Below are 46,112 nucleotides of genomic sequence, written 5' to 3' on the forward strand. Positions count from 1 at the left end.
AGTCAAATTTGATTTAAATTTTCAATTTTTAGCTTCCAAAAATCAATTAAAAGATCTACTCTCTATTGATGTCAAAGTTGTGCTTTTGTAAAAAAATCCAATGTTACAAATGGTTCAAATATTGGCACTTATGTTTCTTTTTTCCTCCAGAAAAGGTATCCAATTGTTTAATCCACTGGTTTAAATATTTTTTGGGCAATCCTTTGCTTTCGGTTTTTTTCGTGGTTTTCAGCCGGTTGATAAATCTGTCTTCAAACATGTGGATGGAACTTATTATTTCTTTTATGGATGTTGGGGCCATTGCAATTTGGGGAAACTCAATGCGGATCTTACCGGATCCGATACCCTAAAATTTAAATTCAGGCCAATCTGCATATTAAAATTCCCCGAGATTTAATCCTACAATTTGACCTTTTCATTTTAAGAAGGTGCAGACTTTCAAATTGATTACTGAGAATTTTCCCGTTTGACACAGCATTATTTTAATTTTACCGATTTCCCCCTATATTTAACCCTGTACTTCACCCTTATTTTAGGATTAATATTCATCCCAATGACCAAAACCTTTGTACTTGCCCTTTGCTGTTTAAGTTTTTTCCTTTTATTTTCCTGTAAGGGGCCAGCCGCCGAAAAGAAGCCCTACAATGTCCTTTTTATTGCCATTGACGATCTGCGACCCGAGCTGGGGGTATATGGCAATGATATCATTCAGACGCCTAACCTGGATGCCATTGGATCGCAAGGAACCCTATTTGAAAACCATTACGTGCAAGTACCCACCTGCGGAGCCTCACGCTGCAGCATTTTGACTGGCTTATGGCCCCGGTCCAGGCAGCACCTGCAGAATTCTGCTGTTGAGCAGTTCATGTCCAACGAACCAGAAGGAGATACTCCGGAAAGTTTTGTCCATCATTTCAAAAGAAACGGCTATTATACGGTAGGTATCGGGAAAATCAGCCATTCGGTGGATGGCTTGTGGTATGGCTACGAAGAAAGCCCCGAAGGAGCTAAAATGGAAATGCCCCATAGCTGGGACGAGTTGCTTTTTGATCCCGGCAAATGGGAAACCGGGTGGAATGCCTTTTTTGGCTATGCAGATGGCTCCAACCGGCAGGGAAAAAATAAGCAGGTCAAGCCCTATGAAGCCGGAGAGGTGGACGACCTGGGCTATCCGGACGGCCTTTCTACCCAACTGGCCGTAAAAAAGCTGAAGGAACTTTCGGATAAAGACCAGCCCTTTTTTATGGGCTTGGGTTTGTTTAAGCCCCATCTGCCCTTTACAGCACCCAAAAAATACTGGGATCTCTATGAGCGGGAAGATATACCGCTTTCCCCTTTCCCTGAATTACCTGAAAACGTTCACCCCAACAGTTTACAAGAAAGCGGAGAATTCAATTCCTATCAGTTGGGAGACGAGAAAGCCGGGCTGGACCAGCAGCTTTCAGATGCATACGCCAGAAAGCTCCGGCATGCTTACTATGCATCCGTCAGCTATAGCGATGCCCTGGTGGGCAAAGTGCTGGAAGCCCTGGAAGAAGAAGGCCTGGCGGACAATACCATCATCGTCGTTTGGGGTGACCATGGCTGGCATTTGGGAGACCACCGGGTCTGGGGCAAGCACACCAACTTTGAAATGGCGCTCCGTAGCCCGCTTCTGGTCAAAGTTCCCGGAATGATCCCCAGAAGGATCGGAACAGACATGCCGGTCAGTAGCATTGACCTGTATCCCACCCTGATGGAACTTACCGGTATTCCTGTTGATTTCCCGCTGGATGGGCAAAGTTTGGTTCCCCTGATAACGGCAGGGGAGGACAGTGACAGAGCGGCTCAGGCTTTTAGCTATTTTAAAAACGGTATCTCCATGCGTACAGAGCGGTACCGGCTCGTTAAGTATTTCAGGGAGGCAGAACCTACCATAGAACTTTATGACCACCAAAACGATCCCATGGAGACAGTAAACGTGGCAGATAACCATCCGGATATTATTGCCGAATTGATGCCGCTCCTGGAAAAGGGAAATACCGGCTTGTATGCCCATTCCTCCAACTAAACTATACAACCCAAAATGAAAAACCGATACCAACAAGTCACCGCTAAAGCTTTGGTCTTTGCCATGCTATCAGTAGGGGTTGCGGCTTGCAGTACCACTCCGGACGAAGGGGAGGAACAAGCAAAAAAACCCAATATTATCTATATCCTGGCAGATGACCTGGGCTATGGAGACCTGAGTTTTTTGGGACAGCAAAAATTCCAGACCCCACACATTGACGCGCTTGCCGCCAGGGGAATGGTCTTCACCCAGCATTATGCCGGCACGACGGTTTGCGCCCCTTCCCGCTCTGCCCTGATGACCGGATTGCATACCGGACATACCCAGGTCAGGGGCAATCGGGGACTGAACGGCGGACAGTTTCCCCTGGCCACCGGAACCCAAACCATACCGACCGTCCTGAAAAAGGCAGGCTATGTCACCGGTGCTTTTGGCAAATGGGGATTGGGCTATCCTGGTTCTACCGGCGATCCACTAAAGCAAGGTTTTGATGTTTTTTTCGGATACAACAGCCAGACCATCGCCCATAACTACTATCCCAGGGAGCTGTATGACAATGAGAACATACTGACTCTTGAAGGTAACCAGGGAACAGATGAAGGCGAGTATGCACCACTTTTGATTCAGCAGCGGAGAATTGAATTTATAAAAAACAACCGGGATACGACCTTTTTCCTGTATATGCCATCCATCATTCCACATGCAGAACTGGCAGCACCTCAGGAATATATGGAGCGATTTCTGGAAAGGAAAACACCCGAACCTCCCTACGAGTATGAAAGCTTGCTTGGTCCCGAAAAGCCTTATCAGGGCGTAGATGATCCGGAACATCCCCGGTACAAGGTGGGTGGCTATGGCTCCCAAACCTATCCCCATGCGGCTTTTGCGGCCATGGTCACTTTATTGGACAATCAGGTTGGGGAAATCGTAGCCAGTCTTGAATCCCTTGGTATCTTGGAAAATACGCTGATCGTATTTACGTCCGACAACGGGCCCCATTTGGAAGGCGGTGCTGATCCTGATTATTTTGATAGCAATGGATCCTTCCAGGGATACAAACGGGATTTACACGAAGGAGGCATCCATGTACCCATGATTGCCAGTTGGCCGGCAAAGGTGGAAGCAGGCAGCCAAACGGATCACATCAGCGCTTTTTGGGATATACTGCCCACTTTTGCAGACTTGGCAGAGGTGGACCTGGAGGAAGATGTGGATGGTATTTCATTTTTGCCTACGCTTTTGGGTGAAGGGCAGCAGGAGTCACATGACCATTTGTACTGGGAATTTCACGAGCAGGGTGGCAAGCAGGCCATCCGAAAAGGGAAATGGAAGGGGATCAAATTGAATGTTTTTGAAGGCAATGAAGACATCCTTTTATTTGACCTGGAAAACGACCCGGGAGAAGAAAATGACCTGAGTGAAGCGCATCCGGAACTGGTAGCCGAAATGAAGGCCCTGATGCAGGAGTCAAGGGTAGAAGACCCGGAATGGCCCTTTGAAGAAAAAATTCAAGCGGAAAATCAGCCATGAGGTTAATTGACGCCTTTACCCGGACGCTTTGGCAGGGAAAAGGAGGGAAGCCATCCCTAGCCCGAAAATCCGCTTTGCACCTTGCTCAACTGTATAGACATTTAATGATTTGGATGGGATTAACTGAGAAAAATCTTATGAAAACATGGACATTAAAGTGTTGTCTGTTTTTGGTTATAATCACCCTGGGATGTGCGGCCGATAAACAGGAAGATACCTATCAAACCTGGGAACACTACCGGGCTACCAAAACTGCCGCCCAATATTCCGGTCTGAAGACCATCAACAAGGACAATGTACACCTGCTCCAACCCGCCTGGACCTTCCATACCAGAGATAAAAGGGAACGCACCCCCATGGAATGCAATCCCATTATCCTTGGCAAAACCATGTATGTGACTTCTCCCCAATTGGATTTAATCGCCCTTGATGCGGCCAGTGGAAAAGAACTTTGGCGTTTTGACCCGGAAGTTTTTGGGGTGTCGGGAGGAGTAAACCGGGGTGTAACGGCTTTTACCGAAGGGGGCAAAACACGGATTTTTATGCCTGTTGGCCATTGGTTGTTTGCCTTGCATGCCGAAACCGGGGAATTGGTGGAGGAATTTGGGGAAGGTGGAAAGTTGGATTTGAGACAGGATTTGGGCAAGGACCCTGAATCCCTTTCCATTGGGTTGAATACTCCCGGAATCATTTACAAGGATCTGCTGATCATCGGATCGGCCACCGGGGAGGGATATGATGCGTCTCCAGGTCATATCAGGGCCTATTCCGCAAAAACAGGAGCATTTCAGTGGATATTCCATACCATACCCCAGGAAGGAGAATATGGCCACGATACCTGGCGATGGGTGGAGGATGAAAACTACGGGGGCACCAATAACTGGGGCGGCATGAGCCTGGATGAGGACAGGGGATGGGTGTATGTATCCACCGGATCTCCTACCTACGATTTTTACGGAGGAAACCGGCTGGGAGAAAACCTGTTTGCCAATTCCATCCTTGCGCTGGATGCCGGCACCGGTGAGCGCCAATGGCATTACCAGGCAGTAACCCATGATGTATGGGACTACGATTTGCCCTGTGCGCCTACCCTTGTAGATTTCCCCTTGGATGGTGAGACGGTTCAGGCCCTGGTACAACCCAGCAAAATGGGCGAGTTGATCCTGCTGGATCGCATTACAGGTGAGCCATTGATGGAAATGAAGGAAAAGGCCGTTCCTCCTTCCTATGTTCCTGGCGAAGTGGCCCATCCGACCCAAAAGTTTGATCAGGGCATTACCATCGTGCCTCAGGGCCTGGACAGTACCTATTTGACCAATATTTCTGAAGCTGCAGCGGAATATGCGAAGGCTGAATTTAAAAAATACCGCAATGAGGGTTTTTACACCCCACCCAGCCTGGAGGGTACCCTTACCTTTCCCGCTACCAGAGGGGGCATGTTATGGGGAGGATTATCCTATGACCCCGTCAATCAGATGGTATACGTCAATGCCAATGAAATACCCATGATTTTACAATTGAGGAGTCTTTCAGAAAATCAGGGCGAGGGCTCCTTTAGTGGTTTAAGTGCAGGTCAGCGCATTTACCTGTCCAATTGCGCCAATTGTCATGGAGCAGACCGGCAGGGCCTGGGGGAAGCTTACCCGGCACTAACCGGGCTCCCTGACAGACATGACCGGGAATCGGCCAGGACCATCATCACCGGAGGAAATGGGGTGATGCCCGCCTTTCGGGGATTTGCCGCACAGGAGCTGGAAGCCCTGCTGGACTATTTGCTGGATCAGGAACCTAGCGGATCCAGGCAGGAAGAACTGACTGAAGCCCCATTGGATCGCTATGTTTTGCAGGGCTTTCGGATTTTTACAGATGAGGAAGGCTTTCCGGCCAGCAGGCCTCCCTGGGGAACGCTGAATGCCATCGATTTAAAAACCCAATCGATCAAGTGGAAGGTGCCGCTGGGAGAATATCCTGAGCTGAAGGAAAGGGGAGTAGCTCCCACCGGTACCCAGAATTTTGGCGGTTGTGTGGCTACAGCCGGAGGGCTGGTATTTATTGGAGGTTCTGCCGATGAAATGTTCCGTGCCTTTGATGCCGAGACAGGTGAAGTGCTGTGGGAATACCAGCTACCAGCCGGAGGCTATGCGGTTCCTTCTGTTTATGAAGTGGAAGGCAGGCAATATGTGGTCATCGCCGCCGGCGGAGCCAATCGCCTGGGCACCCCAGCCGGAGATGCTTATGTGGCCTTTGCTTTACCGGAGGAATAAAACCTACAATTTCCTCCTGAATTAGTATATTTTCAGTGACCAGACGCAAAACTATAAACGGAATCTCCCAATTTTGAAAAGGCAAAATCCCCCTTCTAAGGGGGTAGGGGGATTTTTTTCGAAAATATTAAAAAATAGAACATGCCAGGATGTAAACAAAATGTTTCACCACAGATGAGCACAGATTTTTTAGTTCCTAATAAAAATCCAGCTGGTAAAAAATTGTTGTTTTCGTCAAAATGCCCCTTTCCCCTTTAAATTTGGATTTCTTTCGCAAGTACTCCTAACTTTTCCAAAGTTTGGAACTTTGGAAAAGTTAAACAATTTCTACAAAACCAACTGTCAGGTAATTACGCAACCCTTATTCACTGATATTTCCATTTTCATCAATGCTGAGTTCTTTCCTTTCCCCGTCTTTTTCCAGGCGAACATTGAAATGCAATATATCACCTTCTTTTCTTGCAGATACCCGGGTGACTTCATGCCCGGGATATTTGGAAAGCAGGATGGATTCCAGATTTTCCGGGAGGGGATCTTCGTAGGAAATGGTATTGGAAAACCTTTTTTCTTCCACGGCTTCTGACTTCCTTTCAATGAATTTATTGGTGCCATCTGCTTGTTTTTCCAAATCAAAGGCATCATAAAGCTCACCAATGGCGGTGTAAGATTCAAAGCTCAGCTTATCCCCTTCAATATTAATGACCTGAAAGAGCTGGGTGTTTTCCGCAGCGCGGTCCCTTTCTGCCTCATAGTCATTCCAGGCATTCTTTTTCAACCCGTACATTTTGCCTCCACTTACAGAGACCACATAAACGGTTCCGGTTTTATCCCTGGCATTGACCCCATCCAAAACATTGTCTTCAGGAGAAACCCGACCCCGGGCATAGCTGTGGTCGTGTCCCTGTAGGGCCAGGTCCACCTGGTATTTGTCAAAAAGTGGTTTCCAGGCCTCCCGGAGCCGCGTATTTTCCCGGCCCTCAGAAGCTGAAAATAAGGGGTGGTGATAGGTGACGATGGTCCACTTTTGTGGATTTTCCGACAGGACCTTTTCCAACCAGGGGATTTGCTCCGCCTGCAATACATTGCTGTTCAGTACAATAATTCTGGTGTTTTGGTAATCCATGTAATAGACCGTTTCGTCCAATGCCGTTATATTTTCCGGGCCGTTTTCAGGCAGGGTAAATTGAGGTTTCCATTGGACAGACAGGCGGCGATCTGCATCCTCTCCGTCCAGCTCAGGGATACTGCGGTATTCATGGTTCCCGGGAGTAACGACCGAGGGTACCATGCTGTGGATAAAGCCTCCAGCCGTAAACCATTCGTGCCATTCGGTTTCCCTGTGTGCTACATTCACCAGGTCACCTGCATGGATGATAAACTTGGCATCCGGTGCCTTCCGGTAGCCTTCCCGAATCAGTCTGGACCATAATTCCAAGATATAGTTCTGTGTATCTCCCACATAGAGAAAGGCAAAAGGACTTTCCTTGTCCTCGGAAGCCGTACTGAATTGTATCCATTCCGTCCAGGATTCTCCATCACCCACCCGATAAGCGTAAATGGTGCCAGGTTTTAAGTCCTTAAAACTGACCGAATGGTAATGCGCCTTTACATTGGCCACTTCTACGGCTGTAGCGTCCAGCAATTCGGTTTTCGCTTCCATGGTCCGGGCATTTCTCCAGAATTTCGGAGCCCCGTCCGCTATGGCAATTTCTGCAAAGGCTTTTTCGATGCTGGTATCTGTTCGCCAGGTGACGTTGGCCTGACTGGAAGGATCCTCTCCAAAATTGAGGATGACGCGATCAGGATAATCCGACGGTTTGCTCCATTCTTCCCGGAAGGTGGGTGCCTTGTACACCCGGTACTCTTGTGCCAATGCGACTTGAAAGACTACTATCAGGGTCAGGGAAAAAAGCAGGTTTTTCATTTACTTTGGTTTTTGTTTGGAAAATAGGTGTTGTAAGATACGAAATTCAGCCATAGGTTTCAAACCGGGTATGGTCGAGGTTTCCGGAAGAAAGCACCTGAGCTAATGAGCTACTGTTAATAAGCTACTGTCATTTAATAAATGGGGCTACCTATTGGATGATATTTTAGGTGAAAGTAGTAAGTTTCTCCGCCTTGGCGGTTAATTTTTTGATAAGTTTTGGTTAAGAAGGAAAAATGTTTCACCACAGATGGACACAGATTAGCACAGATTTTTTTCCGGGTAGAATGGGTACCCATCCGCCAAAGCAACTACCAAACGCAAAATAGGAAACAACCTTCCAAATTTGAAAATCCAAACTCCCTCCGCCGCGGCGGAGGGATCAAGCCTGTCCTGTTTTTTTCAGGAGGGGATTTTTACCTAAACATAAAAAAATTGAACAGGTGAAGGATTTAAACAACATGTTTCACCACAGATGGACACAGATTAGCACAGATTTTTTTCCGGGTAGAATGGGTACCCATCCGCTATAGGAACTTCAAAACAAGAATGTAAACAAAAAGTCCTCTTCAGAAGCCGTGCTATTCGTCATTTGCAATGTCGAATCCAGATAAACCGGGTTTGCAACCCTGATAAGGTGATTGAACGGTGGATCCCGGCTGCTTCACCATATGGTGTCAGGTTGAAGCATTCCGGTATTTTCCTCCTAAACTCAGGATTTAATCATTTCCGTGGCAAAGGATATGGACCATGCCTATGGCACTCTGAGTTAGGTTTTTGGCCATTAACCATGGGCTGAACACCATGGTTACCACATCGGCCGCTCCTATCGGAGCTTTTTTGAAGGGGGCATCGAATATAGACAAATTGATTCATCTAAAGATTTACACATAAATAGTACAGATTTCTTCGAATGGGATCTATCTATTTTCAGGGTGTTTTGTGCCTGACAGGCTTGGTTAAATAAAAAAGTTGTGGCCAAACTAACAGGAAATCAATCAGTGCTTAGAAAGCTTATTTGGGTAAACCTCAAGCGAAATTAGTCTGTACCCAAGCACTGAAAGTGCGCAATATCAAAACCCAGGGTGAAGCCCTGGGATAGCATCTACTATCGTAGCCCAAGCCCTGTATTCTAAGGGCGAAATATGTTTGACGATTTGGGTATCCGACCCCGGAGAAAATATCCCGCCTTTGCATTCTTATTTCCTCCTTTTGACACCACTAACGGCCTGGGCCTCCCAGGGATTGTCGGGCCAGTGGTGTTTGGGGTAGCGCCGTTTCAGCTCTTTCTTTACTTCATGATACGTTTGGTTCCAGAAATTTTCCAGGTCACGGGTGACCTGGACCGGTTTAAATCCGGGAGACAACAGGTGCACCAGCAGGGGAGTTTTGTGGTTATTAATCGTCGGGGTTTGACTCCAACCAAAAAGCTCCTGTAATCTGGCTGCCAGGACCGGAGGCTCACCCTCGGAAAAATACGAAATCCTGGCAGTGGAACCGCTGGGCAAGCGTATTTTTTCCGGAGCCAATTCATTCAGTGCCTGCTGCTGTGTATAGCTGAGACTGTTTTGCAATATTTCTCTCAAAGGCAACCTGAAAAGCTCCTGTCCGGATTTTACATCACTTAGGTAAGGGGCCAACCAGCTATTCACCGTTTCCAGCAGCATTGCTGTGCTCACATCTGGCCAGAAATCCGGCCCATTCCATACCCGCAGGCTCATGATCCTGTTTTGCCATTGCTTCACTTGCTCGTCAAAGTTCAGCCATTTTTCACCGGAATTTTTCAACATGCCCAAAATGGCCTGTGTTACCTGCGCCTTATCCGGGGATTTCAGGTTTTTCTTTTGAAGCAGGATCTGCCCGATTTTCCATTCTTCCACTGCCAGGACCATTTCCTCCTGTTCATCCCAGTAGATGCGGGGCTTTATTTTGATCATGGGTTTCAAATCCTGGGGAGAAAGTACCGAGGCCAGAAAAATTTTCCCCACTCCTGTTCCTTCGTGTAGCTGAGCAATGGCAATCCAGGGCTCCCGTGCCAAATCATCCTTTCGGTCCATGGCAGCTATTTTGCCATTGGCCAGGTGAAAGTGGGCCTGGTTGCCAGGCCTGGCGGAAGCAATCCTTTCCGGAAACGCCTGGGCCAGCAGAATACCGGTCATATAGGGGTCCACCGGTTCATTGGAGGCCTCCATTTTCAGGATTTTCCGGTAAGCCTTTGCTACCTGTTCAATTTTGCCAAAATCCCGGTGCTTATGGGCAGACCTCCTGTGCCTTCTCAACCCTTCAATTCTCAAGTTGATGTCTATGCCCTGAGAAGAGGGCAGGGGATCTTTTTCTTCCAGGAGGGCAGCCAGATCAGTGGCCAGCGGCTGTTGACCGATTTCCTGGCTATAAACCAAGAGGTGGGCAATTCTGGGATGGGAAGGAATGGCATGCAGTTCCAGACCATGGGGAGTGATCTTTCCTTCTGCAATGGCTCCCAGGTGTTCCAGTGAGGATACTGCCTGCTGCCAATGCCCCTGGGGTGGGGGACTGATCCATTGCAGCTGCCGGTAATCGTTTATGCCCCATTTATGAAGTTCCAAGGCAAGGGAAGCCAGGTCGGTTTCCATGATTTCAGGTTGCCGGAAGGGCAGTAATTTTTCCTGGCTTGCTTTGGACCAAAGTCGGTAGCAAGCGCCAGGTCCCAGCCTGCCTGCCCTGCCTGCCCGCTGGGTGGCCGTATCCTGGGTAAGGGGCAGTGTCACCAGTCGGTTCAATCCGGAATTGGGATTGAAGGTGACCGTACGCATAAAGCCGCCATCCACCACCACATGAATTCCCTCTATGGTGAGGCTGGTTTCTGCGATAGCCGTGGCAAGCACGATTTTTCTTCGCCCTTCCGGGTCGGGTAGCAGGGCAGCTTGCTGTCTGCCAAATGCCATTTGTCCATACAAGGTATAGACTGCCGCTTCGGGAAATCGGGCTTTCAGGATAGCCGCAGTTTTTTTGATCTCTCCTTGTCCGGGAAGAAAGGCAAGCACATCTCCCTGGTGTGCAGACTGGGCTTCTCCAATCACTGCTGACATCCTGTCTGGCAAATTAAAGAGGTCCGTGCCCGGGCGGTAATGGATGGAAACAGGGAATGCTTTTCCCGTACTGGCCACCAAAGGACAGTTCAGCTGTTCTGCCAGAACCCGGCTGTCCAGGGTAGCAGACATGACCAGTAATTTCAGGTCCGGCCGCAGGAATTGCTGGACTTCCCGGGTCAATGCCAGGCCAAGGTCGGCATGTATGCTTCTTTCGTGAAATTCATCAAAAATAACCAGGCCTACGCCTTCAAGGGCATTGTCCTGCTGCATCATTCGGGTTAATATGCCTTCTGTGATGACTTCGATTTGGGTGTTTTCCCCGACACAACTGTCAAACCTCACCCGGTAGCCAGTGCGTTGGCCCACGGATTCTCCCAGCAACTGGGCCATCCGCTGGGCAATACTTTTAGCCGCCAGTTTCCGGGGTTCCAGCATCAAAATTTTATTTCCCCCTAACCAGTCCTCTTCCAATAAGGTCAGGGGCAGGAGGGTGCTTTTACCTGCTCCTGGCGGGGCATGGAGCAGCAGGGTTGGATGTTGTCTGAGTAGTTTTTTTAATTCCGGAATGACTTCCAGAATGGGCAGGTTAGGAAATTCCTTCAATGGTGGAAAATGATTTTTGGAAAAGGTAAAGGTAAAAAAATAAACAGACAGCCGGTATGGCCGGCTGTCTGTATTGGTATTATTCTATGGCTACCTTGGCCTGGCCATATTCCCATTTGACCAGCATGCCGTCATCATGGATTTCATAGGTCAGGTTTTCTGTAAGGGAACTGGTTTGCTGAGAAGGCACATTTACCCGGAGCACATCCTGGCTTTCATCGTACTGCGTTCCCCATTGACCGGTTTGCTTGTTGAAAATAAAGGTGCTGGTACCTTCATTCGGGATAATGAAAAAGCTATACTTTCCGGCCGGCAGGGATTCACCGGCTACCTTGATGTCCTTGCTTGTTTCAAACAAGGTGGCCTCATTGGCACCCGCTCTCCAGACTTTTCCCAGGGGAACCAATCCACCGAAAATCTCCCTGCCCTTTACCCCAGGGCTGCTGTAATTGACAGTAATGTCAGCTCCGTTTATGCTTCCATCTGCCGTTTTTGGAGGGCTGGCAGGGGTCTGACTTTTAGAAAGGAATATCACGGACATCATCAGTAGTCCCGTGAGTCCAAGCATTTTAATGGTTGATGTTTTCATTTTGGTTTTTTATTTGATTAAATATGGATTAAATAACGGCTGAAGCCATCATTGGGTTATTACCCTACCATTATATTTTCACCCATGCCTGTTTCTTGTGGCTCTCAATGATGCGCTCACAAATCAGCAATTCCCTGTAACCATCCTCAAAAGTAGGGTAGGAGGGCTTTTCGGGTTGTTTTCCTTCACTGATGGCCGCATATACTTCCTTAAACATTTGTTTGGAAGTATCCGGAAATCCTTCATTGTGCCCGCCTGGAAAACCGATCAATTTGGCGGCTTCCGGTGTGAAGAGGGCAGGATCCTTCATCAGGTGCTGGTTGGCAGTTTCGCGCTTTCCTATCCAAAGTTCATTGGGCTTTTCGCTGCACCATTCAAAATTGGCTTTAGAGCCTGCTATTTCTATGTTCAGCCGGTTTTTTCTTCCAGCATTCACCTGGCTTACGGTAACAGAGCCCTTGTTGCCATTGTCAAAACGCAACATCACCGTGGCATGGTCTTCTGTATTGATGGGAACTTCTTCATAATCCGATTCCTGCAGCATTTTGCCACTGTAAGTCTCTATGGCTTTCAGGGGTTTGAGCCGGGTTTTATGCACGGTAGTAAAATCCGCCATTACCTCTGTGATTTTTAAACCGGTCACGTACTCGGTCAGGTCCAATAAGTGGGACCCAATATCTGCAATGGCCCTGGAATCACCGGATTTGTCCGGCTCTAACCTCCAGTTGTAATCGGTTTGCAGAAACAACCAATCCTGCAAATAGGAACCCATAATGCTGTAAATATCTCCCAGTTCACCGCTCTCCCGCATGGTTTTCATCTGCCGTACCATGGGGTAATAGCGCAGGTTAAAATGAACTGCATTCACCAACCCTGTTTTTTTGGCCAGCTGTAACAATTCCTCCGCTTCTCCTATTTTGGTGGCCAGGGGTTTTTCGCAAACCACATGCTTTCCGGCTTCCAATACGGCTTTGGATTGGGTATAATGCAGGAAATTGGGGGTGCAGATATGAACAGCCTTTATGGAGGCATCCTTCAGCATGTCCTCAAAGAGCATGGCTTTTTCTATACCCAACTGAGCGGCTTTGGCTTTGGCCAATTCCTCGTTCACCTCGCAAAGGGCAGCTACTTCAATGTTTGGGTTTCTTCTCAGGGCTTCAATATGGGCAGGGCCAATGAATCCGGTGCCAACTACCGCTACTTTAATTTTTTCCATGATGTTAGGTTTATTTTAAAAGATTAGCCTTAAAGATAGAAGGTACTTTTGTATTTTTCAATGGTAATTTCCTTAAATGCCAGCGCTGCCTGCCGGCAGGAAGGATAACCTGTTCGATTCGGTATTCTTTTTCAGGACCTTGGGTGGCTCACTCAGGGAGAATACTTATTTTTGGGACATGGAAAAAGAGCAAAGAACAGCCCTGGTGACCGGCGCTGCCAGGGGAATCGGACAGGGAATAGCCCGCTCATTGGCAGCGGAAGGTTTCTCCCTTTTCCTGGCGGATAAGCTGGCTGAAGCCAGGGATACCGTAGCGCAATGCCGGGACCTGGGAGCAAGTGTGGAATTTATTTCCTGTGACATTACCGCTCCCGACCAGCGGGCCGCCCTGCTGCAGGCCATCAAAGACCATTCAGGCAGACTGGATGTACTGATCAATAATGCCGGAATTAATGTAAAGGAAAGAAAGGACCTGCTGGAAGTCGCAGAGGAAGATTACGATCTGGTAATGGATACCAATTTGAAATCCCCCTTTTTTCTTACCCAAAAAATCGCTTCCTGGATGATGAAACAAAAGGAGGCTTTTCCGGATCGCCATCCCCTCATCATCAACATCGCTTCCCTGACCTCATATGCCGCATCCATTCATATGGCACCCTATTGTTTTTCCAAAACCGGGGTAAGCATGATGACCCAGCTTTTTGCCCAAAGACTGGCGCCCCATGGCATCGGGGTGTACGAGATTCGCCCTGGCATCATTCAAACCGATATGACAGCAGCTGCTCAAGACAAGTACGACCGCTTCATTGCTGCCGGAGGCCTTCCCATAGCCCGCTGGGGCTTGCCTGACGATGTGGGAAAGGCGGTTCAGGCCATTGTTAAAGGATATTTGCCCTATTCCACCGGTGAAGTCATCAATGTGGATGGTGGATTTCACATGCGGCAATTATAGAGATGGGTTTATACCCTGAAGGAGCAGCGGAATAAGAAAAGTGAGTAGGCGCAGGTACAGGTTCATGTTTTTAAGGGTTAATGGTGGCTATGCTTCCATCGGGAAGGTGCTTCAAGGGGGCCATTTTGATGTTACGCAAATGGGTTTCACCCGAAATCTCCGTATCGTGGTAGAAGAGGTACCAGTTTCCATCATACGATACGATCGAATGGTGGGTAGTCCAACCTGCTACAGGTGCCAGGATATTTCCCTGATAGGTGAATGGGCCATAGGGCGTATCTCCTGTCGCATAGGCTATGTGGTGGGTATCTCCGGTGGAATAGGAGAAGTAATAGGTGTCCTGGTGTTTGTGCACCCAGGCAGCTTCAAAAAAACGCTTGTCATGATCACCGGCTTGGATGGGATCTCCATTTTCGTCCAGGAGCAGCACATCTTTGGCTTTCTCCGCCAGGTTTTTCATATCGGGAGCCAGCCGGGCGACCTTGGGTGCCAATGCCGGCTGATCAGGTGCCGGTTCCCCGTCAGTAGGTTGATCTCCGGGATAGTGGTATTCTCCATCTTTCCACCGTTGCAGCTGGCCTCCCCAGATTCCTCCAAAATAAAGGTAGTATTGATCCCCATCCTGAAAAACGGCAGGGTCAATGCTATAGGTGCCTGGAATGGGGTCAGGCTCGGGTACAAAAGGACCTTCAGGCTGTTCGCTGATGGCAACCCCAATTTTAAATACGTCGGCAGTATCCTTGGCAGGGAAATAGAGGTAATACTTACCCGCTTTTTCGGCGGCATCCGGAGCCCAAAGCTGTCGGGCGGCCCAGGGTATATCGTCCACATGCAAGGCAGTGCCATGATCGGTTACAGGGCCATCCGGGGCTTCCATGGAATATACCCGGTAATCTTCCATGGCAAAATGAGCGCCCCAGTCGTCTGATGGGATTCCGGCCGGAATGTCATGGGAAGGGTAGATGTAAATTTTTCCATCAAATACATGGGCCGAAGGATCTGCCGTAAAGGGTTCGGCTACCAGAGGAGGGTGGGCAAATTTTTTCTCCTCTTCCATCTCCGACTTCCTTGTCTCTTCCGATTCTTTTTTCTTTTCCTGACAGGCAGTATGGAGCAGGACAAGGAAAATGAGCATTAATCTGGTTAAGGGCATAGGTGAAACGATTGGTTTTGATAATGTCAAAAATACACAATTCCTGCGATTCAAAATATTAAAGACGAGGTCAGTTGGATCTAACTACGGGTAATGGTTTCGTTTTAGGGTTTGCAATCCTGCTGCCGGGATCGTCCATGATTGAGAACTCCTCAAGGCAATTGGGGGAACGTTAGGGGGATTGCAAATCCCCTTTATCTGTCCCACGGAATTGCAAATTCCGAGGAGCGGCTGTTTGACATTTGCAATTCCGAATCCAGATAATGCAACAATTAAACGATGAACCAAATAACCGATTATGCAATTTCACCCTTAACCACCACGTTTGAATTCAAAGTAAAGGCTGATTGCCAGACAGCCACTATGAAGACCTAAGCCGGTTCCGAGCCTTTTAACCCTTAACCAACCCGGCTGATCCGAAAACCAGGCACAGGTTCCAGAAGGCCAGCCCCAAAGCCCAGCCTGCATAGAACCAATAATTTCAGACTTCCCGCTATAAAAATTGGATTAAAAAAATGGATAAAATTTGGTAATACAGATCCTTCGAGTAAATTTGTTACTCTTACCATGTGGATTACGTGGCGAAGCTGTGAAAGGCTTCCAGTGCGTGTTTTTTGGACCCTGGTTTTTATGTTTTTTACTTCTAAAATAATGCATTTTAAATTTTTTATGATGCCCTTATTCTCCTTTGTGAAAGTCTCTTGCTGGATTCATTGATTACTTCCAAAACCAGGATTAAATTACTGGTCAAGTTCTTTTCCAATGCCGGAAACAGAGGCTACCTCCGGGGGCTGGCAGAAGAGTTCAATGAGTCTACCAATTCCGTTCGGGTGGAACTTAACCGGCTTTCCGAAGCCGGCTTATTGCAATGGCAGACCAAGGGAAAGACCAAAAGCTACCAGGCCAATGTAGCGCATCCGCTGTATAAGGAAATCAGCAGCATTGTCAGTAAATACCTGGGTTTTGACCATCTCCTGGAACAGGTGGTCTCCAACCTTGGAAATGTTCAAAAGGCCATTATTCAGGGCGACTATGCAGCCGGCAAAGACAGCGGAACCATAGAGCTGACCCTGATTGGTGAAAACATCAACATGGAATACCTGCAGTTCCTGATAGCGAAAACAGAGGAGAAAATAAACAGGAAACTCCGGGTGCTGGTATTGGAAAATGAAGCCCAGCCCATTACCGGAGGTCTGGTGGTATTCGAACGCAGTCTGGCATGAGGAATGGTCCGGAAACCTACCTCTCCGTAGTGGTACCGGTATACCAGTCGGGCAGGTCCCTGGAGGCCTTGATTTACCGTTTGGAAGCGGTAATGGCAGGCATCAGTCAGCAGGTGGAATTGATTTTGGTGGACGATGGCAGCAGCGACAACAGCTGGGAGTTGATTTGTGCCGCTGCCAGGAATTCCAAGTACGTAAAAGGAATTCGCCTGAGCAGGAATTTTGGCCAGCACCATGCCATAGCCGCCGGTCTGGATGTATCCAGGGGAAGGTGGACGGTGGTCATGGATGCCGACCTGCAGGATTTGCCGGAAGAAATTCCCCATTTACTGAGTAAAGCCATGCACGGCTATGATGCGGTCCTGGCCAGAAGGATCAACAGAAAAGACAGCCGCTGGAAAATTGCCCTGTCGGCAGGGTTTTACCGGTTTTTCAGGTACATGACCGGGACCCCGCTGGATCCCGCAGTAGGAAATTTCGGTGTTTATCACCGAAAAGTCATTCAGGCCATTTTGCAGATGAGGGAGAGTATCCGCTATTTTCCGGCTCAGGTTCAATGGGTAGGCTTCAGGCAGGGATATTTCAATGTGAGCCATGGAAAATCCGCCGTTTCCTCCTCCAATTATGGTTTCCGGTCTAAATTTCACCTGGGCTTAAATGCCTTGATGGCATTTTCTGATAAACCCCTCCGCTTGACCATAAAATTAGGTTTTTTAATTGCCTCTATTGGGTTTATATTTGCATTGACCACCTTGATTCGGTATTTTACGGGAAGCATTGTGGTGCCAGGGTATGCCAGCCTGATCGTCTCAGTCTGGGTATTGGCAGGGCTTATTCTGATGACCCTGGGAATGGTGGGATTGTATGTGGGGAAAACCTTTGAAGGTGTCAAAAACCGGCCTTTATACGTAGTGGACAAAAAAACCTGAATGATACAATATATACCTTTTGACTCTTCCCTGTTTGGCTACCGGGTAGGCAAGCTCCTGCTGGAAAAATCACTTCCCGATATGACCCGCCTGCGATCCCAGGCCCATGATTTTAAACTGATTTATGTGATGGGCAAGCCCGGTCTGGTCAAAATGGGAGGCTGGCCCCCCATCAGTACCCGGGTGGACCTGGTGAAGGCCATCATGAAAACAGACCTGCAGCCATTACCCGATGAGGTAGACGGCATTCATTTCGGGGAGCAGGACGTTTCCGGATCCCTCTCTGCCGCCGATCAGCGGCAATTGCGGCAACTGGTCCTTAGCAGCGGCCAATGGTCCCGGTTCCGGCAGGATCCGCTTTTGGCCAATCAGGAATACGAAAAGCTTTACAGTACCTGGTGGGAAACCATCACCAGCCAAAACCACCGGGTCATGGTAGCCAGGAAAGGCAAGCGATTACTGGGATTCATTACGTTCCGCCTGCTCAGGGGCAGGGCTTATGTAGACCTTTTTGCGGTAGAAGGAAAATCTCAGGGAAAGGGTATCGGCAGAAACCTGATGAAATGTGTTTTTCAGGAGGTATACGCCAAAGGGCTGGTTCAGGTGGGACTTTCCACGCAAAAGGCCAATGAACGGGCCATGGACTTTTACGTGCAGGCAGGCTTTCAGCCCATGAAGGAAACCCTGATTGCTCATTGGCGGCCCGGGAATCCCCTATGAATCAGGACAATCGTTGATAGCGCAAACAAAAACCAGGTTTCAGGTAAAAGCCTATACGCCGGAGCTTGCCGGAGACTGGCAGGAAGTACTGCAAGGGGCACCGAATGCTACCCTGATGCACCAAAGGTCCTTCCTGGCCTATCATGGTGAGCGTTTCAGGGATGCCTCCCTGATACTTTATAAAGACCATCAGCCCCAGGCGGTTTTTCCCGCTCACCGGCAGCAAGAGGAGGTATTTTCTCATCAGGGGCTCAGTTATGCAGGGCTGATACACAAGCCCTGTTCCTTTGGTCAGGAATTGCAATTGTATGTACAACTGCTGCGCTACTATGAGGAACAGGAAGTCAGCAGGATCAGGATCAAGGCAACGCCTTTATTTTACAGTGACCGGTTTCAGGAATCCCTGTCCTATATCATGCATTTGGCACAGGCAGAAACCAGCCAACTGGAACTCTCCCTGGCCCTACCATTACCCCTTATGATCAAACACAAAGGCAGAAAGGCAACGATTCGCCAGGCTTCAAAATCAGGATTGGAAATCTGGGAGGAGGCTGATGTGGGCTTGTTTTGGGATAAACTACTGGTACCTAATTTGCAAAACCGTTATCAAAAAGCACCCACCCATAGCAAGGATCAGATGCGTTATTTAAAGACCAGGCATCCGGAAAATATCAGACAATTTACGGTCTACAGGAAGGGGATTCCGCTGGCAGGTGCCACGGTTTACTTTACACCCAATTGCCTGCATACCCAATACCTGGCCACCAATGGGGAAGGCAGGGATTATCATGCCCTGGATTGGCTGATCCATTACCTGTGCAACACCCAGGCGGAGGGAAGGAAGTACCTGGACTTTGGTCATTCCAATGAATGTGCGGGGAAAAAAATCAACCGGGAGCTTTTCCGCTGGAAGGAAAGTTTTGGTGCCCAGACCTTTGTACATGCACACTACAGCCTGGCCCCTGCAGCCTGGCGACAGCTGGATCAAGTGTATGACTGGCAAAGCCGGCAAAAGGATGCCTAAAAGGTCAGCCATCAGCCCGGAAAGAAGGCAACAACTGCAGGCCAAAAATGCCTGCTATGTCATTACCTGTTACAAAGACGAATTTCTATGCAAGGACCATCCAAATGGTCGTTGTGAGCGAGGTTTTTTCTCCCTTTTTCTGCAAGTATTGTATGGAATGGCTTTTGCAAAAAAATATAACTTGCCATACACGGTAGATTTTTCTAATGTGCAGTACGCCTACAGTGGGAATCAGGACAGTGATAGGAACAATTTTTGGGAAGTATTGATGGTACAGAGAAGTCCTTCTTCGGGATTTATACCCCTAGTAAATCTCCGGTACGAAACGCATCCGTTGAGAATATGGAGCCGCCATTTTATACGCTCCCTACATCAAACGCTTCAATCGGAAATCCGACTTCAGGATAAGTTGCTTGACAAAGCAAATGCCATAAAGGAAAGGTTCAAGGCTTTTAAAATACTAGGTTTGCATGCGCGGCGTACCGATCATCCTACGGAGGTGCCCCCAGTTAGTGAGCGGGCATTAATAAAGAAAATTGAAAAAAAAATAACTGCCTTTGACCGCTTATTTGTAGCCACGGATGATGCAGCTTTTTTAGAAATGCTGAAAGCCAGGTTTCCGCAAAAAGTGCTGGCCCATGATTTTGTTCGCTCGGCTGGCCAAAAGGCCATACACGATCATGGCTGTAAATTAAATGGAATACTTTTGGGAGAACAAGCCCTTTTGGATTGTCTTTCCCTGTCCTTTTGTCAGGAGCTGATCCTTTCGCCATCCAACTTATCCTATGCGGCTTTGCTGTTTCAACCTGAAACTCCTTACACCCTGGCCGAAAGCAATGCGGCCGCCTGGTCCCGACGGAAAACGCTACTGGCCTACCGGTTAAACCAATGGGGAATCCGAAAGTGGTAATACATGATTGACACCTACCCCTATAAACCATCCATTCCTGCCAACTGCCCCCGATGTGGCGGCGAAAGTAGGGATACCGGCGAACTGTTTTTCCAGGGAACGCATGTTTTAGCCGAACATAGCTGTGGTGATTGCGGGCTTGATTTTTATGCGACGCTGCCAATTGGTCATGCTGCCCTTTATCCGGTGGTTTGTGCCCGGGACGGAAGCTATGCCCGGTACAACCGGCAGGAAGGGTCCTGGATGGCCTTGCCCCTGATCCGGTCTCTTCAGAAAGACGCAGGTGTTGGGGCAGCAATAGGGCTGGTACAGCCGAATTCCGGAGGAGACCTGATCCTGGTCAATTGTTTGGACAGTTGTTTCGGGCATGTTTTTACCAAACTATGGAATGTGTATTTGCTTAAAAAACAGTTTCCCTTCAAAACCCTGGCGGTACTGTTACCGGCTCGCTGCCGTTGGTTGATTACTGATGCGGAGGTAGAGATCTGGCCAGTGGACCTGCCTTTGGAGGAGATGGGCAAGGGCATCCGAGGCTTGGATGCCTGGGTGAAGGAACAGTTTAAGCGGTTTGGATCTGTGGCCCTGAGTGAAGTGCCGGTGCATCCCCCGCTGGAGGGATTGGATTTTGAAGAAATCCTTCAGGCCCGACCATTTGCCCTGGAGGATTTTGAGCGTCAGCCGCTGCAACTTACTTTTATCTGGCGTTCCGACCGATTTTGGCTGAACAGCCGCATGCTGGATTTCTTTCACAAGGCCTCCATCAAATTTGGGTTTCAGGGTCGGGTGCAGGGACTACTGTGCTACCGGCAGGTCAGTTTACTGGGCCGGTTGCTTCGAAAGCTCCGGAAATCCCTACCGGAAGCGCGTTTTGTGCTGACGGGGCTCGGAAAGGAGGGAAGGCTTCCCTCAGGATGGAAGGACGAGCGAGTGGAGGTAATCGACGAAGGAGTAGAACGAACCTGGAATGAGCTTTACCGGCATAGTCAGTTGGTTATGGGGGTACATGGCTCCCATATGTTAATACCCACCGCCTTGGCAGCCGGTTTTGTAGAGATCCTGCCCCGGCACAAGATACCTCATTTGACGGAGGACATTGGCCGGCAGCACAGCGGCCGTCTGGGTGCTTTTCTGGGTAGGTTTGTGGATGAGTTTTCTTCTTCCAGTTTGGTTGCCGGACATGTGGTAAGTATGGTGAAGGGGTTTGGACGGGTTTATGGGGAGCTTAATATGGCAGTTCGGAGGGAGCAAAAAGCCGTAGGGGTTGAAATGGAAGCATTGAATTAATGCTAGATTTATTGCTGGTGTCAGAAAACTGGAAGTTCCACTTGCTGATGTCGGTATTGTAAGTGCGATACGAAGTAATAAGAGTTTCCAAAAAAACCACCGCAATTTACGGGTCTTCAAGGAAGCTATCTGTTAGCTGAGATTTGAGTCATTTATTTTAATTGCCAATATCCGTCAAGTATAAAGTGATCCAAAAAATTAAGACCTTTCTAAAAAACACATCACCGATTTTTCTAATGGATATTTACCGGTCATTCCGGAAGAAAAAGAAGCTGGATATAGATGGCCTTAGTACTGAGGAAGTATTTTTAAAGATATATAAAGAAAAGTTTTGGGTGTTTGGGGAAAGTGTTTCAGGAACAGGTTCAGACACAAATCAGACCAATGTCATTATTCCTGAAATGGAAAAGTTATTCCAGGAGTTGGAAGTGAAATCGATTTTAGATGCTCCCTGTGGGGATTTCAACTGGATGAATCAGGTGAATCTTGCAGAGATAGATTATTTGGGAATCGATATTGTAGAAGACCTGATACATTTTAATAGGTCAAAAAATTGGAATAAACGGAGTGTTAAATTCAAAACAGGAAATATTATTACAGATGATTTACCAAGGGTTGATTTGATACTGTGTAGAGATTGTCTGGTTCATTTTTCCTTTGCAGATATCAAAAAAACCTTGGTTAATTTTAAAAAATCAGGATCAAAATACCTATTGACCACTAGTTTTACAAGCCATGCAACCAACCAGGAAATCCAAACTGGATATTGGAGGCCTTTAAACTTGCAAAAATCACCCTTTAATTTCCCCCCACCCGTCAAAACAATTAATGAAAAGTGTATGGAAGGAGGAGGAAAGCATAGGGATAAGATGCTTCTAGCGTGGGAATTAAAGAATCTGACTATCTAATTTGTAGCATATTCAAGGAAATTAAAATTTAATCCTGCTGTCTTATTGCAAATCCCATTTCAAAATTGGTCGCCGACTAGGTATTTATTTTCAATTTGCTAAAAGTGAATTTTTATTTATTCTACAAGTCGTATGTCCAATGGTTATAGGTAAAGGCCGTGATTAAAATTGATTTTACCGTTCTTTCAGTTGAAATGAATTTCTGACTTAAAATCAAGAATGAAACAAGGCATTACTAATACTATTTTTAAAATAAGGAGAAGTAAGCTATATCAAAGATTCAAATATTTTTATTTGAGTAGAAAGCCATTTTTAAGGTATTTTTTCAATAAATCAAAGAGAGACAATCTTTTGGGAGAAAAGCCTGTTTTTATTTATAATCATATTCCTAAGTGTGGTGGGACAAGTTTTAACGTCATACTTAATGATTTTTTTTCCGTAATTAATGATTATCCTCCTCATGAGTTAGAGTTTGAATGCCATATTGATTTTTTAGAAAGCCTTAAAGTACATGAGAAAGAAACACCAGATTATTTAGAGTTAAAACCTTTTCAGGCAATGTCAGGTCATTATTTTTATAACGAAATTTTTCTAAGCAATAGGTTTGAAGGGATATACGAATGTCCCAGAGTGAAATTAATTTCATTTTTGAGGGACCCATTAACTCATCGCGTTTCTTTGTATTCCTTCGGAATAAAAAAGGGGCATTCTTATATTAAAGGAATAGAATTAGAAGACTACATTTTAGAAGAGAAAAACTATTATTCAAAATTATTAGAATGTAATATTGATAATTACAAAGAGAGATTGGATAGTTATTTTTTTATCGGGATTATGGAAGAATTTAATAGATCAATTGAATTGTTGTCTAATAAAATGCGAATGAAAGTAAATAGATCAATTCCAAATATTAATAGATCAAATTCTGAAAAATATTATGGGATGCTATCAGAAGAAATAAAGCAAGAATTTAAGAGTTCAAATCATCTTGATTATTTAATATATGAATATTCAATAAAATTGTTTATAAAACAGCAAATCGATTTTTTGAATTAGGCACCTAGTCAATAATTCAATCTTAGTCTATTAGTCCAAAAAGGAACTTTATTTCAGGCATAAACTGCAAAAAGCCAATCTGCTAGCTTTTTGCAATAATCGAAAGCGTCTAATACCTTGATGATCAATTAATAAGAACTTATTCATCAAGTGCCTAATTCAATCGATTTTATATGATATTGAAACGGTATTTATTGTTTGGGTTACCGAAAATAGATTTACTTCAGCTCTTTGTGTAGGTAATGGCAGGTTCAGTGAAAAAACAAATAAAATTTTCCATCTCCATGCTATATGGACAAGGTTTCGAGTTTAAGTGCTATAATTTACTATAAAAGGGTGTAGATGGAATGTTTTTAAGTTAAATTGAATATGGTATAATGAAAATTCCCTAGGCATATTCAAACGTTCTTGCACTTATCTTTACCGACAGCTATTTCGAATGGATGTGCATTGATTAAGACAATACTTATTAGGTGACAAAAGCGGAATTGTTTGTCTAAAAAAAAAGATCAAACCGGAAGGTATTATTTCCGGACATGGTTTCATTCGAGGAAATCGGAAAACTTATGTTTAGCCATTGAAATGAGCAACAACCCTGGTTTATTGAATAAAATGATTCAAGCTTGATGTTTCAGAAATATTTCAAACATTTTTCCTTTTTTTATCACTATCTGGAATATAGGATTTTTGTGAATATGGGACTTAATATTTCCGTAGGCTTATTGGATGGGTTCGGTATTGTGATGTTTCTTCCGCTTCTGCAGATGGTAGATGGTAGCGAAAATGTCAGTTCGGAAAAATTGGGAAATATGGGATTTATTGTCAAGGGTATTGAAGGGTTAGGCCTAACACTCAATTTACCAACTGTTCTGCTTTTTATGTTGTTATTCTTTAGTCTTAAGGGAATCGCAAGGTTTGTAGAGTCGTATTACAGAACTGGTGCTCAATACTATTTCCTGAGAAAACTCAGGTTGGAGGGTATTTATAGCTTAAGAGATTATGCTTACAAATCTTTTGTAAATGCAGATTCTGGTAGGATTCAGAATTCTCTTTCAGGGGAAATCAATAAAGTTGCTAGCGCTTCCAACTCCTACTTTATGACCTTGCAATGTGTTGTTATGACCCTTGTGTATGGTATTTTGGCTTTATTGGCTAATGCCGAATTTGCAGTAATGGTCATGGTAGGAGGATTGCTATCCAACATACTTTTTAAGGTGATCAATAAAAAGACAGTGAGTGCCTCCCGAAAGATCACCTATGAAGGTCATGATTATCAAGGAATGCTGATTCAAAACGTGGCTTTTTTCAAATATTTGAAAGCAACTGGGTTGGTGGATGAGTACTCTGCGAAAATGGCAAAATTGGTGGAAAGAGTGGAATCAAACGGTAAGCGAATTGGAGTATATGGTGCAATATTGTACGCCAGCAAAGAGCCTGTGATAATGGCTGTTGCAATTGGAGTTATTTTTATACAAACCTATTTGATGGGGCAGAGCTTGAGTTTAATTATACTCAGTTTACTGTTTTTTTACAGGGCATTAACCTACTTAATGAGTTTACAGACATTTTACAATAATTTTTTGACCAATTCAGGTGCATTGGAAAATATGCGCGAATTTCTTGACGACCTTCAGGAAAACAGGGAGAAAAATGCCGGGATTAAGAAAGTTTGCTTAAACAATGAAATTAGATTTGAAAATGTAGGGTTTGCATACAGTAAAAAAAATATTCTAAAAGAAATAAATTTGGTGATTTCGAAAAATGAATCGGTGGCCTTTGTAGGGGAAAGCGGTAGTGGAAAAACTACGTTGGTTAACCTTATAACTGGATTGATTTCAAATCAAACCGGAAATTTAACTGTAGATGAAGAAGAAATAAATAAAATTGATCTTAGAGCGTATCAGGCAAGGATAGGCTACATTACTCAGGAACCGGTTGTGTTTTCTGATTCTGTTTTTAACAATGTGACTTTCTGGTCGGAACAAAGCGATGGGGTGAATAAGCGCTTTTGGGAGGCTTTGGAGAAGGCCCATATTGCTGATTTTGTTAGACAATTACCTGAAAAGGAAAACACGCTTTTAGGAACCAACGGGATCTTAGTCAGCGGTGGCCAGAAGCAACGTATTTCTATTGCCCGTGAACTGTATAAAGATATCGATCTTCTGATCATGGACGAGGCTACCTCATCGTTAGATTCTGAGTCCGAAAAAATAATTCAAGAAAACATCGAAGCTCTTCAGGGAAAAGTGACGCTAGTCATCGTGGCCCATAGATTGGCAACAATAAAAAATGTGGACAAGATTGTACTCTTATCCAAAGGTAGAATTGTTGCCACGGATGGCTTTAAAGAGTTAGTGGACAATTCCCCTGCCTTTAAAAAAATGGTAGAATTGCAGACCTTTTGAAAAAAGAGCGAACCATATTTTGCATAAACTTCATTTAATTCACAAAGTCAAATCATTTTTCATTGACAAGAGACCGAAAGGTTTTGGAAGGGTTCTTAAGTTAATTGATGCCCTATTTTTCAAAGCCCTTCCAGAGGGAGAACTATTGATCAAAACGCTTGATGGTTTTCAATTATTTATAAACCCAAAATATGATAAAGGTATAGAGAGAAAGTTATACCTGACTGGAGTTTATGAAAAAGGATTGCTTAGGGTTTTAGACAACATTCTATCACCCGGGGACGTGATGGTCGATGCTGGAGCAAATATTGGGTTGATATCAATTTTTAGTGCCTTTAAAGTTGGAGACGAAGGCTTGGTCGTAGCTTTTGAACCGCACCCTGAAACCTTCTCGATACTTCAAAAAAATATTCTCATTAATGGATTAACAAAAATTTTACTTTTTAATAAAGCTTTGGGTTCGGCTTCAGGAATAGCCAAAATCTACTCGAATCTTCAAATTAATAGAGGCGCTGCATCCCTTGTTTTATTTGAGAAAAACTCGCCCTCGTTTGACGTTGATGTGGTCACTTTGGATTCTATCCTGACGGAAAGGAATATCCATAAGGTAAACTTATTGAAAATTGATGTCGAAGGATTTGAAATGGAAGTCTTGAAAGGGAGTCATAGTATTTTATCTAAATCAAATGGTCCCATTCTGGTCGTGGAATGCTCCACTACAAGAAGCAATTTCAATTATTCAATGGATGACCTATTTGATTTTCTCACACATCAGTATAGCTACCACGTTTTTAAGTTTAGTATTTCGAAAGAGAAAACTTCAAAGCTGATACCAGTGGAAAGGGTAAAGGATTTGCCAGAACATGACAATATATTGGCCTTTAAGGATTTACATTTATTGACTTTTTCCAAAAACACTTCGATTTTTGAAGGTTAAGAAAGTTGCCTTTCTCCTCAATGAGTTTCCCACCCTAACGGAAACTTTTATATTAAATCAAATTACTTTTTTGATAGCGAAAGGTATTGATGTTCATATTTTTTCCCTTTATCAGGGAGATTTTGACCAACTTCATTCCCAATTTCAAAAATACAAATTGGAAAATAAAGTCACTTATGTCGCTAATATTTGTCATAGTCCTTTGAAAAGATGGATGGAAGCCACCATATTTTTAAATAAAGAAGGTTTCATGAAAAATATAGGTGCGTTGATAAAGTGTGTTAACCCTTTTTATTTCGGGATTTCGGGATTCAAATTCACTTATTTCCTATACTATTCCAAAATGTATCCAATAAAAGATTATGATTTAGTTCATGCTCATTTTGGGATTATGGGTGCTTTTTTCGCAAGATTTACAAAAATCGGTTTGTTTAAAAATATGCCTTTTTTAGTGAGTTTTCATGGATATGATCTTACCGCCTCTCAGCGTGTAAAATCCGGAAAGTTATATCGAAAAATGTTTAGAAATGCAAAGTTGATTACTGTTAACTCAAGATATTCCTCAAAAATGTTAATGAGTAGTGAAAAGGATATTTCTCTGTGTATCAAAATCTTACCAATGGGTGTCAATACCAGGTTTTTCAATTCACCAAATTTTCCCAAAACACAAGGTAGTCAAGATCGTCAGAGGTTTAGAATGATTTGTGTAGGTCGTCTTATTTCCCTGAAAGGAGCAGATAGGGCACTAGATATTCTGGAAATCCTGATAAAGAAGTTTGGTTTAAAAAATGTTGATCTGGTGATTATTGGGGAGGGACCGCTTAGGCTAAAATTAGAACAGGTAATCCTCGAAAAAAGGCTAAAAAGGAACGTCCATCTTTTAGGTGCCAGAAGCCAAATAGAAATCAAGGAAGAATTAGCAGGGGCTGACCTTTTCATTTATCCTGGGAGAAGAGAAGTTGAAACTGGTAGAGCAGAAGCGCAAGGGTTAGTCATATTAGAAGCACAGGCAATGGGCTTGCCTATCGTGGCATTTGATGTGGGGGGGATTAGTGAAGGAATCCAAAATAATGAAACTGGCATTTTGGTACCTCCTGAGGACATAGATGAATTTGCCAATTGTGTTACGAAATTGCTTCTTAATCCCGACCAAAGGAAAGAAATGGGTAAAAAAGCACGAGAATTTGTTGTAGCAAATTTTGATATTGAGATTCTCGGTCAAAGATTATTGGATATTTATGAGGAGGTTTTGGAATGAAAAGTGTTTCTGTCATCATTCCTGTGTTCAATAATCAGGAAACTTTAGAACGGGCTGTTTTATCTGTAATAGAAGTTGCTGTTGTATCAGAAGTGATTATTGTAGTGGATGGTTCGGAAGATGACTCGCCATACGTTGCCAAAGAGCTAGCTGAAAAGTATAAAAAAATTAAAATCGTTTTTCATCCTAATAACCAAAACAAAGGTGCTTCAGCATCCAGAAATTTAGGATTGTCTCATACTTCATCTGACTGGATACAATTTTTGGATGCAGACGATGAGCTAATTATTGGAAAGATTGAAGAACAAATCAAATTAGTAACTTCTGAAACCGCATTTGTAGTCGGTAATAGCATTCATGTGTTTCCGGATAGTAAAAAGCACTACAGGAAATCGGATAAGGAAGTTTGGAAAGGCTTAATTAGAAGCAAATTGGGAGATACTTGTTCAAATCTTTGGAATAAGAAATTTCTACTAATGGTGGGAGGGTGGAATGAGAATTTGAGTAGCAGCCAAGAATACAACCTAATGTTTAGGTTATTAGCTGTTAACCCTATAGTTGTGTTTGACGAAAGGTACCTGACTTTAATTTATAAAACGGAGAACTCCATCAGCACACTTCCCGGAAAACAAAAACTGAGATCAATTAATTGGCTTCAATTAAGGGATAGGATTAGGGAACACTTAGTGAAAAATCAGCAATTTAGTCCTTTATATAAGTATTATTGGTCGGGAGCAGTTGGCCTATTTTGTGATCAGAATAAAATTGATATGCCAATACAGGTAAACAATAGTTTTTACAATATATATAGACTACAAATTTCGATTAAAATTAAAATTTATAATCTGATAAATTTCAATTCATGATTAAAAATTATTTGAAGGATAGTTTTTTCCACATTCAATATTGGTTTTTTATAGAATGCAGTAGAGCTTTTCGGCAAAACGATTCCTTAGGTAAAATTCTGAAATATTATTTTCCCTATATGAAGACTAATATGGACTATTCCAGAAGCCCTTTGTATTTGGGAATTCCTTGGTTAACCTTCGAGTCTATTGATCACCTAAGGAAAATAATCAAGCCTGACATGAAAGTCTTTGAATTTGGAAGTGGTGGATCTACAAAGTTTTTTGTAACTAGGGTAAAAGAAATTCACAGTGTTGAACATGATGAACTTTGGTATAACCTTGTTGAAAAAGAAATTGGAGGTTTTCAAAACCTCAGTTTGAACTTGACGAAAGGAGAAGATAAGCCAATCACCACAGCAGGTTTTATTTCAGATGAAGACAATGATTCACTAGATTACAGGAAATATTCTAATTCCATATCTGATTTTGAAGATCAATATTTTGATTTAATTCTGATAGATGGGAAAGCAAGGAATGCCTGCATAAGAAATGCAATCCCAAAATTAAAAAATGGAGGTTTTTTAATAGTTGACAATTCTCATAGGAAATCCTATTCTAATACCATATCATCAATCAGCAACTGGCTACTTTTCAGAAGTTTTGGTCCATCAGTGAATTCCAAACGATTCACACAAACCTCATTTTTTCAGAAGCCTGAGCATGGAATATAAACATCTATTAATTTCACGACTTAATGTCTTCTACAAAACCAAAATGTCAGGTAGAGGATTTGACCCTGATATATGGTTATTGGAAAGAGTGGAGATTTTTAAAAAGTTCTGTTTTCCGTCAATCCTCAACCAATCAAATAAAGATTTCTCTTGGTTTTTTTATATCGATTCCGAAACTCCTTTAGAAGTCAGAAATGATTTGGAAAACACTTTTGAACCATATCCTTTTATTAAGTTGATATCCCATCACTACGAAAGTTTCAATATTACCAAATACCTTCAATACGATATTCAACAATATTTGGGTTCAGACTTTCAATATTTGATATCCAGTAGGGTAGATACAGATGATATGCTTCATAAGGATTTTATAAAGAATGTTCAAATGCGATTTAATGATCAGAAATATGAGGCCATTAATTTTAATAAAGGATTGGTTTATCATATTCCTACAGGTGTTTCTTCAATAATGGTGCATCGATATAATGCCTTTTTATCTCTTATTGAAAAAAGACTTGAGGATGGTTTTAAAACTGTATTTTACAAACAACATACTGAATATAGAACTGACCCCTACAAGGTCGAAATAAAAATTAAACAATCCATGTGGTGTGTATCTATTCATGGATTGAATGACAGCACAGGTTTTTATGGAAGTGTAATTAAGTTTAAGAAGCCTGATTTTAAGGGGGATTTTGGATTTCGATATCAAAAAAAACCATCTTTTATAGAGGTTTTAAAGTTTACCATTCGATCTTATTCTAGGACAGTTCAAAAAGTAGGAGATAAATTTTTGATGTAGTTTAAAAAAAAAAATTCACGAAGTATAAATTTCCAATTTTTTCATTTTAAAATGAAATTAAAACATAAAATTAATATTTGTTTATACAATGGAATATTGGATGCATTGAATTTTAATTCATCTGTTGCAAAGGTTATAATAGGAAATAAATTTATCTGGAGAGACATTGTTTTCGATTTTGACAGAACCTTCGATTCGAATTTCCCTAAAAACAAGGAGTTTAAATTTATTCAAATAGGCGGGAATGACGGAGTAAGTTTTGATACCCTTTATTCTAAAGTAACAACAAGGAATTCAACCGGATTGATTTTGGAGCCGTCACCGAGATACTTTGAGAAACTAAAATCAAACTATAAGCACTTCAAACCAATTCAATTGCTTCCCTATGCCGTCTTCGAAAAAGCCGGAACTTTGGAACTGTTTGAATTAAATGATATTGGATTGAAGAACCATCCAGCATGGGCGGCAGGAATTGGGTCAGTGGATATCAACCATCTAAAAAATTTGAATGTCAAATCAGATGAAATTGCGAGGGTTGAGGTTGAAGGAATAACATTTGATGATTTATTGGAAGCCCATCCGGAATTTTTGAGTGTAGACTATTTGCAATTGGACACGGAAGGGTATGATTTCCAGATTCTTAAAACCATAGATTTTCAAAAATTTAGTGCGAAGATGATAAAATTTGAATTTAAAAATTTATCCTCGGATCAACAGAATGGTGCAATATCTATTTTTAAGGATAATTATTTTTTATTCAAAGATGAGTTGGATTTGGTATGTTTAAGAAAGAATTTGAAAATTAAATGTCGGATTTAAAGATCCTTACCATTCCTTCTTGGTACCCCAGTCCCAAGCAACCTTTGAGAGGCTCTTTTTTTCAAGAACAGGCACAATTTCTTCAGGGAAATAAAGGGCTTGATTTGCAAGTCCTTTATGGAGAGAAAAAATCATACCCTTTGCTCCATTGGATTTGGGTTTTTATTCAATCTTGGTTGAAACCTACTTGGCCGATTTCAACTGACAAAGTTTGGCAGGGTCCAACAGCTTATGGTTTTGATTTTCCCGCAAACAGAAGAATTCCAGATAAACTGCAGATCAAATTGGAACAGCGGCTTATTATGAAAGCCTACCGCAGTCTAGCGCTCTCAGGTTGGGAACCTGACTTGATTCATGCCCAAAGTAGTATGGATGCAGGCATCTATTCCCAGTATATTAGTCATAAGACGCAAGTTCCCTTTGTAATTACCGAACATCAAGTGTTTGTTTTTCACTACTACTCCAAAATACGTTCTACATTGATTTTGGATGCATTTCAATTAGCCCTTAAAACGGCAGCAGTAAGCTGGGATGAGCGCAGGCAAGTGATGATGCATCAGCCTCAATGCAACCCTAAGGTGATCTGGAATTTGGTCGATGAAGATCAATATGTGATTGATTTAACTAAAAGAAGCAAGGAATTCACGGTCATTACACTACTTAATTCACTTCCGATCAAAGGTGCAGAAGATTTTATGAAGGCCATGGCAATTGTGCTTCAATCCGATCCGGAGATCCGCTTTATCATGATTGGAAAAGGTGCAGATGAAAAATTATCCAACCCGCATGAAAATCTGTTTGTTAGAAAAAGCAAAGAATTGGGAATTTTTGAAAAAGGCGAATTCCGCCCCGTTGTACCCAGAGATCAAATTTCTGATGTCTTAAACCAAGCCCATGTTTTTATATCCCCCAGCATTCAGGAACCGCATGGGATTGCCGTGAGGGAAGCAATGATGTGTGGTTTGCCCATAGTCAGTACCGCCAATGGGGGGGTAGAAGACAGTGTTAATTCCGATACAGGATTGGTGGTACCTGTAAAACAACCTAAAGAAATGGCTTCTGCCATTATCAATGTGAAAAAAAATTATTCAAACTATCACCCAGAACGGATTAGGGAATTGGCCATCAGTCAATGTGGTAAAAAGGCTTTTTTAAAATCAATGTTAGATTTCTACCATATCGAAAACAAATAAGGTGGAAAAGAAACCCAAGTTAAGTGTCTGTATGATTGCCTATAATGTTGAAAAATTTATAGGCGAGGCAATAGAGGGAGTGTTGCAGCAAACTGCTGATTTTGAAATTGAATTGCTGATTTCCAATGATAATTCCCAAGACAATACAGAAAAAGTTGTAGAAAAATATATTAACGAACATGTGAATGGTCATTGGATACGATATAAGAGACAGGAAAAGAATTTAGGATCTACACTGAACTACCTTTGGGTGTTGGAACATTGTCAGGGAGAATATATTGCATTCTGTGATGGAGATGATTATTGGACTGATTCCTTTAAACTTCAAAAGCAGATCAATTTTTTGGAAAATACCAAGGAATTTATTGGCTCATTTCATAACCGGCGTAAATGTGATGTAAAAGGAAATGGTCTTTCTTCATCAATTCAGGAAAAAGAAAAAAGAAATTGGGATTTTGATGGATTGGTTTCCATTATGCCCGAAATTCCTTCGGCGTCAGTGGTATTTCGGAAGCCTTTAAACTTTGCCTTACCTGAGGAATTTAAGAAAGTGGTCATAAACGGGGATACTTTTCTATGGGTCTATGTTTTACAGTTTGGGGATTTTTATTATGACGCGCAAATTGGTCCTTCGGTTTATAGGATTCATTCTCAAGGTCTTTGGTCAACACAAAGTAGCTTTAAGAAATCAGAATTATCCTATAGCACCTATCTATTGTTGGATTCAGCTTTTCCGAATAGAAAAAGTGTCAAACTACAGCTTTTTCAAATCCGCTTTCATCTTTTCTATTATGCCATAAAGGGAAAAAAATGGGGCAAATCATTAGGCTATTACTTTTCTAATTTAATGGGTTTGGTTACCTATCCTTCAGGGATAAAGGTCTTTCTTGAATTTCATAAATCACTCCTTTTCAAATAACAAATAGAGTGACTATTTCAATTGTAATTCCATATTACAACGATTTTGAGAGATTAATCCGTTTATTAGAGTCTTTGGAGGACCAATTATTAGACAAGAAAAACTGGGAAGCAGTTGTGGTTAACAATGACTCTGAAGTACCATTGATTTTGCCAAATAATTTTTCGTTAGGCTACTCGCTGCAATTGCTTCAAGAGAACAAGCCTGGATCCTATGCGGCGAGAAATAAGGGTATTGCTGAAGCTAAGGGACAAATTATTGCATTTACAGATTCTGATTGCCTACCCGACAAGACCTGGTTAAAAAATGCCTGGGAAATGTTTTCCCATGATTACAAAAAAGAAATGGGTATTTTGACGGGCCCAGTTTCTTTGTTTTTTAAAGACCCAAAGCGTTTGACAGATGCTGAGGTTTTTGAAAAATATACGGGATTCACAACAGATGCCTATGCCAAAGAAGGACATGCCATCACAGCCAATTGGTTTTCTTATAAATCGGTTTTGGAGGAGTTTGGATGTTTTAACATGCAACTGAAATCTAATGGTGATTCTGAGCTATCAGGAAAAATCAGCCGAAAATATCCAATTGTTTACTGCGAAAACATTTTAGTCAGACATCCTGCCCGCTACCTCACTTCAGATTTGGTCAATAAATATCAAAGACTACTGGGGGGCACCTATACCAGAAGGTTTAAAGGAAAGAAAGCAGCATTCCGTAGGTTCTTTCTTGATTTTGTTGCGAGGCGTTACCGATTTGCCATAAAAAAAATATTTACCGTTTCCCTGAAAGAATCAATGGCCATCCTAAGGGTATGTCATTCCGTAAACAAAGGAGCTGTTCAAGAATATTTTAATTTGGTCAACGGAGGAGAGACGAAAAGATAAAATATGAGATTGCTACAAGCCATAAAGAAAAATTTTTACAATTACTACACGCAGAAGCACGGTCTGATCCCTAAACCCAAATTTGAGGAGATGCCTGTTCCCGAAATAGGATACAAATACTTGGAAAACGGGAAATTGCTGTCCACTAGAGAACAGTTGTTAGCACTTCTTCCTCAAAACGGAATAGTAGCTGAATTGGGAGTTAACCAAGGGGATTTCAGTAGGATGATTTTAGATGTCAATCTTCCTGCTACATTACATCTTGTAGATGTTTGGAAAAGCGAGCGATATCCCAAAAAGCTTTTTTATGAAGTAAGCCAGAAATTCCGAACAGAAATTAGAAAAGGAAAAGTGGTGATCAATAGGGGGTTATCCACTGATGTAGTGGATCAATTTCCAGACCGGTATTTCGATTGGATTTATATTGATACGGCCCATAACTACAAGACAACTAAGCTGGAACTTGAGCAGTATAAAAATAAAATAAAGGAGGGAGGAATCATTGCCGGACACGATTTTATTGTGGGGGAAATCGATGTGCCTTGGAAGTATGGAGTGATAGAAGCAGTGTATGAATTTTGTTTAGAGCATGATTGGGAAATAATTTACCTAACTATGGAAAGGAGCATTTCTCCTAGTTTTGCCATTAGACAAATTTCATGAGTGTAAAACCGTTGGTTTCCATTATTATCCCGGTATATAATAAAGCCTTATTCATCCGGGAAACGTTAGATTCGGCGTTGAAACAGACTTATCCTCAAATTGAAATAATTACTGTAAATGACGGAAGCACTGATGATTCTTTGAGAATTTTGAAGGAATATGCCGTACAATTTCCTGATCGGATCAAACTGGTTGACTCGGAAAACCAAGGTGTGTCTGCAGCAACCAATTTGGGAATTCAAGCGGCCAAAGGGGAATACATCCAATTTCTGGATGCAGATGATATTCTTTCCCGCGATAAAATTGAGCAGCAGCTTAATTTGCTTGAAGGCAATGGTTATGAAGTAATGTCTTCCTGTGAATGGAAAAACTTTAAAAAATCTGTCGAAGAAACTAGTTTGATCCCTTATAAAATTTTCAGGGATTTTGATTCAGGGTTAGAAGTTTTGTTACGTTTTTGGAATCATCAAGAAATGATGGCTATCTCATCTTGGTTAACGCACAGGCATCTTATTGAAAAAGCTGGTCCTTGGAATGAGTCCTTGATTATCAATCAGGACGGAGAGTTTTTTTGCAGGGTTTTGGCTCATGCAAGTCAAGTCTTGTATGAGCCTAAAGGAAAAGTATTTTACAGACAACCCGGACAGGAAAATGTCAGCCAGCAAAAGTCAACCAAAGCTGCCCGCTCTTTGCTGGATTCACATATTAGTTATGAGAAGATTGTATTGGAGATTGAAGACTCGCACCGGGTGCGAACGGCACTAAAAAAGGTTTACCTGAAATTCTTGTATGATACTTTCCCTGAAAACCCACTCTTATTGTCAGAAGCAAAAAACAGGATAAAGCAACTTGGGGTAAAGCAATCAATACTCATTGGTGGTCCAAAATTCCAGTTTATGTCCAAGTATCTGGGATTTGAAACAGCATTAAAGCTTAAGCGCTTGATCAATTAATTTTAAATCAATCTCTGTTTGTTTTCCATTGTCATTCCACTTTTTAATAAAAAAAAATTTATTTGCAGGGCACTGGATTCCGTTTTTGAACAGCGTTTCAAGGAATTTGAAGTGATTGTGGTGGATGACGGGTCCGCTGATGGAGGAGGAGATTTGGTAGAGGAGCAGTATAAGGAAAGGGTAAAATTGATTCGACAGGAAAATCAAGGAGTTTCCCCGGCAAGAAATAAAGGAATCCAAGTGGCAAAATATTCCTACATCGCTTTTTTGGATGCAGACGACTACTGGCACCCTGATTATTTGGGATTTGTCGCAATGGTGATTGAAGAAAATCCTAATGTTGGGATTATTGGTTGTCATTATGATTCTTTTCAACTGGAAAAGAAGCCCAGGCTTACCTATTTCAGACTGGAAAATTATTTCAAAGAGGCCGTTCACAATATAAGGTTCTTCACTTCAGCAACCTGTGTCAAAAAAGAATTTTTCGAAAATCAACCTGGTTTTGATTCAAATTTAAAACTGGGAGAAGATATAGATGTTTGGTTGAGGGCATCATTATTTTTTGGAGATGGGATTTATATCGAAAATACCCTGGTGTACTATAGCCAGGAGGATTCATCACGTGCAACAGGTAAATCCTATCCTTTAGATCAGACGCTAATTCCAAAAGTGTTGAACAAAAATTATTATACGAATTCAATAGCTGATTCCTCTTGTTCACCAAAGACATTTATTGAGTTTCAGAGCAAATGGGTCTATTTGAATTTGTATCAGCATTATCTCAGCAATGATACTCGAATTGGGAAAGTTCTTTCCCGAATTCCAAGGAGGTATTTTTTAATTCATGCAATTTATTCTATTCCTGTCAGGGTCTTAAAGCCTGTTTTTTCCAGCAATCGCTTATCTGCTATATTTAGAAACTACATGAAATTTTGTTTTCGGTACGTCTATACCTGACATGAAGGTTATCAGGGTAGTATCTGAATTGGATTTTGGCGGAGTGGAACAAGTGCTTGCCAATTCTATTCCCGAAATCGCAGGGAACAAAGAGATGGATATTTCCATTATCGTGTTGGGCAAAGGAGGGAAGGTAGCGCAGGAATTAATTCAGCAGGGGATAATGGTAAACGTCTTGAATCTAAACCCACGTATTCCCAATTTTGGTTTAATTTTGAAGCTTAAACAAATTTTCCTTGAGTCAAATCCTGAGGTAGTCCATAGTCAGGGTGCTGAAGCAAATTTTCACGGAATTCTGGCGGCTAACTGGGCAGGAATAAAACGAATTGTAGGAGAGGAGATAGGCATTCCTAACCACCATTCTTATTGGAAATATATTTTTAGATGGGTGTATTCAAAAGCCCATGTCATAATTGGCATTTCGGAGGCTGTAAAAACTGCGATGGTTGGAATGGGAGAAGTTAAAGAAGAAAAGGTGCTGGTGGTTTATAATCCGGTGAGCGAGGTGAAAAGAGACCGTTTGGATGCTCCAAAGAATGAAAATGCAATGCATCCGACAGTATTTGTAACGACGGGAAGGCTTGTTAAAATAAAGAATCTGGATACCCTATTAAAGGTATTCTCCAAACTGGTTCACGATAATCCTCAAAAATTGGTTGAACTATGGATTGTTGGCGATGGCCCTGAAAGGCAGCATTTAGAACAATTGGCATTTGATTTGGAAATAAATGACAAGGTTAAATTTTTTGGCTTCCAGGAGGATGTATATAGCGTTCTGAAGCAGGCAGATTATTTTGTGTTACCCTCGTTTAGCGAGGGGTCTTCCGTATCCTTGGTGGAGGCGATGGTTTCCGGTTTACCTTCCATTGTCACAGAAGTGGGAGGTACCCTTGAAATTCTGGGTAGCAGTCAATCCGGTGTTTTGATTAATCCACGCAAATCCACGTCTATTTTAGATGCCATGAACTATTTTCTGAATTTTGCAGAATCGGAAAAGATTGAGCTGGGGCAACGGGCAAAAATCGAGGCCCAAAGATTTTCAGTACAAAGCTACCTCAATCACCTTCTTCAAATTTACCAGTTTCCGGGTTGAGAAAGATTCGGGTACTACATTGCCTGGAAACCATTGCGTCCGGAGGGGTTGAACAGACCTTGCTTACCTTAATAAAAGGCTTAGATAAAAATAGGTTTGACCATAAAATTATTTGTACCTGGCAAGGAGGACCAGTTGCAGAAGCTTTAAATAGTGAAGAGGTCGAAGTGATCGCTATAGGCTCATTTAAGTCTCCATTCGAGTTCAGAAAACTATGTAAAGTCGTCCAGATAGTTAAAAAATACAAACCAGATATTATTCACGGAGCCGTATTTGAGGGAATGACCATGGCTACCGTAGGTGGTTTTTTCGGGAAGGATCCGGTGATTATTTTAGAAGAGACATCTGATCCACAAAACCGGTCAGGAAAGGCAAATTGGCTCTTGCGGCAATACGCCAAATTTGGGGATGCATTTCAAGCGATTTCCCATGATGTGGGAGAATACCTAAAGAACGTCACAAAAATAGATCCCAATTTAGTTTATGTGATTCCCAATGGATTACCCATGCCTTCATTCGTTAGTGAAGAAGTGCTCCGAAAGACCAGGTTTTCTCTTTCCCTTGCGCCAGACGATCTGGTCATTGGTTTTGTTGGAAGACTATATGATGATCACAAACGGGTGTCGGATTTAATCAAAGCCATTTCCCTTCTTAATGTTCCAAATGTAAAATTGTTAATAGTAGGAGAAGGAAAAGACAGGAAAGTATTGGAAAAACAAGTCGAAAATTTAAATCTTGAGAAAACGGTAATTTTTTTAGGCTACCATTCTAAACCTGATTTATTTTATCAGTTAATGGATATTTTTTGTATTCCTTCGAGTCGAGAAGGCTTTGGATTGGTAGCAGTAGAGGCGATGTTACATAAATTACCCGTAATTGCCAGGGCAGTAGGTGGGTTAAAAGATATTGTGATTGATGGTAAAACCGGTTATTTGGTGAAACCCAAATCACATAAGGATCTCGCAGATAAGATTAATGAGTTAGTCCATGATTCACAACTTAGGGTAACCTTTGGAGAGGCAGGTTATGTCAGGGCAAAAGAAAAATTTACAGCAGATCGCTATTGCCTGGAAGTTGAAAATTTGTATAACACCCTTTTAAAAAAGAAAGGCTTTCTGCATTAGGCTCATATTATTGAAAATCCCTTCCAGAATTTTGATTTATTTTAAGGTATTTTGTTAGACATTATTTTTATTGTAATTGGATTGATTGCCCTGGTGAATTCAAACAACACGATGGCGAAAAAATTTCGATTGCCATATAAGTATGAAATCCACCTACACTATTTATTGTTTTACCATCTGTTTTTCAGTGTTTTTTTTACCTGGTATATTTTGAATTTTGGGGGAGATTCCCAAGGCTATTGGCGATTGGGAATGCAGCAGGTCCTGGTTAGAGACCCCAGCTGGATGAAATATTTTGGTACAAGTACTACTTTTATTTTGTGGTTATGTTATGTCCCAGCCAAAGTGATTGGGCTTAATTATATCACTGGAAATATATTGTTCGGGTTTTTAGGCTTTATCGGTATCCGGTATATTTATGTGATGGTTGCTGAATACTTTCCAACCAACCATAAAGTACTTAATATCCCTTTGTTTCCGTATGTTTTTTATTTTTTGAACCTCCATTTCTGGACCGCAGGGGTTGGGAAGGACGCGATCTGTTTTTGGGGCATCGCCTGGTTTCTCTTTGCCTTGCAAAAATACCAGTCCCGTTGGTGGGAAGCGTTAATCGCCTTGTTTTTTGTATATATGGCAAGACCTCATATGGGGCAAGCCTTGATTGGCGGAGCAGCAATAGCCATTTTGCTTGGTAGTCACATGAGAATTCAATATAAAGTGGTGCTAGGGCTAATTGCTGCAGCAGGAACATTTTACCTTTTAAGCAGCACGGCTGAATTTTTGAAGTTAGAAGAGTTGAGTCTTGAAAGTCTAAATGAAATGAGTATGACAACTGCCCGGAATCTAAGCAGAGGTCACGTAGGTTCAGCAGTGGATATTTCCTCCTATTCCTTACCGATGAAGGCATTTACCTATTTGTTCAGGCCTTTATTTTTGGATGCACACAATTTTGTGGCCTTATTCAGTTCTGTTGAAAATGCCCTTTACCTCTGGTTAAGCCTATTTATCTACCAAAACTGGAAACCTGAGGCCATCCGAGATATGCCGCTGTTTTTGAAGGCGGGAATTATTACGTTTATTCCGGTAACCTTTGCCTTTATGAATGCCTTAAGTAACCTGGGGGTCGTGATGCGCATGAAAAACATGACCATGATCTACTTTATGTTGTTCTGCTTCTACCTGATCGTGCACAATAAAAAGCAACGCTACCTGCGGGCCATGGACAGAAAACGGTTCTTCCAGCGGAGGCAGGCCATTATTGATCAGAAAAAGGCCCTTGCTCAAGAGAATTGATGAAAAAAATCCTTTTCTTGCCCAAATACCCCAGAAAAGGCGCCAGCAGCCGCTTGAGAACCTATCAGTTTTTACCCTTATGGGAGGCTTCCGGAGTGGAGGTGACTGTAGCCCCCTTTTTTACCCCCGATTACCTGGATACTATCTATTCCAACAGAAGGCCCGGGTACCTGCATGTGCTGGCTTGCTATTGGCGCAGGTTAAAGGTGCTACTGAGTGCCGGCCGCTACCAGGTAGTGTGTGTGGAAAAGGAATTGTTTCCTTACTTTCCTGCATTTCCTGAATGGTTGCTTTCCCGCTTCAAGGGCTATTGGGTGGATTATGACGATGCCGTTTTTCACAATTACGATCGGGCAAAATATACCCTGGTCTCCCTGTTGATGCCGCGTAAAATTGACCGGGTGATGCAATGGGCAGCTGTCGTCACTGCCGGCAATGACTACCTGATGCAGCGGGCACAGGCAGCCAGAGCAAAAAAGATATTGCATTTCCCAACCGTAATCGATCCTTTACGCTACCAAAAAAAAGTACATGCAGACAAGGATACCGTGACCATCGGCTGGATAGGTTCACCCAGCACCCTGAAATACCTGATGGACCTGCTTCCGGTTTTGGAAATCCTGCACAAAGAATTTGATGTTGAGCTACTGCTCATCAATGGAAAAACTGCACCTGCCTATAGCGGAAAGGTAAGAACCATTCCCTGGTCCGAAGCGGAAGAAGCAGCTGCCCTGCTGCAAATGGATATCGGCATCATGCCCCTGCCTGACAATCCCTGGGAAAGGGGCAAATGTGCCTACAAGCTGATCCAATACATGGCCTGCGGACTGCCGGTGGTGGCCTCCCCCGTGGGCATGAATAAGGATGTGGTGGTACAGGGCATCAATGGATTTCTGGCACAAACCGAAACCGAATGGATAGAAGCCCTCGGACAACTGATAGCAGATTGGAGCCTGAGAAAAGCCTTTGGCGAAAAGGGCCACCAACTGGTTTTGGAAAAATATACCCTGCAACAGCAATTCAAAAAAATGGAAGCCCTGGTGAATGAGCTGGAAAATAAATTGCCCGAAAATGCCCATTAAGCGGTATGCTTGCAGCCCGGGGATTGAACCTGCCATGCAATTCCGGACCCTCCCATGAACATCCTCTTTGTCTCCTGGGATTCCGATCAAACCAACTACCTGGAAAACCTGTTTTTCCCCATTTTCCGGGGCATACAAGATAGGCGAGGCTGGCAGTTTCATGTCATGCAATTTTCCTGGGCAGGGCCCGCCGAGGTGGAAAGGATCCGCTCTCTGGCCAGGGAATGGGGAATCTGCTACCGGCATGTTGTGGTTCACCGCAAGCCTGCTGCGGCAGTGGGTGCTATCTGGACCATGGTACAGGGGAGAAGGGCCCTTAAAAAATACCTGCAAGAGCATCCCATCACCTGTTTGATGCCCCGGGCTACCCTTCCTGCCCTGATGGTGAACCTGCTTGGGGGATGGCTGCAAAACAAAGGCATTTCCATCGTTTTTGATGCCGACGGATTACCCATTCAGGAGCGGGTGGATTTTGCAGGGCTAAAACCCGGCAGCCTGCAGTACCGCTGGTTAAAAAATGCAGAAACAAAAATGCTTGCCCGTGCAGATAAAGTATTGACCAGAACAAATAAAGCGATTCAGATTCACGGTCAATCCCTGAGAGAAAATGATCCGTCCAGGTTTTATCGCATCTCCAATGGGCGGGATCCCGGCTTTTTCAAACCGGATCCTGAAAAAAGGGCCGCCCTCCGCAAGGAACTGGGCGTAGCCGAAGATGGCCTGCTTTGGATCTATTCCGGAAGCCTGGGACCTCCTTACCAACCGCAGGACATGTTGCGGCTGTTCTGGTCTTACCAGCAGCTTCATACGGCAAGCAGGTTTTTATTCCTGGTTCGGGAGGGGACAGATCTAAAGGCTGAGATTCCGGCCTACCTGGAGGAGCTGGTATGGATAAAAACGGTTCCATTTCAATCCATTCCTGATTACTATTCGGCCGGGGACCTGGGCATCAGCCTGAGAAAACCTGCTCCCAGCCTGGCCGGGTTGGCGCCGATCAAGGTGGGTGAATACCTGCTTTCCGGTCTGCCCGTCCTGTTATCCGACGGAATAGGAGACCTTTCCCAGGAGCTGGGCGGAGAAGCTGCCTGCTTTGTATACAATGACAATACAACTGAATTGCATGCCTGGCTTTCTAGCCTGAAACCCCAATCCAAAGCTGCCGCCAGGCAGGTAGGAATGGAGAAATTTGGATTGGACCAAAGTGTAAATGCCTATATTCAGGCTTTAGACTCCCTTCAAGCCCATTAGCGCATGCAGATTCAGGATGGGGTTTTTATAGGGCTGCTTATTTTTTTTATTTTCAAATTGAATCAAAAATGGGCCAATGTACAGGCTTATTCCCGGAACGAGACCCATTTTTTGCAGGTTCTGGGACTTTATCACCTGCTCTTTGCGTTGGTTTTTTATGGATATATCCTCCATTATGGGGGAGACAGTAGCCGGTACTGGGAGCTGTCCAGCTTTCCGGTAAAAGAGGCTGGTACCTGGTCCTCCTATTGGGGTACCGGCACGGCCTTTATCCAATGGATCAATTATCCCTTCTCGCAGATCCTGGATTTGGGGTTTTTGTCGGGAAGCCTGCTGTATGCAGGCATTTCCTTTTTGGGTTTTGCCGGGGCCTTTGACCTGATAAAGGATCAATTTCAGAAAAATACAGGCAGCTGGCCCGGAAAATACGGCCTGCTGGTGTTGTTTTTACCCAATGTACATTTCTGGACTGCCGGACCAGGCAAGGAGGGGCTCTTGTTTACCGGCCTGGTGCTGGTATTGCTGGGAATAAAATATTTCCCTTCCCGGGCCTGGCTGATGGTGCCGGGTTTGCTCTTGACCCTTATGGTAAGGCCCATACAGGGACTGGTACTGACCATCGCGGTATTGGCGGTCCTGCCCTTTCATCCTGCCCTGAAGCCTTACCGGAAAAAGTTGCTTCCCTGGGCGGGCAGCCTGATTTTTGCTATCTTCGCCTACCGTTGGATACAGGGAAGTTTGGTATATGGTTTTAATTTTAAATGGATTGGAATGATCATAGATTGGCAAAATGCCTACCTGGATTCCTTTGCCGGTCAGAGCAGCATTCCCATGAGGGACTACAGCTTGCCGGAGAAATTCATGGCCCTCTGGTTCAGGCCTTACCTTTGGGAAGTGAAGGATTTCTGGACATTTGCAGCGGCACTGGAAAACACCCTGGTATTTCTGGTGGCCATTCCTGGGATTTGGGTGATGGCCAAAAGAAAGTTTAAAATCCGCATACCGACTTTCTATTGGGTGGTGCTGCTTTATGGTGCCCTCATGTCCGTTATTTTTATATTGGCACTCAACAACCTCGGTATCCTTATGCGGATGAAAAGTATTTTTACCCTTTTTATGGTTTCCTTTTTGCTTGGCCTGGTGGACCGGCCGCTGAAGGAAAATTCACCCAGCCCATAAACCGCTGATGCAACCTGTATTCCTTATTTCGTTGGATTTTGAACTTCACTGGGGGCGCTTCGACAAGGTGCCACTCAAGGGAAACGAAGCCTATTATCACCGGACCAGGGCCCTTGTACCCCGGCTCCTGGCATTGTTTGCTGAATATGGGGTGTCGGCCACCTGGGCTACCGTGGGGATGCTGATGGCGCAGGATGCGGAAGAATGGGAACATTTTAGTCCGCCTGTGAAACCCACTTTTCAAAATCAGCGGTATTCTGCCTATCAGTGGTTTAAGGCCAACCGGCCGGATCAGGCTTGCCTTTTTGCCCCGGACCTGATTGGGGAGCTTCTCCAAACCCCCGGGCAGGAGCTGGGAAGTCATACCTATGCCCACTATTACACCCGCGTAATGGGACAGCCGGTCGGAGGCTTCAGGGAAGACCTGCTGGCCGCCAGGCGCATTGCCCAAGAGAAATTTGGTGTACACATGCGTTCCCTGGTGCTTCCCCGAAACCAATACAATGCCCAGGTCCTCCAAACTGCCCGGGACCTGGACTTCCTGGCCGTGCGTACCAATCCTTCCGATTGGTTTTGGAGGTCTCCTGAAAAAGAGGGCTGGGTAAAAAAGGGTTTCCGGGCAGCAGATTCCTATTGGTCCCTTGGAAATAAAACGTCCTATTTTCCTGAAGCTGCCAGGAAAGATTTCCCCTCTCTCCTTCCTGCTTCCCGGTTTTTCAGACCCTATCAGGAAAGGTTGGGCTGGATGAATCGCTTAAAGCTTGACCGGATCAGGCAGGAAATGGAGGAAGCTGCGCAAAAAGGAGAGGTGTATCACCTTTGGTGGCATCCCCATAATCATGGCCACCACCCCGAACAGAGCCTGGAAGAGGTCAGGATATTGTTGGATCATTTTTCGCATTGCAGGGCCGTTTATGGCATGCAATCCTTATCCATGAGGGACCTGGCAGCCCCTATTTCTTACCAGCCTTAAGCCAATCCCTGGCAGGGCTGCTTCCCATTGATTCATTCCCCCTATCTTTTTTGAGTAAGCGGTTTCTACAGGTCGCTAGGGCTTAAAATCTGCAAACCTGCCCCGTTTTTGTTGGTATTCAATCAATGAAAAGCTTTGGGTAGCTGAAATCGACACGATTAAAATCATCATTAAACACACAGAGCAATGATTATTTTAATCGTCAAAGATTCCATCTGACCGCTTAAAGACAAATTATAAACAGATGAAACCGGACAGGTTTTACCCTTGCTTTATCAGTTGACCATAAAATTAGGTTTCGGATTTACGGTATTATTTCGGGATATTTGGATATGTTGGCAAAAGCTATTAATTAGCGTTATGGCTTGCTAATATATTCCATTGCACTGTTATAAAACCCATAATGACCAGGAGCTGCTGGTGGATATAACGGTTCGTCTTGTGCCACCCATTCCGGTTTTTGCGTGCCAGTGATTCCGGTCCAAACTGTGCCAGTTTACTGAAGCAGGTCCGGACCTAAAACGGTTCGTTTTGTGCCAGTCATATCGGTTCGAATAGTGCCACTTTGAAAGATCATGTTAAACCGGTTATATCGTAATCAAAAAACGATATGGCCAACCAACTTGATCCTATGGATATCAAACAAATCATCACACTTCACCTTGACGGGGACAGTAACCGCAAAATTGGGAAAACCCTGGGTATATCCCGTAATACCGTCAATGCCTACATGAAGCTTTTCAAGGCCTGCGAATACAGCCTTCAGGAGTTGTTGGAATTCGAAACCGGATCCCTTGCGGAGCTTTTTCCCTCTCATACCACCATCAAAAACCCCAGGTTCGATGAACTGATGGGGTATTTTGAAAAAGTAAACCATGCCCGCGACCATCCCGGCTTTACCTTTCTGTATCACTACAGGGACTACAGCCTTCAGGCCAAAGAACCTTACAGCTATACGCAGTTTATGGAACACTACAACCGTAAATATGCCAAGGTCAAAGGTTCCATGAAGCTTGACCATGAGCCCGGAAAGGAGCTTTTTATTGATTATGCCGGTACCAAAATGCATATCGTTGACAAAGAGACCGGAGAACTGCGAGAGGTGGAAGTTTTTGTGGCCACCCTGCCCTACAGTCTCCATACCTACGTAGAGGCCGCCATGAGCCAGAAGAGGGAAGACCTGATACCGAGCTTGAACCATGCTGTGGCATTTTACGGAGGAGTTCCTAAGGCAATCGTATCCGATAACCTGAAGTCTGCCGTGACCCGTGCCAGCAAATATGAACCCGATATCAACCGTTCACTCAAGGAATTCGCCCAACACTACAACTGTGTGATCAATCCC

General features: G+C 43.7%; 37 protein-coding genes and 1 pseudogene. 33 read left to right on the plus strand and 5 right to left on the minus strand.

The features are described from left to right. The first annotated feature begins 553 nt into the window (after nt 1-553). The 3 genes from GL182_RS20070 (at nt 554) to GL182_RS20080 (ending at nt 5,844) form a co-directional block, all read left to right on the plus strand. Nucleotides 554-2,050: a sulfatase gene (locus tag GL182_RS20070; RefSeq protein ID WP_163381572.1), complete on the plus strand. Its 1,497-nt coding sequence runs from the start codon at nt 554-556 to the stop codon at nt 2,048-2,050. A 15-nt stretch (nt 2,051-2,065) separates the two neighbouring features. Beyond that, entirely contained in the window at nt 2,066-3,580 is a 1,515-nt protein-coding gene (locus GL182_RS20075; protein ID WP_163381573.1) for an arylsulfatase, read from the plus strand. A gap of 137 nt (nt 3,581-3,717) precedes the next feature. Beyond that, nucleotides 3,718-5,844 carry a PQQ-binding-like beta-propeller repeat protein gene (locus GL182_RS20080; protein ID WP_163381574.1) on the plus strand — a complete coding sequence of 709 codons (2,127 nt, stop codon included), beginning with the start codon at nt 3,718-3,720 and terminating at the stop codon, nt 5,842-5,844. A gap of 361 nt (nt 5,845-6,205) precedes the next feature. Here GL182_RS20080 and GL182_RS20085 read toward each other — a convergent pair whose 3' ends face one another. The 4 genes from GL182_RS20085 to GL182_RS20100 form a co-directional block, all read right to left on the minus strand. Then, the gene (locus tag GL182_RS20085) at nt 6,206-7,768 is read right to left on the minus strand and encodes a purple acid phosphatase family protein (protein ID WP_163381575.1); all 1,563 of its coding nucleotides are present in this window, start codon (nt 7,766-7,768) and stop codon (nt 6,206-6,208) included. Between the two features lie 1,199 nt (nt 7,769-8,967). Next, nucleotides 8,968-11,442, minus strand: a complete 2,475-nt coding sequence (hrpB, locus tag GL182_RS20090) for an ATP-dependent helicase HrpB (RefSeq protein WP_163381576.1) — start codon at nt 11,440-11,442, stop codon at nt 8,968-8,970. Nucleotides 11,443-11,521: 79 nt separating this feature from the next. Continuing rightward, nucleotides 11,522-12,031 carry a DUF2911 domain-containing protein gene (locus tag GL182_RS20095; RefSeq protein WP_163381577.1) on the minus strand — a complete coding sequence of 170 codons (510 nt, stop codon included), beginning with the start codon at nt 12,029-12,031 and terminating at the stop codon, nt 11,522-11,524. Nucleotides 12,032-12,101: 70 nt separating this feature from the next. Next, on the minus strand, nt 12,102-13,247 hold the full coding sequence (locus GL182_RS20100) for a Gfo/Idh/MocA family protein (RefSeq protein WP_163381578.1): 1,146 nt from the start codon (nt 13,245-13,247) through the stop codon (nt 12,102-12,104). 76 nt (nt 13,248-13,323) lie between these two features. Here GL182_RS20100 and GL182_RS20105 point away from each other — a divergent pair, with 76 nt between their 5' ends. Further along, nucleotides 13,324-14,199, plus strand: a complete 876-nt coding sequence (locus tag GL182_RS20105; RefSeq protein WP_240469905.1) for a 3-ketoacyl-ACP reductase — start codon at nt 13,324-13,326, stop codon at nt 14,197-14,199. Nucleotides 14,200-14,269: 70 nt separating this feature from the next. On the opposite strand, the gene GL182_RS20110 is transcribed toward GL182_RS20105, so the two are convergent. Next, a complete protein-coding gene (locus tag GL182_RS20110) occupies nt 14,270-15,352 on the minus strand; it encodes a glycoside hydrolase family 43 protein (RefSeq protein ID WP_163381579.1) in 1,083 nt (360 codons plus the stop codon). Nucleotides 15,353-16,053: 701 nt separating this feature from the next. On the opposite strand from GL182_RS20110, the gene GL182_RS20115 reads away from it, so the two are divergent. From GL182_RS20115 to GL182_RS20255, 29 genes and pseudogenes are all read left to right on the plus strand, one after another. After that, complete coding sequence (locus tag GL182_RS20115) at nt 16,054-16,575, plus strand: ArsR family transcriptional regulator (RefSeq protein WP_163381580.1); 522 nt, start codon at nt 16,054-16,056, stop codon at nt 16,573-16,575. Then, on the plus strand, nt 16,572-17,504 hold the full coding sequence (locus GL182_RS20120; protein ID WP_163381581.1) for a glycosyltransferase family 2 protein: 933 nt from the start codon (nt 16,572-16,574) through the stop codon (nt 17,502-17,504). The genes GL182_RS20115 and GL182_RS20120 overlap by 4 nt, the downstream gene beginning before the upstream one ends. Continuing rightward, nucleotides 17,505-18,224 (plus strand): GNAT family N-acetyltransferase, encoded by a 720-nt coding sequence (locus GL182_RS20125; protein ID WP_163381582.1) that lies wholly within the window; start codon nt 17,505-17,507, stop codon nt 18,222-18,224. It abuts the gene before it with no gap. Between the two features lie 13 nt (nt 18,225-18,237). Beyond that, entirely contained in the window at nt 18,238-19,248 is a 1,011-nt protein-coding gene (locus GL182_RS20130) for a GNAT family N-acetyltransferase (protein ID WP_163381583.1), read from the plus strand. Then, nucleotides 19,241-20,158 carry a hypothetical protein gene (locus tag GL182_RS20135; RefSeq protein ID WP_163381584.1) on the plus strand — a complete coding sequence of 306 codons (918 nt, stop codon included), beginning with the start codon at nt 19,241-19,243 and terminating at the stop codon, nt 20,156-20,158. Before GL182_RS20130 ends, GL182_RS20135 begins: the two co-directional genes overlap by 8 nt. 3 nt (nt 20,159-20,161) lie before the next feature. Further along, entirely contained in the window at nt 20,162-21,442 is a 1,281-nt protein-coding gene (locus GL182_RS20140) for a hypothetical protein (protein ID WP_163381585.1), read from the plus strand. A 335-nt stretch (nt 21,443-21,777) separates the two neighbouring features. Continuing rightward, nucleotides 21,778-22,350 (plus strand): class I SAM-dependent methyltransferase, encoded by a 573-nt coding sequence (locus tag GL182_RS20145; protein WP_205603698.1) that lies wholly within the window; start codon nt 21,778-21,780, stop codon nt 22,348-22,350. A gap of 219 nt (nt 22,351-22,569) precedes the next feature. Next, nucleotides 22,570-23,406 (plus strand): sulfotransferase family 2 domain-containing protein, encoded by an 837-nt coding sequence (locus tag GL182_RS20150; protein WP_163381586.1) that lies wholly within the window; start codon nt 22,570-22,572, stop codon nt 23,404-23,406. Nucleotides 23,407-24,032: 626 nt separating this feature from the next. Beyond that, nucleotides 24,033-25,811: an ABC transporter ATP-binding protein gene (locus GL182_RS20155; protein ID WP_163381587.1), complete on the plus strand. Its 1,779-nt coding sequence runs from the start codon at nt 24,033-24,035 to the stop codon at nt 25,809-25,811. A 19-nt stretch (nt 25,812-25,830) separates the two neighbouring features. After that, nucleotides 25,831-26,748: an FkbM family methyltransferase gene (locus tag GL182_RS20160; protein ID WP_163381588.1), complete on the plus strand. Its 918-nt coding sequence runs from the start codon at nt 25,831-25,833 to the stop codon at nt 26,746-26,748. Continuing rightward, nucleotides 26,738-28,006, plus strand: a complete 1,269-nt coding sequence (locus GL182_RS20165) for a glycosyltransferase family 4 protein (RefSeq protein WP_163381589.1) — start codon at nt 26,738-26,740, stop codon at nt 28,004-28,006. Before GL182_RS20160 ends, GL182_RS20165 begins: the two co-directional genes overlap by 11 nt. After that, the gene (locus GL182_RS20170; RefSeq protein WP_163381590.1) at nt 28,003-28,872 is read left to right on the plus strand and encodes a glycosyltransferase family 2 protein; all 870 of its coding nucleotides are present in this window, start codon (nt 28,003-28,005) and stop codon (nt 28,870-28,872) included. The genes GL182_RS20165 and GL182_RS20170 overlap by 4 nt, the downstream gene beginning before the upstream one ends. 221 nt (nt 28,873-29,093) lie before the next feature. Next, nucleotides 29,094-29,585 carry a class I SAM-dependent methyltransferase gene (locus GL182_RS20175; protein ID WP_163381591.1) on the plus strand — a complete coding sequence of 164 codons (492 nt, stop codon included), beginning with the start codon at nt 29,094-29,096 and terminating at the stop codon, nt 29,583-29,585. A gap of 43 nt (nt 29,586-29,628) precedes the next feature. Continuing rightward, on the plus strand, nt 29,629-30,387 hold the full coding sequence (locus GL182_RS20180) for a glycosyltransferase (protein ID WP_205603699.1): 759 nt from the start codon (nt 29,629-29,631) through the stop codon (nt 30,385-30,387). Between the two features lie 51 nt (nt 30,388-30,438). After that, on the plus strand, nt 30,439-31,206 hold the full coding sequence (locus GL182_RS20185; protein ID WP_163381593.1) for an FkbM family methyltransferase: 768 nt from the start codon (nt 30,439-30,441) through the stop codon (nt 31,204-31,206). 44 nt (nt 31,207-31,250) lie between these two features. Next, nucleotides 31,251-32,399, plus strand: coding sequence for a glycosyltransferase (locus GL182_RS20190; RefSeq protein ID WP_163381594.1), 1,149 nt, complete (start codon nt 31,251-31,253; stop codon nt 32,397-32,399). Nucleotide 32,400: 1 nt separating this feature from the next. Beyond that, nucleotides 32,401-33,318, plus strand: coding sequence for a glycosyltransferase (locus tag GL182_RS20195; protein WP_163381595.1), 918 nt, complete (start codon nt 32,401-32,403; stop codon nt 33,316-33,318). 8 nt (nt 33,319-33,326) lie between these two features. Then, on the plus strand, nt 33,327-34,202 hold the full coding sequence (locus tag GL182_RS20200) for a glycosyltransferase family A protein (protein ID WP_163381596.1): 876 nt from the start codon (nt 33,327-33,329) through the stop codon (nt 34,200-34,202). 3 nt (nt 34,203-34,205) lie between these two features. Then, entirely contained in the window at nt 34,206-34,865 is a 660-nt protein-coding gene (locus tag GL182_RS20205) for a class I SAM-dependent methyltransferase (protein WP_163381597.1), read from the plus strand. Further along, nucleotides 34,862-35,818 (plus strand): glycosyltransferase family 2 protein, encoded by a 957-nt coding sequence (locus tag GL182_RS20210; protein WP_163381598.1) that lies wholly within the window; start codon nt 34,862-34,864, stop codon nt 35,816-35,818. Before GL182_RS20205 ends, GL182_RS20210 begins: the two co-directional genes overlap by 4 nt. Nucleotides 35,819-35,836: 18 nt before the next feature. After that, nucleotides 35,837-36,775: a glycosyltransferase family A protein gene (locus GL182_RS20215; protein ID WP_163381599.1), complete on the plus strand. Its 939-nt coding sequence runs from the start codon at nt 35,837-35,839 to the stop codon at nt 36,773-36,775. A gap of 1 nt (nt 36,776) precedes the next feature. Continuing rightward, nucleotides 36,777-37,868, plus strand: coding sequence for a glycosyltransferase (locus GL182_RS20220; RefSeq protein WP_163381600.1), 1,092 nt, complete (start codon nt 36,777-36,779; stop codon nt 37,866-37,868). Then, a complete protein-coding gene (locus GL182_RS20225; RefSeq protein WP_163381601.1) occupies nt 37,865-38,992 on the plus strand; it encodes a glycosyltransferase in 1,128 nt (375 codons plus the stop codon). The genes GL182_RS20220 and GL182_RS20225 overlap by 4 nt, the downstream gene beginning before the upstream one ends. A 111-nt stretch (nt 38,993-39,103) precedes the next feature. Further along, on the plus strand, nt 39,104-40,285 hold the full coding sequence (locus tag GL182_RS20230; RefSeq protein ID WP_163381602.1) for a hypothetical protein: 1,182 nt from the start codon (nt 39,104-39,106) through the stop codon (nt 40,283-40,285). After that, entirely contained in the window at nt 40,285-41,367 is a 1,083-nt protein-coding gene (locus tag GL182_RS20235; protein WP_163381603.1) for a glycosyltransferase family 4 protein, read from the plus strand. The genes GL182_RS20230 and GL182_RS20235 overlap by 1 nt, the downstream gene beginning before the upstream one ends. A 54-nt stretch (nt 41,368-41,421) precedes the next feature. Beyond that, nucleotides 41,422-42,615 (plus strand): glycosyltransferase family 4 protein, encoded by a 1,194-nt coding sequence (locus GL182_RS20240; RefSeq protein ID WP_163381604.1) that lies wholly within the window; start codon nt 41,422-41,424, stop codon nt 42,613-42,615. Nucleotides 42,616-42,618: 3 nt separating this feature from the next. Next, nucleotides 42,619-43,794: a hypothetical protein gene (locus tag GL182_RS20245; RefSeq protein WP_163381605.1), complete on the plus strand. Its 1,176-nt coding sequence runs from the start codon at nt 42,619-42,621 to the stop codon at nt 43,792-43,794. 7 nt (nt 43,795-43,801) lie between these two features. Beyond that, nucleotides 43,802-44,767 (plus strand): polysaccharide deacetylase family protein, encoded by a 966-nt coding sequence (locus GL182_RS20250; protein WP_240469906.1) that lies wholly within the window; start codon nt 43,802-43,804, stop codon nt 44,765-44,767. Between the two features lie 610 nt (nt 44,768-45,377). After that, nucleotides 45,378-46,112 (plus strand): annotated as a pseudogene (locus tag GL182_RS20255) (DDE-type integrase/transposase/recombinase); the annotation flags it as partial.

It is taken from the genome of Cyclobacterium sp. SYSU L10401 (assembly GCF_010993705.1).
Classification (GTDB): domain Bacteria; phylum Bacteroidota; class Bacteroidia; order Cytophagales; family Cyclobacteriaceae; genus Cyclobacterium.

Excerpts from the sequence above, each read along its gene's own strand:
- GL182_RS20235 (WP_163381603.1), top strand. The coding sequence starts at position 40,285 with ATGAAAAAAATCCTTTTCTTGCCCAAATACCCCAGAAAAGGCGCCAGC.
- GL182_RS20075 (WP_163381573.1), top strand. The coding sequence starts at position 2,066 with ATGAAAAACCGATACCAACAAGTCACCGCTAAAGCTTTGGTCTTTGCC.
- GL182_RS20150 (WP_163381586.1), top strand. The coding sequence starts at position 22,570 with ATGAAACAAGGCATTACTAATACTATTTTTAAAATAAGGAGAAGTAAG.
- GL182_RS20085 (WP_163381575.1), bottom strand. The coding sequence starts at position 7,768 with ATGAAAAACCTGCTTTTTTCCCTGACCCTGATAGTAGTCTTTCAAGTC.
- GL182_RS20205 (WP_163381597.1), top strand. The coding sequence starts at position 34,206 with ATGAGATTGCTACAAGCCATAAAGAAAAATTTTTACAATTACTACACG.
- GL182_RS20240 (WP_163381604.1), top strand. The coding sequence starts at position 41,422 with ATGAACATCCTCTTTGTCTCCTGGGATTCCGATCAAACCAACTACCTG.
- GL182_RS20095 (WP_163381577.1), bottom strand. The coding sequence starts at position 12,031 with ATGAAAACATCAACCATTAAAATGCTTGGACTCACGGGACTACTGATG.
- GL182_RS20220 (WP_163381600.1), top strand. The coding sequence starts at position 36,777 with ATGAAGGTTATCAGGGTAGTATCTGAATTGGATTTTGGCGGAGTGGAA.
- GL182_RS20140 (WP_163381585.1), top strand. The coding sequence starts at position 20,162 with ATGATTGACACCTACCCCTATAAACCATCCATTCCTGCCAACTGCCCC.
- GL182_RS20250 (WP_240469906.1), top strand. The coding sequence starts at position 43,802 with ATGCAACCTGTATTCCTTATTTCGTTGGATTTTGAACTTCACTGGGGG.
- GL182_RS20070 (WP_163381572.1), top strand. The coding sequence starts at position 554 with ATGACCAAAACCTTTGTACTTGCCCTTTGCTGTTTAAGTTTTTTCCTT.
- GL182_RS20100 (WP_163381578.1), bottom strand. The coding sequence starts at position 13,247 with ATGGAAAAAATTAAAGTAGCGGTAGTTGGCACCGGATTCATTGGCCCT.
- GL182_RS20185 (WP_163381593.1), top strand. The coding sequence starts at position 30,439 with ATGAAATTAAAACATAAAATTAATATTTGTTTATACAATGGAATATTG.
- GL182_RS20170 (WP_163381590.1), top strand. The coding sequence starts at position 28,003 with ATGAAAAGTGTTTCTGTCATCATTCCTGTGTTCAATAATCAGGAAACT.
- GL182_RS20080 (WP_163381574.1), top strand. The coding sequence starts at position 3,718 with ATGAAAACATGGACATTAAAGTGTTGTCTGTTTTTGGTTATAATCACC.
- GL182_RS20175 (WP_163381591.1), top strand. The coding sequence starts at position 29,094 with ATGAAAGTCTTTGAATTTGGAAGTGGTGGATCTACAAAGTTTTTTGTA.
- GL182_RS20110 (WP_163381579.1), bottom strand. The coding sequence starts at position 15,352 with ATGCCCTTAACCAGATTAATGCTCATTTTCCTTGTCCTGCTCCATACT.
- GL182_RS20180 (WP_205603699.1), top strand. The coding sequence starts at position 29,629 with ATGTCAGGTAGAGGATTTGACCCTGATATATGGTTATTGGAAAGAGTG.
- GL182_RS20245 (WP_163381605.1), top strand. The coding sequence starts at position 42,619 with ATGCAGATTCAGGATGGGGTTTTTATAGGGCTGCTTATTTTTTTTATT.
- GL182_RS20105 (WP_240469905.1), top strand. The coding sequence starts at position 13,324 with ATGCCAGCGCTGCCTGCCGGCAGGAAGGATAACCTGTTCGATTCGGTA.
- GL182_RS20135 (WP_163381584.1), top strand. The coding sequence starts at position 19,241 with ATGCCTAAAAGGTCAGCCATCAGCCCGGAAAGAAGGCAACAACTGCAG.
- GL182_RS20155 (WP_163381587.1), top strand. The coding sequence starts at position 24,033 with ATGTTTCAGAAATATTTCAAACATTTTTCCTTTTTTTATCACTATCTG.
- GL182_RS20125 (WP_163381582.1), top strand. The coding sequence starts at position 17,505 with ATGATACAATATATACCTTTTGACTCTTCCCTGTTTGGCTACCGGGTA.
- GL182_RS20210 (WP_163381598.1), top strand. The coding sequence starts at position 34,862 with ATGAGTGTAAAACCGTTGGTTTCCATTATTATCCCGGTATATAATAAA.
- GL182_RS20120 (WP_163381581.1), top strand. The coding sequence starts at position 16,572 with ATGAGGAATGGTCCGGAAACCTACCTCTCCGTAGTGGTACCGGTATAC.
- GL182_RS20230 (WP_163381602.1), top strand. The coding sequence starts at position 39,104 with ATGGCGAAAAAATTTCGATTGCCATATAAGTATGAAATCCACCTACAC.